A 56,515-nucleotide genomic window follows, 5' to 3' on the forward strand; every position below is an offset into this window, starting at 1 on the left:
CGTTCCGCCTACCGGATCACTCCGTGATCCGGGGATCCGGCGCCGCTGGATCCGTCCCGTACAGGCCTGCTCCGCAGTCCAGTACGGGACCTGACGCACCCTCCGGGAGCATCAGGAAAGCGGCAGCAAGGTGGGGAGTGGCCTAACTTGGTGACGCTGTGTCAGGACTGGCGTAGCGTCCCGCTCCGATCGCTTCATGCAAAGCTGTGCGTCACTTCTAGATTCAGCTTGGTTCTGGGATAATGGCATGGTTGCTATACCGCGACTGACGTAATTCAGGAAAAGTACTGGAATCCGGGAAACAGTGTCGTGAGATTGGCTACCTTCTATTTCATCAGCCTACCGGCAGCGGCGCTCATCTAATTCTGTCAGTTTTTCTTCAGCCTTGACGTCGACGGCCTTGACATTTTGTGTAATGTTCAAGACTTCACCGTCATTATAAGGGCCAGAGAAGATTTGATACGGATATTGCGCTTCCCAATATTTTCCGTCGATGTCGCGGAAAATGACGGACGCCGTAACATCTTTCGAGCTTGGCTTGCGTTTCACGCCTTTCGACCGTGCAAATATCGCAAGGTAGTCTATTGATATTTGACTGCAGTCCTTCACCACGTCCAAATCTATTCGAGCATCTTCATCTTTCAAAAGACCTAGTAATGGCTCTCCGCCTGCATTTCCCCTTCCATCTTTAACGTCTATCCAGACGTCGCTCAATCTCTCTTTGTTTCGGTTTACCAGAGTGATTTCTGTGCCGTCTGCGCCTGTATCCCGGAAGAGAGTTACTCCGCGAGCAAATTGTTCACTTTCCTCTACTTTTTGAGCGGCTTTTTCATCCTGCTCATTTTGGAACGTGGCCACGCCGACGTAGATAGAGGCGGCTGCTGAAATCAGCGCCGTAAAGGCGGCGGCGAATTTTCCTATACTCGTCAACCCTTGTTTCCAACGAGACCTGGGATCCGATCGTGGATCTCCCTCCTGGTCATCTCCTGAGTCGGATTGTTGATCTTGAATTGGAGTACGTGACATCCATCCCCCCAACTGCAGATAACTCATCCTGTCCTACCCGAAGTTGGGCATCATCATCCAACTGGACCGCCGTAGCGAGCTCGCTGTCGCTCGCCGACGGCGCAGCGGCCCTCCTCAGAGCGCTGAACGCCCATCCCACAGCCCGGCTGCCGGTTGCGCCGCGGCCGCAGGCTCCCTTTGATGCGCCGGCTCCTGTCCGGCGCATCGAGCGCGGAGGCCTCGCCGACGCGCAATCGGCAGCCGGTGCGATCCTCCGAGGCGCGCCTGAGTAGCGAGGGCGCTACCCCCGCTCTTCCCGGGGCTGTTCGTCCTCGACGGCACCGGCCCCGTCGGCATCGAGACACGGATACGCGATTGTCGGCCTCCGATTGAACAACACCTAACATCACGGAGCGGTGGCGCAGTGCGCAGGTATGCGGGGAGGTTGACAGGCGAGCGCAGAGGCGGATTTCGCAGAACGACGGCCGCTGCGCAGTGCAGCTTTTAAGAGCCCCCTATGTTGGATGTGGTGGGACATCCTATTCAGTTTTCTCCCACACTGTGATGTCCATGGCCACCCTGCCATCTTTCCTGTCGACCGCTACAGCTGTGGCACTGACTGGACGACCCTCGTCGGTGACAAAGCAAATTGTGCGGCCCATGGGCAAGTCGACGTCCTGGTCAGGCTGTGTCTTCACGAGCAGTACGCATTCGTCGGGGGTCGGGTGGCTGCCTGGCGGCATCAGCACCTTGTCGTACGCGCCAAATTCTGCGGCTCCGCTATCGGTGATCCCGTCCATCTTTAGGTCGCCGTTCCCAGCGCTCGACGGCGGGATTTCATCGAAGTTGAAGTAGCCACTGAACTTCACCCGCCCTGACCAGTGTTCCGAGTAGGTGCCAGCCGAACTTCCGGAAGATGGTGTTCCCCCGACTGATCCAGTAGGGGAAGCCGGTGCTGAAGCCGTGACTGTTGTCCTAACTGTAGTCGTGGCGGTCACGGTGGCTGAGGTCCAGGTGGGCGATCGGACGCCGGCTGCTGGCAGGCCGATGAATCCGACCAGGAAGGTCAAAGCACCGGTGCCCGCCGTGATGAGTGCAGCGATTGCGGTCCAGTGCTCCGGCGTCTTCTTGGAGCTAGACGCACTCGGCGGCGCGGACGGGGGCGAGGAGGGAGGCGGGGACGGGGGCGGAGGCGGGAAGGACATGACAACCCCGATTCGACATACTTGACCACATGAAGTCCGATCGCTCCTAGAGTTACTCCTCACCGAGTAACTCTGTGGCGTGATTCCGCAATTACTGACCGCGAACATGCTGGACCTGCAGGGCCTCGACGACACCGAGGCTGGTGCACGGCGGACATCGCTGCCCTGGTGTTCTCCAGTTGCTTGGCGGCCGCGTCGGATAACGCGATGCTGGCGCGTCACGAAGGCCAGGTCGACTTGGGCTTCGTCGAGCTCCTGGTTGTCGTCGACCGGCCATGCGGCGGAATCGGCGCACTAATGAGTAGGCAGTGCGTAGGACGTGCGGCATCCTCGCTCCCCGTCCGTTGCTCTGGACTCGGGCAGCTTGCCCTGCCCGCCTCGCGCGCGGCCCCGCCGTCGCGCGTGAGCCCCACCAGCGGCGCCCGATCCCCTCGCCCGCCTCCCGGTCCTGTCCCACCCACCTGCTTTTCTTCTTGCTTGGACGTGGACTTGGGGGCGTAGAGGGGATGTCGGCCTGCCGACCACGCTGGAAGGGCGTGGTGACCAGCGGATATGCCGTCAGCCGCCAGAAGGGCGCGGACAGTTGTGGGTGGGGATGTGGGAGGGGTGGTCGCAGGGGATGCGGGCGTGGTCGGGGGTGGGGTTATCGCATCGTGACGCTGGTCGGGTCCTGGTGGTCGGGATCTCGGTCGGGGCGGGCCGCTGGCCTGGGGTGTACGCGCGGCCCCGGATGGAGGGTGCCGCACCGTACGGGAGGCACCCTGATGTTGGACGTGGATACGGGCGGAGCAGACCGGTTGGCGTTGGCGGTGGTGGCGCAGTACCGGATGGCCACGACGGAGCAGGTGCATCTGCTGGTTGCGCCGGGGGTGCGGATCGAGCAGACGCGGCGGCGGCTGGCGAAGCTGCGCGATGAGGGCCTGGTCGACCGCATCACACTGCCGCGGGCCGGGCGCATGAGGGTGTGGTTCGCAACCCAGTTCGGGGTGGAGGTCGCATCCGAGTGGCCGGAGCTGCGGGAGTGGCGACCGCCGCGGCTGATCTCCGATCGGACCGCGGCGCGGCTGCGGGTGGGACACACGCTGACGGTGACGGAGACCGGTCTGGCGTTCGTGCAGGACGCCCGTCGGCGGGACGAGGTGTGCCAGCCTTTGGACTGGATCCCCGAGGTCTACCACCCGCTGGGCAACGGTGACGCCGTCATCCCCGACGCCCTGCTCTACTACCGGCGTTCTCAGGGGGGCGGTGGACGTCTGCTGCGGGCCTTCGTGGAGGTCGACCGGGCCACCATGGGCCCCGAACGCCTCGCGGCGAAACTGACCGCCTACGCCCGCCTGGACCGCTACGCCCCCGCCCCGGTCGCCCGCCCCCGCACGCAGCAGACGGTGGTGGAGGAGAGCTGGAGGCGGCGCTACAGGCGTTTCCCGCGGTTGCTGTTCGTCCTCGACGGCACCGGCCCGGCCGGCATCAGCACACGCATGCACGCCCTGCACGCCTCCAGCGAGTTCTCCGACGTGCGCGGCCTGCTGCGCAGCACCCCGGTCCTGGTGGCCGCCTTGACCGACATCCTGCGTGACGGGCCCTCAGCACCCGTCTGGCGGCCCGTACAAGACCTCAATCAGAGGCTCAGCTGGATGGACACCTACCGCCCGACAGCACCCCCGCCTCAGCCCACTACCCCGGAACCGGCCCCGTCCTCGCCGACACCGTGGGGAACCCCCCGAAGCTGAGTCACGTGGTTTGCGCCCACCGCCCCTACCGCGCAACCGCACCCCGACCACGGCCCAGACCATGCAGGTCAGGGGCAGAGACCCAGACCGCTCTCCGAAACCGCCTACAAACGCTCTCCTGACTCACCTACGCAGCCAGGCTCACCGCCCTGCACGCGGCCACCCGAGAGCTGGCCCTGTACGACTTCCTACGCGAGGTACCCGTCCTGGCGGCCGCGTTGACCGATCTACTGCAGGGCGGCCCCTCTGCACCCGTGTGGCGGCCCGTACAGACCCCTGACAGCAGAGTCAGATGGAATCAGCCCTGGCGCAGCTAACGCTACGGCGTGCGGCGAACGAGACCGGCGGCAAACCACTGCACAAGAGCAGCAGCCACGTGAACCGCCATCTCTGCCTGCTGTTGTGTCTCCATCTGCGTGGGCGTCTGCGAGCCATGCCGAGACGTTTGGCCTTGCCACAGGCGCCGCATCATGTCCACCACGAGATCGATGTCCGTCTTCCCGCTGCTCGCCGCTGCCGGGATCGCCGTGGTGAACCGTTGCGGTGAGTTACCGATGACCTTGAGCATCGTCCCGAGCGTTGCTCTTGAGTTGTTCGGCTCAATCAAGGCCTGGGAGGCAGACTCCACGGCCTTGATCGCTTCGCTGTAGGCCTTAGAGGGGTCGGGGTTGCGCCCGTAGACACACTGCCATGCGGTTTCCAGGTGTTGGGATGCGGATCCGGATTGCTGGGACCGAGCTGTGGCGAGGGCTTGGGCGGCAGCTTGCTGAACGGTCGATTCAACACGCCGTTCCAGGCCGGTGTGGTCGCCGTTGACACGGTATGCCGAGCCCGCGAGGGTCAGCATGTCTTGCAGGGCCGCGATCTCCATCTCTCGCCTGCCGCTGCCAGCCGTCATCAAATAGGAACGCATGCCAAGGCCAGAACCAGGGTTGAAGCGCTGCTCTGCGGACGGCGCGGCGCTCAGCCGGAGCATCGAGTTGACGACGTCGATCAACCGGTCCCGGGATATGCCGAGTGCCAGGTACCTCGCGGGTGAATACACGTTGCCGGTCTTCACCGTCACCCGCAGGTCCAGCGCGATCCTTTCCGCGTTGTCCTCGTCATCATGGAGAATGTTGAAGATCCAACGCCGCATAGGCGCCTCCAGGTGGCTGGGGACGCCCTCATCGAGAGACTCGTCAATCAACGGTCGAGGATCCGCCTGGGGATCACTCCGTCTACGGCCGCGCAGGAACATGTACAAAACCCTAGGGCCACGCACTGACACCCGCCTCGGAATTACTCCCGGCCCGCACGTGTAGCTCCGCCTCGCCGGTGATGTTCTCCAGCTGCTTGGCCGCGGAGTCGGAGAACGCGATGCGGGCGCGCAGGGGCCGTAGTGTGCAGGCATCAAGCGGACGGCCGCTGGTCGGTGAGGCGAGCGAGGTGGGCATCGCCCAGTTCTGCAGTCGCCCACGGCCAGCAGCCCGTTCTCGGCGAGGTCTTCGAGCACGGCCGCGAACTGGTCGGCTGACTCGCGCGTCTTCGTCGCGTACGCGCGGACCGCGTCGGCGGCCGCGGGCTCCAACGGCTGCCGACCAGTGTCAGCGGGGCGAGCTGGCCGGTCGCTCATCGAGGACCTCCCACTGCAAGTTGCTTTCACAGTAGAGCCGTCGGCGCTGGCCAGGGAACGTGTTGTCTGATCGACGCAGACCGGGTGGGGGTTGGCGGGCATGCTTCAAGCCCTCTACCGATCCACTCGCTGGCCAACGTCTGTCCAGAGAGCTTGGCTTCGATGCTGGTTAAGTCGGTGCAGGGGCGCCCTGTTCCGACTTGCACCGCCAGGCAGAAGCGAACCGATGTGGTGATTTCGCCGCGTGGTGGATCCTGAGCTGCGAGAGAATGATCAGCCGGGTGCCGGGACGTGCTCGCGGAGGAACGAGGGGCTTTGATGGACAGATTCGACGAGGGGCTGCGCTGCCAGGATGTGCACGCCGGGTTGCGGAATGTGGATCCAAATTCCGGAACCTTGGAACCGCTGATGGACACTCAGATGATCGGGATGGCCGCAAGCGTGGCAGCGCTCATCCGGGGCCAGGAGGTCATCGATGATGCTCACGCCCTCCGGGCGGTGGCAGCTGAGCAGCTGGACGTGAATCAGTTCGCATTCGACCCGGTGATCCTGGCTCTGGAAGAGCTGGGGTTTGTGGAGGGAGTGCAGCGCGCCGGTGGCAAGATCACCCGCTTCACCGAGAACGTGCCGTACTACGACGACCTGTACACCAGGCTCGGTGAGGCTTGGCAGGAGCGGCGGCCCTCGGAGACCGAGGAGCAGATGGTGCGCCTGGTGGACTACCTGGCCGACGGACCGGTGCCGCAGGAGGAAGTGACCAGCAAGGTCGGTTTGGACTCTGCCGCACTGCCTCGGTTGCTGGAGGTCGGTGAGCGTGCCGAGCTTGTTAAGCGCATCCAGGTGCCCGACGGCGACGTGTTGTATTCACCCTTCTTCGGATTCGAAAATCCGCAAGTGATCGCCGAGTTGATCCGCGATCACGGAACCGATCAGCTGGCTGAGGCGTTTGCGCTGGTTCGGGGTGAGCAGGGACTGCCCGTCGGAGATGCCCAGCCGCTGCTCCAGGACGCGATCGCCCGCGGTCTGCTCCTCGCGCCCGCCGTGGAACGCCCGGACGGTACCGTGCAGCCGTTCGCCGCGCTGCCCTACACCCTCGACCGCGACCTGCTGCGTGGCCGCAAGCCGGTGTTGGAGAAGGCGATGGCGGTGTTGGCCTGTCTGCGCTGCGGACAGCACTTCGGCGGAACCACCGACCTGCCGGCGCACGCTCTGGTGGACATCATCGATAAGCTACTCGACCCCAATCGGGGGTTCCTGCGCCCCCACTCCTCGCATGAACGGCAGTACCGGCTGATTCATGCAGCAGGCCTCGTGGCGTTCGATCCTGACCCGATGCCCGGGGGAAGTTGGGTTCAGCCTCGCTTCATCAACACGCCGGACAACCGTGAGGCGCTGCAGATCGCCCGAGATCTGATCACGTTCGGAGAGCAGCTCGCAGGACGCGTGGGCGACGAGCAGGCGCGGCAGGCGCTGGCACTGGGCCAGCTGTTCACGGCGCCGATGCAGACCATGCACCGCACTCGGGCCAAAGCACCCGTCAGCCCGAAGCAGTGGCAGAGCGTAGTGGATGCCGCGCTGGGAAGGGGACGTGCGCGATGAGCGAGCTCGACCTGGGCCTCAAGGTCGCTTCGCGGCGGCTGCTGTGGAGGATGGGCTACACCACCCGCCTGGACGTGCCTCTGCGCAGCGTCGCCATGGCGGATGCCCCCTCCGGGCAGCGCGGCCGGCGTTCGAGCGAACCCGAGGCATACACCGATCTGGATGTGCTCGGGTACACCATCGCGGGAGGCTTCCACGTCCAGAGCGCGATCGTGGACTGCAAGACCTCCAGCAAGGGCTCGACGAACCGCATGTTCTGGGTGCGGGGTGTGGCCGACTTCTTCAGCGCGGACACCGCCTACATGGTGCGCGAGAAGGACCTGACCAATGCCGCACGGCAGCTGACGTCGCGTCTGAAGATCTCGGCACTCACCAGCAGCGAGGTCACGCGCCTTGAGGAGCTGCATCCCTGCGACCTCGCGTTGGATGCCGAACCGTTGTCTTGGCTGTTCCAGCCGGACAAGGCGACCACCGTGCTCCGCGCCTTCAGCGGCCTCGACAAACGCCTCAAACCACTCGCGGACTACCGGGAATTCACCTACTGGGTCACCGAGCCCTACCGTAATCCAATGCAGCTGGTCGAGGAGCTCACTGCAGTTGCAGAACTCCTGGACCCACGCATCCCGCAGCACCTTGCCCTCGTCTTGGACTGCTCCTGGCTGTACCTGCTCTCCCTCAGCCACACGGTGGAGAGTATGCGCGCTACCCACATCGCAGACCCTGATCGAGGGCTCCAGGAACACCTCTTCGGCGGGCCCGCAGGTTTGCGCGAGAAGCAGGGCCTGGCCCAGCTCCTGGAGACCATCAAGGCTAATGGCGCTCTGCCCGACCAAGTCCATGTCAGCTTGCTGCCGGACTACTTCCCCCGCCTGCGTGAACTGGCCGTAAGGATCCTCTCCCGCCCCGACACCGTGCTGCCAGCCTTGCGCATGCTAGAGCTCACCACCTCAGTGACCGCCCTTGGCAAGCGCATCGAAAAGCCAGAGGACATGGGCGGGCTGTACGAGGAAGTCGCCGCCAAACGTGCCGCGGATGTCGTGGGATTCCTCGTGGGCACCGCTGGCCTCGACAACGGATTCCGGGCCCGCGCCCGCTCCCTACTTCTCGGAGAACCACTGTCCTGACGGAACGCGCCGCCGGGGCCACCCCGCGGGGACGGGGAGCAGGACATGCGCCGGCTAGTCGCCTACCTGCCGGTGAGACCATCCCTGCAGGCGCGGGGAGCAGGAGGGTTTGTGGTGGGCCCTCTGCGCAGCTCTGGGATCATCCCCGCGGGCGCGGGGAGCATTGGTCCTTGTAGATCGTACCGACGATGGTTGCGGGACCATGCCCGCGGGTGCGGGAAGCAGCGCGGCACGTTCTCCGCCCCGGCGAACGCCGCGGGACCATCCCCGCGGGCGCGGGGAACAGCCGGACAGGGCGTCTTCTGGCTCCTCGATGATGGGACCATCCCCACGGACGCGGGGAGCAGGGCCGATGTCCTCCCCCGTCGGTCTCAGGTCCCGGGACCATCCCCACGGTAGCGTGGAGCAGTTGGCCTTAGCCGCCTCGATCTGAGACTGCCAGGTACCATCCCCGCGGGTGCGAGGAGCAGCCGCTGCCCAGCAGCCGCCTCTCCCGTGACGTGGGACCATCCCCGCGGGCGCGGGGAGTAGACCCTCATCGGCGAGACGAACTTCATAACCTCGGGACCAGCCCCACGGGGTGTGGGGAGCAGCTGAGGAGCCATCACGTGCCGGCCGGCCGCTGACGGTAAGGCCGGCAAAGTGCGCCTCGCGCAAGTCCTCCCAACTCCGGCAAGGTGGTCGGCGCTCTCACAGGTGCGGGCCCGGTACGCGCGCACGGCATCGGCGACAGCGGGCTCCAACAGCTGCTGGGAGCTGGCGACTTCGGGAGCCAGCCGTTCGCTTATCGAGGCCTCCATGGGTCAGGCGGGTGAGTGCTTCAACGGTAGCGCTGGCGGCACCTGGAGAGGAGCGGGTCGGCTGGCAGGCCAACCTTGGGACCATCCCGGGCGCGGGGAGCAGAGGCCCTTGACTGCGCCGGACCATCTGGGCTGCGGGCCATCCCCGCGGGTGCGGGAAGCATCTGATCTCCAAGACCCAGGACATGACGAAGAAGGGACCATCCCCGCAGGCGCGGGGAGCAGGCGTCCGCGGCCGTGCCGTTGAGCCCGTCGTGGGGACCATCCCCGCGGGCGCAGGGAGTAGAGCGGCCCACTGCTGCGGGGGACCATCCCCCGCGGGCGCGGGGAGCAGGCAGCCCATTCGGCAGGCGGCCGGTTGTGAACGGGATCATCCCCGCAGGCGCGGGGAGCAGCCCATATACGGGCCGACGGCGGAGAGCCTGGAGGGGCCATCCCTGCTGACGGGGGGAGCAGTCTTCGCCGAGCGTCTGGGCGTTGACGACGCCGGGGCCATCCCCTCGGGCGCGGGGAGCAGTACGTCTTGCGCCGGTCGTACGGGACGTCGTTGGGACCATCCCCGCAGACGCGGGGAGCAATCAGCCGCCCACTTCTTGAGGTCCCGGTAGGTGGGACCATCCCCACAGGTGCGGGCAGCAGGCCGCAGCCAACGCGACCGTCATGTACTCCGCGGGACCATCCCCGCGGGCGCGGTGAGCAGCACCTGGTGGAGTCCGTCGCGGATGCCGCCCCGGGGCCCTCCCGGTAGGTGCAGGGAGCAGAGCTGGAATCTGTTTTCCGTCGTCGGCGGCTCGGGACCATCCCCGCGGGCGCGGGGAGCAGGTGTGGATGCCCTGGGCGAGGAGCTGCTGCTGGGGACCATCCCCGCCAGCGCCGGAGTGTTGGGAGATTGCGGTCATGGTGTCTGCCGGGCGGTGGGCGTGAGGGGTGCGAGGGTGATGAGGCCGCAGCCGTAAGCCTTGGCCCGGCCGATGCCCTGGGCGAGGGTGCGGCGCAGGGCTTGTGGGTCGGTGACTTCGAGTCGGCCGTCGAAGGTGACGGTGACGAGGTTGACTGGCTTGCCTTTCTTGGCCCCGTTGGGGTTTCGCGTTTTGTCGAAGGAGAGGGCTTTGTGGTCGTGGACGGCCAGTTCGTAGCGGTCGCCGTGGTGCTCGTGTTTGCCGTGGTAGGTGGTGCCCCCTGGTAGCAGCCGCTGGTTGTCGGCCTTCTCGAGGATGCGGAATCCGCAGCGCTCCTGGCGCTCGAGGAGCCACCTCATTTGATGGATGGGGGTGAGATGGGCGGTGATTTTGCGTGCCTCGTGGTCGTGGCGACGGATGGTGTGGACCGGATTTGCCGTCAGCCGGAAGGCCCATTGACCGCCCGCGCTCAGGCGGTCGAGAAAGGGCGCGTACGCCTTGGTCAGCCAACCGGGTTCCGGGGGGTCGGCTGTGGCCGCCGCGGGCCAGCCGGCCTGTTCCACGAGGTGGGTCAGGTCTGGGCGGTGGGGGCTGACGATGTAGAGGAGGACTTCGGCGCGGGCCTGGTGATCCAGGCGCCACAGGACCCGGGGCCCCTCTGGTGGTGGTGTGTCGCTGGGCAGCAGTGCGGGGAATGAGGACATGACCGCGGCGTGCATGCTCTGCGGCGAGGACAGCAGGCGCCTGGCGCCGGGCCGGGCGGTGTTCAGGCGGAAGCGGGTGAGGAACATCAGCTGTTCTCGTCCTCCAGTGCATCGAACGGGTCATGCGGCAGTGGAGCTGGCGCGGCTCCGGGCAGCGGCACGGTGGTGGTAACGACAGTGCGCAGGGTGTGGCGTCGGTGTGCGGCGGCGAAGCTGAGGGGCTGGTCGGGCAGGGTATTGGCGGCGCCGTGTTCGTGGGCGGCTGCTTCCCGCAGGACGGTCAGTGTCTGGGGCGGGCGGGAGCGTTGCTGTCTGCGGTACCAGGCGGAGGCCTGCCAGGGCACGTGCTCAAGGACATCCTCCAGGGTGCCCTCGTGAAGGCCGAGTTCGAGGGGTTGGGCGGGTGGGCAGGAACGGCGGCCGAGGAAGGGCGGATAGACCGGGGCACGGAGCGCGGCGTCGAGTGCGGTGAGCAGGGTGTGGTCGCCTTCCAGTGCGGCGACGAAGGCGGCGTCGGCGAGGTAGAAGCGTTCCGACAGCGGCATGGATTTTCCGGTGGCGCCGTGGTGTGCGGTGTGGAAGTCGCGGATGCGGGTGCCGGGCTGGTCGATGCGCACGCCGAAGCGCAGGGCGGCCAGCGGGGCCAGCCTCGCCTGGTCGTCGCGGTCGATTCCCTGCGCGGCGGCGAGCAGCCCGATGACGGCGCTTTTGGTGGGTGCGGACTCGGTGGTGCGGCGGGTGAAGCGGGAGGAGGCCCCCCAGGATTGCAGGGGGCCGGCCAGCCGCAGGGCGAGCACGCTCATGCGGGCTGCTCCAGCCGTTCGACAACGGCCTGGCCGACGGCGGTGATCAGTTCGGTGAGGGTATCGGACTCGGTGCCGAGGTCGGCGAGTTTGAGGGTGTTGGGTCCGACGCGCAGGATCCAGGTGAGGGTCGTGTCCTGTTGGCCGTAGGCGCGTTCGATGTCGGGGATGTAGGCGGCGAGCCGGTCGGCGGCTTCCCGTACGTGGCCGCCTTGGTCGCCGCGGATTGGGTCCTCGAAGGCGGCGACGAAGCTGATGGGGCGGGTGGTGCGGAGCTTGACGATGACGGCGTCGGGCAGGGTGTGATGCCCGAATGTGTTGATCTTCCCGGTGGGCAGGGAGGCGATGAAGCCGTGGATGAACGCCTCCAGCGCGCGCCGTACCGGCTCGGTGCGGGGTTCGTCTTCGCGCAGGCCGTGGCCGAGGTTGGCGGCGAGCTGATGCACGCCCAGGGCCGCATACCGGTAGAGGGTGGCGGAGTTGAAGTCGATGGTGCCGATCATCCCGGCTCCGGTCTCTTCCTCGGTGTTCTCGTCGTCGACGGCGGTGTAGTAGTCGGACTCGGTCTCCACCCGGTGGACGCTGATGGCGTGGGCGACCTGGACGGCGGCGTCGACGTTGAAGTCGGCGGCGTCGGCGACCATCCGGCCGAACAGGGCGATGTCGACGGAGTGGCGGCTGTCGGCGAGGTCCTTGGCCCGGTCCTTGTTCTTCTTGTCCTTGAAGAAGGCCGTGATGTCGCCGGCTCCCTCGAGGGCGAGGCGGGCCAGACCGTCGACCTGCCGGGCACTCAGGAAGACCAGGTACTTCGCCTCCGGCGCCGGAGCAGCCCCGGATTCCTTGGCCGCATCGGCCTTGCGCTTGGGCACTTCGGTCTTCAGGCCGGCCGCCTTCACCGTCTCGTCCGCGATCGTGAGCGCCTGCTCATCGTCGAGGGCGGCATCGAGTGCGGTGATCCGCCGGGCAATGACCTCCACGATCTTCTTGGTTCGCACGCCGAGCTCCTCGGGCTGCAGCAGCTGCTCGCCGGAGAAATGGGTGCGGGTGGCCCGCTTCCAGGCCTGGCTGGACACGCGGGCGCGCGGCACGCCGCCGTAGATGGCTGTTTTCGGGGCGCCGGTGTCGTCGCGGTTGAGGTTGCTGGGCGGGACGGTCTGCAGGGCGTGTACGTCCAGGAAGATGCGGGTCACGAGGCGTCCTTGTCACGGTCCGGGCTGCTGACGGTGTCGTTGGCGGTGGTGGCGTTGTTGCCGGGGGCGGGGTGTTCGTGTTCCTGGCGGGCATGGAAGGAGCGGCCCCACTCACGGCGGACCCGGTCGGCGCCCGCGGGCCACTGCCACGCGTACAGCTGCCCGGCGAGCAGGCCGTAGTCGAGGGGGATGTCCGCGCGGCGCAGCAGCACAACCAGGTCCCGCAGCCGCTGGGACAGCGAGGTGAGATCGGCTGCCAGCCCGGCGCGCACCAGGCGCTTACGGATGGGCTCATCGATACCGTCCGGCGGCATCAGACGCCGCACGGCCGCACCCAGGCCGGCTGGCCGCCGGGCGGTGTGGGGGCGGTGCATGCGGGTGGGACGGGATTGCTGGTGCAGGGCCCACAGGGTGAGGGCTACGTGCAGGGCGTCTTCGGCGCGGACCAGTTCCTCCTCGCGCAGCGGCCGGACGCCGTCCAGGCGTGCGTGCAGCGCGGTGGTGTCGACCAGCGTCCACAAATCGGGGAGCTGGCCGGCGTCCCGGCCCGCGCCGCGCCGCAGACGTGCCAGTGCGGCCACGTCCTTGGGACGGTCGCGCAGGTAGCCCTCCTGCCAGGTGGTGATGCGGGCAGCGGCCAGTTCGGCTACCCGCGCGCGGACGGTGGGTGGGTCGGTGGCGGTCATCATGCGGGCACCTTCGGGTCGGTCATGGCCGGGTCGGATGGTGGCGGCGAGCCGTCGGCAGGGGACTGCTCCGAGCCGTTCGACCGGCCCAGCGCCTTAGCCAGGCGGCCGCGGAACCACCGGTCGGCCAGACCGGCGTTCAGCCACAGCGCGCCGCTCTTGGCGGGGATGGTCCTGCCCTGCCAGGCGGCCTGCCCGGCCTGGGCGATAAGGCGGTCCCCGAGCCGGCCGACCAGTTCGTGAACGCTCTGCTGCCAGACAGTGCGCTGCTCGAACGGGTCACCGGCGTCCGCAAGACCGGCAAGCCAGGCACGGTAGGGATTCTCCAGAGCGGCGAAGCCCAGGTCCCGGGCCGCCGCCCGGGCCCCCTCTCCCTCGGAGCCGGCCGCGCGGGACAGATCGGTGGCCAGATCCCCCAGGACGCGCACCGCCTGGTCGGCGTCCTCGGCGGCGCCGATCGCCTGGCGGGCATACGTGCGCTCCTGGCGGTGCAGCAGCAGCACCGGCATCGCCAGATGGTCATCCACCAGGTCGTCGATCACGGACTGCTGGGTCCCGTACGAAGCGCCGATCACGCGGGCCCTGATGAGGAAGCCGCGCGGCAACTCCCCCTCAGTGACCAGCCGGGCGATCCACTCCAGCACCCCGGGCCGCAGATACGCAGCCGCCTCTGCGCCCTGTCCCGCCTCCGCGCGGTCGGCGACCAGCGAGGCAACCCCCCGCCAGGCCGAGCGGACCGGATCATGCTCGCGGGGCAGATAGATGGGCGACTGGCGCAGCTTCTTCTCCTGCGCCTGGCTGCGCCGCCAGGCTGTCATCGGCTCCCGCCGGTGCATATTGCGCGAGGCGAGCGGATCCCCGTAGCCCAGCACCACCCCAGTGACGCCGTCCTGGTCGTAGTGCAGGCGCAGCCGGCGCGACTGCCACGTGTACACGTCGCGCACCCCGATGGGCGTGCGCTCGCCGCCTGACGGCCCGCACGGCTCACGCCGCCAGGCCGGCCGGTCACCTGCCGTGAACTCCAGGGTGTCGGTGTCGGCCGCGATCAGATTCAGCAGCAGCGTCTCGCGCAGGCTGTCGCCCTCCGCGAAGACACCGCCAAGACCGCCCGCCCACCCAGTGCCCAGCGGATACACCTTGCCGCCCTTGACCCGGTCGTCCCCGACCGCACCGGACTTGATGCCCGAGGTGTCGTAGGCGTGAGCGTGTACGACCCAGCGGGCCGCCTCGGCAAAGGTCAGACGCTCCACCGTCGGCATCCGCGCGGTGAAGAACGGCTCCCCGTTGGGCACATCGGCCACGATCCGGTTGAGGGAGAACACCTCGTCCTTCGCCGTCCGCAGCCCGGCCGTCTGCAAGAACGGGGCGACCGGGTCCAGGAGGTTGAAACTCTCACGGTGCGCATCCAAGTACGCGCCCACCGCGATGAAACACTGCGGGTCGGCCCACAAGTCGGCCCAGCCCTCCAGATCGTCCGGGCCGTCGAGGGCGTCATGGGTGATGGCCAGCAGCAGGCGTATCAGCGCGAATTCCTGCGTCGGTAGATCCCCGACGATGCGGCGCACCGTGCCGGCCTGCGCGAACACCTGACGCAGCGACAACTGCACCTGCCGGCCATCATCGGTGAGGACGTCGATCCACGGCTGGCTGGTCAGATCAAATAACGGAACACCGGCCGTGCCCTCCCCCGGCGGTTCAGTCACGGGTCACCTCCAAGCCATCAGTGCGGCTGTAACGGAGGTGGAAGCCTGCCAGAGAGGTCTGACATCCCGGCCGGGCAGACGAACCGCAATATCAGCCGAGTCATCAGATGCCCTCGATGAGCTCTGACTGCCCCTCACGCACAGGTCCATGACCAGGCATGTTGTTCCAACGCGGGCTTTGGAGTACCGCATGGAGTCTCCGATCCTCTAGAGTGCGCTCACTCATTCAGCAACAGTCTGAAGGAAGTAAGGAGTTGGAGAGGGTTGAATGGTTGGATTCGGTGGATCCTGGTGACAACCGCTGTTGTCGTGATCTTCTGGTTAGGCCTCATGCTGGGCCGCTGCCTCCCGTTGGGAGGTGCTGAAGACGAAACCGCCAGATGGAGCGTGGCCACAGCTCTAGCGGGTTCGATCTCGGCTGTAGCGGGTCTGCCTCTGGCCCGGTGGGCTGAGGGAAGCCGTTGGCCGTCGAAAGACGCCTGAACCAGTCTGTGCACCGTGCATGCGTACGCCAAGGCCGAGCCGAAACGCTCAGATGCGCTTCACGTACCATGCGATCGCTGCTCCCCGAATGCGGGGATGGTCCCAGTCTGAAGGACGTGCTGGGCGAGACGTTCCACTGCTCCCCGCGCCAGCGGGGATACCCACATCACCAGGGGCCCGCGTTGTCACTTCCGCTGCTCTGCACGGGTCACCTCCAAGCCATCAGCAGGGCTGTATCGGAGGTGGAAGCCTGCCAGAGAGGTCTGACAATCCTCATCGAGCGCAAGAATCAGCTGGCCGGCAAGCCACGTGCTGTCCTTGCTCTGCCAGGCAGACACATGCAGCTGCTTCAGCTCCGCGATCGCGGCATCCAGGGTCTGGGCGTAGGAGAACTGCAGCGGCAGCCTCAGCCCGCAACTGGCGGCCGCGCGGCCCGCGAACGAGGCGGGCACCTGATCCTGTGGCAGCTCAAGTCCCCCGCGCTGCCGCCCCTTCGCATCCGCGCCCAGCCATGGCAGGGTCACCAGAGCGCCGTCCTTACGCCGCTGTACGACCACCACCTCCAGGGTTTCCCGGCTGTCACGGACCTGGGCGCGGCCGGCTCGGGTGTCGTCGGCGTCGCCCACTCCAGCCGCCACCCAGCCGAACAACGGCCGCCCGGGTCGGCCCACTTCCCCGAGACGGAACACGGCCGCCCGCTCCGCCTGGTCGGCCCGGTGCCGCTCGAATCGTCCTCTCGCCTCCTCCAGCGCCGGCTCCCACTCCTCAGGCACGTCCGGTGTCTGGCTGTAGGCGCCCTGTACAAGTGGGCTGATGTCCGTCGGCAGCCGCACCGGGCGACGCGGTTCGTCAAGGTGGGGCAGCAGCACCGCGGCTGACCGCAGCAGTGCATACGCCCCGTACACCGCGACGGATCCCCGCACCGGGACCGGAACCTGCGCCTGCCAGTCCATGCCGGTCAGCAGACACCGAGCCGTACGCAGCCGTTCGGGCCGCTGCTGCTGTTGCTTGCCGCGCTGGTGCCGGTGCAGCCGACCCATGCGCTGCAGCAGCAGGTCGACCGGGCACACATCGCTGACCAGCAGGTCGAAGTCCACGTCCAGGGACTGCTCGGCGACCTGGCTGGCCACCACGATGTGCCGGCCTGTGGGCCGGCCCGTCGCCTTGTCTGAGGGGCCGAACCGTTGCAGCAGATCACGGTCCTTGGCCGCCCGGTCCAGGTCGACGAAGCACGAGTGGGCCACCGTGACCTCGTCGTCACCGAACCTGCTGCGCAGCACCCGAGCGGTCTCCAGCACCCGCTTGACTGTATTGCGCACCACGAGGACACAGCCCCCGTCCACCAGTTCCCGCTCAAGCCGCTCCGCCAGCACCTCCACATCATCGGCCAGCCGCTCGACCTGCACGTCCGTGCTGCGGGCCGAGGCCTGCGGACACCGCACCACCGGCACGCCGCCCGGCGCCACCGAGGTCAGCAGCGGATAGGCGCCCTCCGGCGCACCACCGTCCATCCCCGTACCGGACGTGCCTGCATATGCGTTCACGAGTTCGCGGCGCCGCCCGGCGGGCAGCGTCGCGGACAGCACGATCACCGGCACCCCATAAGCGCCCAGCCAGGCCAGGACCCGGTCCAGGTAGACACTCATGTACGTGTCGTAGGCGTGGGCCTCGTCGATCACCACGACCTTGCCCGCCACGGCCAGGTGACGCAGAGCCAGGTGACGGCTCTTCAGCCCCGCAAACAGCAGCTGGTCGACTGTGCCGGCCACGAACGACGCCAGCATCGCCCGCTTGCGGCCCCGCAGCCAGGCGTGAGCCACCAGCTCGGCCCCCGCGCGCTGCGAGTCCTGCTCCCCGTGCCGAGCTGCCGGGATGTCGGCGTCCATCTCGACTGCCCTGACGTGGCCGCCGCGGGCCAGCAGGGGGGCGAAATCCTCGTTGAGAGCCGCCTTGGAATGGGCGAGATGCACGGAGTGACGACGACCGCCGTCGGCGGGCAATCTCTTCAGCCACTCCAGTAGCCGCGGGAACATCGCATTGCCCGTCGCCATCGTCGGCAACGCAAAGAACACACCGCCCGCGCCCGACCGCGCCGCGAACACCTCAGCCACCGCGAGCGCGGCCTCGGTCTTCCCCTCCCCCATCGGGGCCTCGATGACCATCAACCCCGGTACGTCCATCTCCCGGGCCAGCTCCACCGCGGCTTCCTGCACCGGACGCACCGTCGCCCCGGCCGGCAGGCCGAACCGCGAGGCGAACAACTCCTGCGCCGTGCCGACGGGCTCCTCCGCCTGCCACGGCGCGGGAAGGTCCAGCCCACGCCACGCCGCCGCCAGACGCTCTTCACCGCCGGCAGACCCCGCATCCGGGACGTACGGGAAAAGATCCGGGTTGCTGGCAATCCAGTCGGCCACAATCACCACCGCCGTCAGCAACACCTGCGCCGGCTGCGGCAGCTTCACCGCCCGCCACGCCTCCAGCCGCTCCCACACGCCAAAGCGCTTGGCGCAGCCGTCGAGGAACTCCGTCTGCACCCGCCGCCACACCCCGCTGCTGCGGCCAGGAGTACGCAGCAACTCCTCACGCTCGTACAAGGCCTTGATCTGCCCACTGTCCGGCGGCACCCCATGATGCCCACCGACCACCACCACGAACTGGCCCGCCTGCCTGGCCGGCCAACTATGCCGTTCCTGCAGCCACTCCCCCAACAACACCTGACCAGCCAGCCCATGAGGCGCCAGCCGCCGATCCAGCCCCATCGCCTGCAGAGAACGCATCTCCAGGCCCTGCTCACGCATCCCATCGGCAAGCTGCTCCACCTGACAGGCAAAAGCAGGAGTGGCCTTGCCGACGTCGTGCACCCCCGCAAGCCACACTGCAAGCCTGCGCCCATCCGCCTCACCACCGGGCAACACCCCGGCAATCAGCCTCCGCACACCAGCGGGCAGCCACTCATCCCACAGGAAACCGGCAACAGCCGCACTGTCCTCCATATGCCGCCACAACGGCATCCACCCATCACCATCACGATCATGCTTCGCCCACACCGACCGCGCCGGCACCCCCAGCAACGACAACAGACCGCAACCAGCAACGTCCCCACTCGTCATGCACAATGCCTACCGGGAAACGAGCACCCCAACAGGCCAAACAAACGAACACGTCTCACACAGGCCGATCCAGACACAACACCTATCCCCGCACCCCGCACGCGCGGGGATGGTCCCCGCACGTCATGAAGGCCATGCACGACTGGAGGCTGCTCCCCGCACGCGCGGGGATGGTCCCCAGTCGTAAGCGAGGGCACCCCGGACGGCTGGCTGCTCCCCGCACGCGCAGGGATGACACCGCGTAGGCGTAGGCGTTGTACTTGTTGAAGCCCTGGTCCCCGCACGGCCGGGGATGATCCCGGGGTGGACGGTCCGCCCATGTGGATCCTGGGCTGCTCCCCGCACACGCGGGGATGGTCCCCACAACCGGTGGGTGGCCGACTGCCCGTGCGACTGCTCCCCGCACGCGCGGGGATGGCCCCTTGCCGCGCCGATGTAGATCCCGACGTGGTCCTGCTCCCTGCACGCGCGGGGATGATCCCGGCACGAACAACCTGCTCACCGGTGACGCCCGTTGCTCCCCGCACCCGCGGGGATAATCCCCCGTTCGTCATGCAGTGGTGGGCCGAGGAATCCTGCTCCCCGCACCCGCGGGAATGATCCCTGCGCGTGGATTCCGAGCGACTCCATCAACGCCTGCTCCCCGCGCTCGCGGGGATGATCCGGGGTAGTACTCAGGAAACGTCGTAATCCGCTCCTGCTCCCCGCACACACAGGGATGGCCCCGGCGAGGGCTATGAGGCCATGTTGGGACTCGGCTGCTCCCCTGATTCGCGGGGATGGTCCCGACTACACGGCGCTGTTCGCGGAAGAATGCGTCTGCTCCCCGCACGCGCGGGGATGGTCCCATCCTCGCAGCGCTGCGAGGCGCGATGCCGTGCTGCTCCCCGCACGCGCAGGGTAGTCCCACCCCGCAGCCCCGGTTCCGGAACTTGCGGCACCTGATCCCCGCACCCGCGGGGATGGTCCCGGCACCGCGCCGGCGTCCGCATCCTGGGTGGGCTGCTCCCCGCCGCGCGGGGATGGTCCCTACTCGAGGCCAGGATCCTCGCCATCGAGAAACTGCTCCCCGCACGTAAGAGGATGATCCTTCGTTCGGGCCAGTTTGGTCCTGGACGAGGATCTGCTCCCCGCGCGGGAATGGTCCGGCAGGGTGGCGTGGCGAACAACTCGTCATCGCCTGCTCCCCGCACGCGCGGGGATGGCCCCATGCTAGCCACCACGGCGAACGCGTACGCGGCCTGCTCCCTGCACGCGCGGGGATGGTCCCTGCACGAGCATCGCGGCGAGTGCGCCGGTCTTCTGCTCACCGCACGCGCGGGAATGGTCCCCAGCCGAACTTGTTGTAGGCGTAGATGACCGCTTCCTCCCGCACGCGCAGGGATGGTCCCGACGGCACGAGCTGGAATCTCTTCTCGGTCGTCTGCTCCCCGCATGCGCGGGGATGGTCGCGCGCACAAGGTCGCGATCCTGGAACACGGCAACGGTCCCCGCCACGGGGATGACCCCCAGGTAGTCTTCGTCGCGATCAGCTCGATGACCTGCTCCCCGCACGCGCAGGGATGGTCCCGGCGTCGGGTCCGCGCCCCTGCCGATCGGCATCTGCTCCCCGTACACGCGGGAATGACCCCGGCACGAACAACCTGCTCACCGGTGACGCCCGCTGCTCCCTGCACGTACGGGGATGATCCCCGCGGCACCATCACGCGCCTCGATCTCCTGCCCTGCTCCCCGCACATGCGGGGATGATCCCGACTTCGTTAATCACGTGGGCATCGTGATGTCCTGCTCCCCGCACGCGCGGGGAAAGTCCCGGGGACAAAGGGCCGTGGCCGTACGGGTGTGCCTGCTCCCCGCACGCGCAGGGATGGCCCCTCTATGAACTTCGTCGGCGCTAGGAAGGTGCCCTGCTCCCCGCACACGCGGGGATGGTCCCAGCTCGTTCTCGTTCTCGGAAGGGTGTGCGGCCTGCTCCCCGCACACGCGGGGATGGTCCCAGCTCGTTCTCGTTCTCGGAAGGGTGTGCGGCCTGCTCCCCGCACACGCGGGGATGGTCCCAGCTCGTTCTCGTTCTCGGAAGGGTGTGCGGCCTGCTTCCCGCACGCGCGGGGATGGTCCCAGGTACCAAGGGACCCGGTACGTCGAGTCGGTCTGCTCCCCGCACGCGCGGGGCTGGTCCCGTCACCTCCGTCGGGTGTTGGCTGGTTCCTCACTGCTCCCTGTACGGGCGGGGATGGTCCCTGGTTGGAGATGATCGACCAGTCTCCGGACACCTGTTCCCCGCACGCGCGGGGATGGTCCCCAGACCATGTTCTTGGCCAGGGTCTCGACGTTCTGCTCCCCGCACACGCGGGGATGGTCCCGGCGGCCAGCGTTCGCAGCACCGGAGGCCGTACTGCTCCCCGCACACGCGGGGATGGTCCCGGCGGCCAGCGTTCGCAGCACCGGAGGCCGTACTGCTCCCCGCACCCGCGGGGATGATCCCGTTCTGGTGAGTTCGTACCGGGTGGACTGCGCCTGCTCCCCGCACGCTCGGACCGCGACAACAACTGCGTCGCTACTCCCCGCACGCGCGGGCATGGTCCCACGTATCCGGTGCCGACGTAGGACAGGGCCGTCTGCTCCCCGCACGCGCGGGGATGGTCCCTCGGCACGCGTCCGGAACTACTGGATGGGCGGCTGCTCCGCACGCGTGGGGATGATCCCGGGTAAGGCCGACCGAAGAATGACGACTGGCTGTTGCTAGACCTCGATGTAGGCGACGACGACCACGGTACGCAGGGCGGTGACGAAGTAGAGGATGCGGACGTGCTCGATGTCGTCGGTGTACTGCCGTAGTTGGGGGCCGGTGCTGGTTCCAGGGATGGGGGTGCCGACGTCGGGGTCGACGGAGAGGACGACCAGGGCGCGGTCCAGAGCATGAAGCTCTACCTCGCTGGTGATGTTCTCAAGCTGCTTTGCAGCGGCGTCGGAAAAGGCAATGCGGGCGCGGCGTGGGCCGTGCTGGGCTGGCATCAGGCGACGGCCGGCCGCTGCGAGGTGAGGCGGGCGAGGTGGGTCTCGCGCAGGTCCTCCCACGGGGTGCACTGCTCGGGGTCGGGCAGGCCGTTGGTGGCGATGTCCTCCAGGACCGCGGCGAGCTGGTCGGCGTTCGCGCGGGTGCGGGCCGCGTAGTCGCGGATGGCGTCGGCGGCCGCGGGCTCCAACGGCTGCCGGGAGCTGGCGGCTTCGGGTGCTGGCCGTTCGCTCATCGAGGCCTCCATGACGGGCGGGTGTGTAATTCCACGGTATCGCCAGGGCAGCCTGCCGGGGAGCGGGTCGGCCGCGTCAGCCTAAGGCACCGTTACCTGACCGGGCAGGCGATGCCCGCCTGCCCGCTCCACTCAAAATTTAGGTGCTGCGCCGCACAACCCGTCGCAGTTCCTGCTCCACCTCGTGGCGGTTGAGGCGCTTCGTGCGCGCGAAATCAGTGACCGCGGTTTGAGCGGCGGCGGCTGCCTCGAACCACCTCAGCCGTTGCTGGCGGCGCTCGTCGTTGTCGGTCAGGTCCCGCAGCCGAGCGTGTTCGGCGTCGGCGGCTTGCTGCAAACTGATCAGCCTGGCCGGCAGCCCCGAGGCTCGTTTCGCCACGGTGATGTCCGGGCGGCCGGCCGGCTCGGAGGTGTCGCTCTCGAGGCTGGGCGCTGCTGACTGGGTCGGGATGAAGGTGAGCGGATTCGGTGTCGAGGTGGCGGGTGCAGTCGCGGTGAGGCCGGGCCGACAGGTAGGCCGGTTGCGGCTGGCGCTGGAGGCCGACGGGGCGTCTTCGTCCTGGAGTGGTGGCAGACGCGTGTCATCGCTGAGCAGGTCGGTGTAGCGCTCGCGGTCGGTGTGGGCGACCCAGAATCGGTGGGTCTTGGTGGCGGTGCGGAATTCGATCGGCACGATGGTGCCGGCGGCGGTCTGGCGCACCAAGTCGTCGAAGAGGACGTCTTTCGGGGTCGGGGTGGCGTGGGCTTTGCCGCAGCGCCGCACCCCGTTGGGGCAGGGGTGGACGGCGCTGAGGTCGCAGTGCCAGAAGTCGAGTCGGCGGAAGCCGGAGATGACGCGCAGGTCGCCGGTCTTGGCGATGACATAGGCGGGAAGGTTGTCGCTGCGAGTCCAGTGGGTGTCGTGGCGGTGGGCGTAGTCGCTGCGATCGGTGTGCCAAGCAGGCGTGATGCCATTCTTCTGCGCCTTGGTCGCGCGCGAGCGCACGCTACGCGGCCCGTTGACGCTGGCTGAGGACAACTGGACTTCCCAGCCGATGCGCCGCCCCTCGGCGCCTTCGATCAGGGTGTCGGTCTGGATCCAACTGCGTCCGACCCGGGTGCGGACTTCGCTGTCGCCGCCGAAGCCGCCTTCCTGCGCGGCCCGCAGGATGCGCTCCTGGTAGGCCTTGTGCTCGTCACTGACCGGGACGATGTGGCGATCTTCGTCCTCGCGCCGCTCATGGACGGCTTCGCGGCGGCCGTTGGCTCGCAACCGCAGGTACATCGGGGCTTCCACACCGGCGTCCTGGCACACCCCACCGCACAGCAGATCCCGCTCTCCGACTGGCACATTGCGGTCGGCGTACATCTTGTCCATGCGGTAGACCATGTCCCACAGATCCGGATGCTCCTCATGGCCGAGGTCATCGAGATTCAGATCAAGATGCATACGCAGTTTCTTGTGCCAGACGATGTTGGCCACCCACTACCTGCCCTTCAGCCTGAAATACCGTCAAACCACCGTAGGACACGGCACTGACAGTCGGGAGGGGCACCGAAACAAGGCAGGCAGGAACCAGCCGCTGCGGATCGGCGTAAGGAACCGTCTTTGAGCCTGGCAGAGCGCCCGGGCCACCAGCGACCAAATGGCTGCGTACTGACCCTTTTGCTGCCACACTCGATACATGCTTGGACAAGATTGGTCCTCGCAGTGGCAGCGAGTAGGCCGCCGACTCGAGGATGTACGGGCTGTCTACACAGGCGCACCGGGCGGCACTGATGCTGCAATCGACGTGGTTCTGTCGTTCTTCGAGACCGTGCACCACCTCAAGGACTGGCTCACGAACGACCCGACGAGCGGGGTGACGTCGAGTCAGGTGCATTCGCTGATCGACGGCAGTCCGGTTCTCAAGCTCTGTGCAGACCTGGCCAACGGCTCGAAGCATTTCAAGCTTGATCCACAGCGTCGTACGCAGACAGGCGACCACTCCACGGAGATCGCGCGGAACGACGTCGTGGTGTACGTCGGCACCGGCACCTCAGCACACCGCTTCTACACTGCGTCCGGCGGCAAGGAGGATGACGTCTTGCAGATCGCCGAGCAAGCTGTGAATCAGTGGCGTGTTTTCCTCTCTGGTCGCGGTCTCATCTAAAACAGCAACTTCAGCCAGCCCGCCGAGCTGAGATATACGACTCAGCCACGGCTGGAGATCTGAGGCTCAAGACCGCGTCCCAGCGGGACTCGTCTCACGCAGCAAATCCAACGTTGGTGACGTACTCGTACTGGCCCCACTGGGAGCCGAGGTCGACGACCAGGTCGACCCAGGCAGCATCAAGCTCCTGGTCGTCGCCAGCCGCCCAGGCGGCGACGATGCGGTCCCAGCGGCGCACGTTCAGCGCGCGGAACTCCACCGGGCGCTGGCGCGGCCGGGAGACCTGGGACTGGTTGAGGGGATGGATCTCCACGCGGGTGCCGCGGCCGTCGCGGTTGAGGCGGGCGGCCAGGTAGCGGGCGACGTTCTCCCGCCGCACGGTGCGGTACGCGCGCTCGATCGCGGCCAGGTTCTTCCTCGACGGGGTGCGGGTGCCAGCCGCCCAGGCACGCAGGGTGCGGTCGGTGACGGTCAGCCCGGCGGCCCGGGCAGCGGCTCGGGCGTGGGGGGTGCGGGTGAGGTAGTGCAGGCGGGCCTGGAGGCCTCGCCGGGCGGTGATGGGCGTGGCGATGTAGCCGGCCAGCGCGTCCAGCTGGCGGGCGACGGCCTCATAGCCTTTGATGCCACGGGCGCCGTACTTGCCGAACTCGATGTTCCGTTCAGGCATCGTCTCTTCCGCATTTCTCGGTCGGTGGATCACTGTACGGGCTGGTGGGAGCCGCTCACCCCGCCCGGCCGGATAGTTGACGCCGGGCGGGGTGGCAGGCGTCAGGAGGGGCTGTCAGGGGGTTCGGGGGCCGGGTGCTGGTTGGTGCCGACGGTGTAGACGTCTTTGACCTTCACTTCGGTGACGCCGCGGCCTTCGGGGAAGACGGCCCGCCAGTCGCCGGTGACGTGGAGTTCGTCGGTGCCCATGGCGCGTACGACCATCAGGCCCTCGTCGTAGGCGCGGTGGGCTTTCCACCACAGGTTCGCGAAGGCCTGAGAGCGGATGAGGTGCATCCAGTCGGTGCGGTAGAGCTCGCGGTTGTAGTTCGACTCCCCCAGCGTCGAGACGAACTTGGAATACATCGCCTTGACGTACTCCAGCGTCACCTCGTCGTTGTCGGTGATCGCCCGGTCGCGGGCGTCTTTGAGGGCGGTGCGGAACTTCTCCAGGAGGCTCTCCGTGGCCCCGGACGTCCACGACTCGTGGATCTCCGGCGGATCGCACAGGGCGTACTTGGGGCCTGACAGGCGCAGCATCAGGCGCAGGGTCGGTTCGGTGACCCACAGCGGGCCGGGTTCGTCGCGGTTGCCGACCGGGTTGGGCAGGACCGCGTCGTGATCCCAGGCGGGCGGGGTGATCAGGTGGACGCCGGCGCGGCGGCGGTCGTGCTGGTTGCCGGTGGAGTGTTCCAGCTGCCCGATCGGCAGATGCGTCTTGAGGGCACTCAAGTAAGCGCCGTTGATGTCGAGCGCGGTGACCTCGTGGCGGCCGGCGGGCAGCTGGGGGCGGGTCCACTTGGGGCGTGCCTCCCAGATCTGGTCGGCGCCGCGGGCGGTCTGCTTGCGCAGGATGTCGGGCAGCCACGGGTGCGCGATCACGTCGTAGCGGCCGCCCTTGCGGGTGTGGTCCAGCAGCGCCATCGCGTCCGGGATCGCCCGCTTCACCAACGCCGCGGTCGCCGCCTCCACGTCGCCGGCGTGCTCGGCGAGCACGGCCGCGACCGCGGCGCCAATCAGGTCTGGGGTGTCGGAGGCAGCCTGCACCCGGCGGCCGACCGGCACCACCTTGACGCCCCGTCCGGCCCGCCTCTGCTGTCCGGCGGGCGCCGGCCGCCGCAACTCCTCGCGGAGCGCGGACTTCTGCGGCCGCACGGGCTTGGGCACGGCCGCGGTGGTGCCGCACTCGGCAGGGTCCAAGTGCTGCGGGTAGCCAGCCACCTGATGCCCGGCCGGCTGCCCGCACAGCACGCATGGCTGCGCCTCCGGGAGCTCCGTCTGGTCGTCGACGGCGGCCGCCGCAGGCACCGGGGAACTGAGCAAGGGGTCCCCGGTGTTCGCGGCGGGGGTGGTGCGGCTGCGGAGCTTCTCCTGCGCCTGGCGCAGGAAGTAGGCGTACTTCTCCCGTATCTCGCCGCCCGGGTCCCGGCCGGCTTCCCAACCTGCGAGCGTCGACGGGCTCACCCCCAGGGCGCGCGCCACCTGCGCCCGTGAGAGCCCGAGTTCGTCGCGCAACTGCCGTCGCTCTGCGGCGGTCGGCAGAGGGGTCCGGTCGGCCGAGGTCGACGCGAGCAGCGCATCGATGTCCTGGAACTCGTTCACCGTCGTCCCTTCCGGCCGGCCAGGCCTGCGTCGTGCCAACGAAGCGGAGAGGCTGTGTGGATCGCTGAACTGCGATCTTCGGCCGAAAGGACATCTTCCCCAGCGGACATGGCTTCGGAGCTGTACGGGGCGTTCAGCATGTCTCACGCCCCTGCCAGAGCTACGCGGTCCGGGTGGCAGCTGGGGCACTTCTCACCCGAGCCCAGCTCTCCCAGAGTCCGAAACCGTGGATTAAGGCGTGCAGCCGGCGTGCCCTGACCGCATTCGCCACACCAGTCAGGCAGGCCGGGTCGCCTCGAGACCGAGACTTCAGACGGCAGCGGCGCAGTGGATCGCTCCACATGCTGAACAAGGTTGGACCAGCCGCGCGGTGCCATCTCCCGCACCCGGTCGCACAGCCACGCCTCAGGCAGACCCTGGGCCAGCAGCTCTACCGCCTGGCGCTCCAGCCTGGCCCGGGTTCCATTCATCACCGGTCGGCCGAGCGCCTCCGCGTACGCGGCGACAACGCGCTCTCCCGCGCTCTGCCCGACCTGCTCCCGCTGCTGAGGCAGTTCAGCCCTGCAAGGGCTGTGTTCGTCGAGCAGAGCCTCATCCTCTCTCTCTCCGTCCGGCGAGGTGTCCATCGGACCGTCAGCGTGCTCTGCGACAAGAGAGAGAGAAGAGGGAGAAATAGAAGGAAGGAGAAGGGGGTCGGAATCCGACCCTGCATCCCCGTCGGAACCCGACCGGGGGGGGGTCGGAATCCGACGGGGGGGGGTCGGAATCCGACGGGGGGAGGTCGGAATCCGACGGGGGGAGGGGTCGGAATCCGACGGGGGGTCTGACCTGCGATTTTCCTGTGGCACGTTGAAGGTCAGTTCCTCGACGAGCGTCGGCCCGTAGTCGGTGCGCGCACGCTTCATGCTCGCGAGCAAATCGAGGTTCACCCGGTACAGGTCCGCGATCCGGGCGCCGTTCTTCGGGCTGTACCGCTCGCTCGATGCCAGCAGGCCGCGCTGGATCAGCCGCTGCTTGTTCGACTTCGCGGCCGTCATCTTCATGTGGGACTCGTCCGCCAGCTGCTGCATCGAGGCGATCACGTAGCCCTTGGCGTCGGTGTGGTTGCAGCACGCCAGCAGAAACGCGCCCTCGCCCACGCTGAGCCCCTCGGCCTGGAAGACGAGGTTCATGTGCTGAATCACCGCCCCACCTCCGACACGGGGAGGCTGGCGACCAGAGCAGAGGGGTAGGCAGGCGACGCCAGATCGGGTTGGCCTACGCCAGTCCGCGCGGTGGGCGGACGGTAGAACAGGCGGTGCAACTGGGTCATCTCCCCAGGTAGGGGAGCCGCGACCAGTGGATGTGACCTATCAGGTTCCCGGAGTAGTGGCGTTGCGCAATCTGTAGCGCATACTCTGGGTATAGGTGACCACGCGGGCTTTCGGGCCCACGGGCATCACCCCCGGCGAGGTCACCTCACCGGATCACGACTCAGAGTTGGTAGCTCGGATGAGTCGGACTTGGAAGAGGCTCCTGTTGTGGCGACAGGGGCCTCTTCGCATTTACGGGGGTCTGGCGTGCATCTGTCTCCTCAGCCTGCCTCTTGCACCGGAGGCGCTGATGCTGCCTCCGGGTGCTTCTCAGCCCATCCTTTGAGCAGGCGCAAGTAGGCATCCCTATGCTTCCGGCGGGGCATGGAGTGGCCGTTCTCCCAGCGCAGGAAGGCCATCCGGTGCACGCCGAAGGCCTCGGCGACCTCTTCCTGCGTCAGACCAGACGCCTTACGGAGCCGGGCCCGAATCTCAGGCGGAGGAAGAACATCAGCAGGGCGGTTGAGTAGCGCGTCCACTGCCTCGATCAGGTCAGTCATCACTCCCCCTTCCACGTGTGATCCGAAACTGTACATGGACTGCTGCGTTCTGTGGTGCATTTGAGGCTCCGTCAGCGTTTCTCGCTGAGTCCGGCCACTGGGTCTCCAAGACGCTTCCAGCGACCACGCGACGGAAAAGCCACTGGCTACCCCGCTGCTCGCGAAGATGGGTCAGCTGTCGCACAGACATTTCCCAGCTTCCTTCCAGGTGGGGCACTCCCGCTCCACCCGCTCGTACACACTCGGAGGGTCGTCCGGCATCCACTGCGACATCTCCTCAACGGAGACGTGGTCGTAGCGCAACTCGTGCACAGGCCGTCGGTGCCCAGTGCGCTCGTCTTCCTCTACCTGCGCGACCTTCACGAACGGGCTCACGGCGGTCACCGGGTCCGGGCCGAGGTCGAACCACTCGCCGTGACGGCGCTTGTCGGCGAACCGGCGGTGAAGGTCGGCCTCAACGATGGGGCCACCCTCGAAGAATGCGAGCACCTGGAGGCGCACAGGCGATCCCGTCTGCAAGTGGCGGAGACGCCGCTCCGGGTTGTCGGTCCAACCGATCTTCACGAGTGAAGAGTCGGGCGAGCCGATCAGATAGACCCGGTCCTTGCTAGTCACGGGTCACCTCGCAATTCGCGAAGGTGAGTCACGAAAGCGATTCTTACCGAGCTCGACCATTGGGTCACACCAAGATCCTCCGCGTTAGGGTCAACGGCATGCGTCTCGCTCTGTTCGACTTGGACGGCACCCTGGTTGATCGGCGCGCTGCTTTCGAAGACGCGGTAGGCAGCCTCGTGAACGACCACGCCTACGGCCCCGAGATCGAAAACTGGCTGCTCACCGAGTTGGCCGATCGCGCAGACCGCAGCGATTTCGATCGCCTGCGTACCGTCTTCTCCCTCAACGAGCCGGCCAACCATCTGTGGCGCGCCTACGTCGACCGGATGGCCGCCTCCGTCTCGTGCCATCCCGGTGTCCTCGCAGCCCTTGGCGAACTTCGGGCTGCGGGCTGGACGATCGGCATCGTCACCAACGGGGCCTCCGACATCCAGCGTGCCAAAATCGCCGCAACCGGCATCAGCGACCTGGTCGACGGCGTCGCTGTCTCCGGCGACCTCGAAATCCGTAAGCCTGATCGCCGACTCTTCGAACTCGCGGCCGCACGCTGCGGCCTGACCCTCGCCACGGGCGGCTGGATGATCGGCGATAACCCGGTCGCGGACATCGGCGGCGGCCAACAGGCAGGCCTGCACACCCTCTGGCTGCGCGGCCGTCCGTGGCCCAACGGACTTGCCGCCGCTGACCACGCCGTCGACGACGCAGTCGGTGCGATCACCATCTTGCTCAACACGACCTTGGAGTAGAACCGTGGACCAGCCCACCGTCGGCATCCTCCACCCCGGCAGCATGGGCGCCGCCGTCGCCGCGTGCGCCGCGGCCAACTCCACCGCAGTCCTGTGGAGTACGGCCGGGCGCAGCCCGGCCAGCAGGGCCCGGGCCGAACGGTTCGGCTTGGAGCCGGTGCCCACGCTGCACGAGCTGCTGGAACGCTGCGACGTGGTGCTCAGCCTGTGCCCGCCGGCCGCAGCCGAGGACCTGGCCCGCGAAGTGGCCGGGCACCAGTACGCAGGCTTGTACGTTGAGGCCAACGCGATCAACGCGGAACGTGCCATACGCATCGCCGGCCTGCTCGGACCGGAGGCGACCGTCGTCGACGGAGGCGTCGTCGGCTCCCCGCCGGTGAAGGGCAAGACGCCGACGCTGTACCTGTCCGGGCCGGCCGCCGCGACCGCGCGCATCGAGGCGCTCTTCGCGGGCACCGCGGTCCGCACGAAGGTGCTGGGAACGGACCTCGGGCAGGCGTCCGCGCTGAAGCTCTCGTACGGCGCCTTCCAGAAGACCAGCCGCGTCCTCGTGGCCTTATCGGTCGCGTTGGCGCGTGAGCACGGCGTGGACCAGGAGCTCGCCGACATCGCCTCCCTGCGCACCGACTCGTACCTCTCCGAGACCGAGTACATCGCCAAGACCGCGGCGCGCGCCTGGCGGTGGGGCCCGGAACTGGAAGAGGCCGCCGACATGCTCGCGGCCGCCAGCTTTCCCCCGGAGCTGCTGCGGGCGGCCGCGTCGACGCTGGCGCGGTGGCACGACGCCAAGGACGACAGCGAGCTCACGCTCACCGACGCCCTCGACCGGCTCGCCCATCCATAGCCCGCGGTCATGCTCGCGCCGTTCCCGCCCGCTGCACCAGCAGCTGGTCGATGAGCCGCGCCGCCTCCTGCGGCGACGTTGCCGCGGTGTCCACCTTGAGGTCCCAGACCATTTCCGGATGCGTGTCCAGGTCCTCGCGGGTGGCGGCCCACGCTGCCAGACGCGCCGCGATGTCGCTGTCGCCCCGGCTCTCGGACCGCAGCGCGGTTACGTTCTGGGGGCACCACAGCAGCACCACCGTCCAGTCGGCCGTGTAGCCGTCGACCAGGGCGCGGACGCCGTCGACCTGCCCGAGGTGCACGACCGGCACCCCGGCCTCGAAAGCCGCATCCAGACCGGGGCGGTCGATGACGTAGGTGTTCCCGTACCGGGAGTTCGCGTAGACGATGTCGCCGGCGGCCTCCAGCGCGAGCAACTGCTCGGCCGTGCCCATGCGGTAGCCAGCCGACTTGCCGGAACCGACCTTGAGCCGGGCGAACTGCCCGAAGCGCGCGTCGAGATCGGCCAGCGCCCGGGTGACCGTGTCCTTGCCTGCGGCTGGCGGGCCGTACAGGATCACGCCCTGCCCCTGCTTCACCCGGCCACCGCCCCGATGGCCTGACGGGCCTGGTCCGCCAGCGAGATCGCGGCGCCCATCCTGTTGTCCACCACCAGATGGGGCACCACCGGACGCAGATTCACGTCGACGGTGGCCACGTACTCCTCCCACCGCTCCAGCTTCCACGCGTCCCGGGCCGCGCCGCGATGGCTGATGTACTCGTGCATCGACTCCACGTCGCACCGCACCCAGATCGGCGCCACCTCGACACCGTGCGACGCGCACTTGTTGATCAGTCGCTCCATCCACTGCTTGTCCGTGAGCTCCGCGATGAAAGGGGCGGTCACCACGGCAGAGATGCCGCACGCCACATGGGAGTAGACAGCCTGCATCAGGGCGGCGTACTCAGCCGGCCTGACCTTCGTGCGGTACAGGTCCGTGTGCCGGTCGTGGGCCTGCGATCCCAGCGCGGTCAGCAGCGGCTCCACCAGCGGCCGGGTCAACGGGTCCTTATCCACCAGCGGCCAGCCCGTCAGCTGCGTCAGGAACCGGGCGAACTCCGTTTTCCCCGATCCCGCGTACCCGCCCACCAGCACCACGCACGGCCGGTGCGGGTCCCCGCCGGTACGGCGCCGCTTCCACGCCTCCATCACCCGCTGCTGCCAGCTGTAGCTGTCGAACCCGTCACCGTCCGCGATCCGGGTCAACGCGCGCTCGACGGCGATGACATGAAGGCCATTGCGCTGCTCTGGCAGCGGGCTGACCTCGAACTTCGTCTCTTCTCCCGGCAGGGCCGGGCGGAAGCCCAGTGAGGGCTCCGTAGCCCGGTACAGCAAGCAGTACGCCCGCCGGTACGGCGGACCGGGATAGCTCTCACCGGTCTCGTGCTGGCTCAACGTCTGCGGATTCGCGGCCGGCACATCCTTCAGGCCAGCCTGCTCGGCAACCAAACGGAGCTGCTCACCGGCTTCCTCCAGTGTCAGCCCGTGAGCCTCACGGTGCTCCCGCAGCTTGTCCGGGCGCCACCCAGCGCGCTTGCCCACCCCGTGGTCCTCCGTCTTCACCATGATCCGGAGCCTAGGCGCGGGCCCCGAAAACCCGTGTGTACCTACTCGTTGAAAACGCGTTGAGGAACTCGTTCACCGAAGTGACGAGCTCATCGTGATGTTCCTCAGCGCCCCCGCCAGGTGTGATGGCCACCACACAACGCGGATCGCTCGGAGGGCAGCGCAGTGGCGGTTAGAACCTGGCCAGACGCATCGGTGTCAGGCATCGAATTCGTAGTCCAGCACGTACGCCGCCGTGTCCAGGGTCATCTCGTTGACCTCCACTGCTCTCCCCGCGGCATCAAAGGCTGTCCGGGCCAGCTTGATCACAGCCCTGTCGGTCGGGATGGACAGTCGAGCGGCCTCTTCGGAAGTGGGCAGTCGCACCCGGATCTCCTCGCGGAAGCGCGTGGGAGCGTGCCCGAGGTCGGACAGCCGAGCGTAGATCCCGCCGGGGCCAGTATCGGCTTGAACGATGGGAGACCCTGCGACCAGTTCCTGGGGAAGGTAGGACGCGGCGAGCATGACCGGCCGTCCCTCCATCACGTACCGCCGACTGCGTACACAGGCCTGTTCGCCCGACGCCAAGGCGAGCACGTTTCTGATGTGCTCAGGAGGAGTCGTGTTCTCCTGCACGCTGATCTGATCGACGTCTGGCGCACGGTGATCGTCCGCAGCCCAGATCGATTTTCCGCTCCCCCACTGCTCACTAGCCAGTCGGGGGATTCCACGACGCCTGATGGGCTGGACCGAAAGGACACGGGCGCCCGCACCCTTCTTGCTCTCGACGAGCCCCTCGGTACTCAGAAGCTTGAGGGCCCTTCGCGCAGTGAGACTGGCAACGCCATATTGCGAGGCCAGCGCGTTTTCGCCCGGCAACCGTTCACCAGGCCTGAAGCCGTCCTCTCCGCGCTCGATCGCTGCCTTCAGGTCGTCAGCAATCTGCTGGACCTTCGTGCGCTGCTGGCGTGCCTCATCCGTCATTTGTCTCCCTACCTCGGTAGCGATCCTAGGACTGCTTGCTACCGAGGGACCGTGAGGGGCGCATTGATCGCGTCGGGAACGCCCCCATGGTACATCGTTAACGTACTCCTTGACATCGGTACCGAGGAAAGCTCTACTAGACCTCGGTAACGAGGTTCGTTGCTGCCGGGTCCTTACGGATCCGGCTCCCCCACTCGGAACCGCCCCGCGGCGACGGATGAGGGAGCCGGAACGTCGGCCCTCTACCAGCAAAACAGCAGGAGTCACCGCCTCTTCGGAAGCGGCGGCAGTGGGGTTGAGCCCGCGCTCCCCCGGCCGTGGCACCTGTACCGCATATCGAGCACTGCAGAACGACCTTGAACAGCGCGTTTGCTGCGTTGTCTGTCCGCCAGGACAACCCGGTCGAAAGGCCGGCCTGGCGTGGCAGAGAGAGCAGCGCCCGCCTCCACTGTCAGAAGGAGATATCGAGATGGCGAACCGGAAGCGTCCCGGTCGGATCCGTACGAAGCGCAACAACCGGCGCGAGCCGCTTCTGCTGAGCACACTGGCACCGGAGGACTTCAATGTCCGTCCCGGCGAGGCGAAGTCGATCGCTTGCCCGGACTGCAGGACCTGGCGCCGGATCATGGGGAACACCGACCTCAAAATCCGCGAACACGGCGTCCCCAGTCACGTGCCCGGAGACGTAGAGCGCGCTACTTGCCCCGGCAGTAACCAGATCGTGGTCATCGACATCGACGTCCGACGCTGGCAGGCCCGGCAGGATCGCCTGCTGAGGGACGCGATGCCACAGGAAATCCGCCGCTCGGCTCGGCAGCACTACAAGCCGATCCCCGCGCCGGCTCCTGCCCTGGTGCAGATCGCTGCGAAGTCCTCCACGGCGGAGCCGGCCGACAGTCGGCCGCTGTGGCTGCTGCGGGAGATGAAGTGGGCCTCGACGGCGTCCGCGGTGAGCGAGACCGACACCCGGCGCGCGCAGCTGCCTTCCGGTGATGCCCCGCTGGGCAGCCCCGCAGTGCCGCTGACGACGCTGCACCCTCGGCTCCGCGAGCGCTGAGCGACCCGACGAACGACCACGGCCCTGGCCGACCCGACGTCATTGGGTCGGCCAGGGCCGTGGCTGCTCGTACGAACAGCCACGGCCAAGCACCAGGAGAACCGACATGACGAACACCCTGGTCAACGTCCACGACATCGACTGGGACCTGAACTGGACCCCCAACGGCGAGCCCCGCACGCCCTGGGACCAGATCACGACCGAGGACGCCGACGACCACCTCGTCTCCTCCCGCGAGATGGGCGAGACGGTCTGTGAGCAGGAGTACCTCACCGCCGACCGCGACGGCCAGCCGCTGCGGATCGTCCTGCTGAAGGTAGCCCCTGAGGCCCACGCGTCCGAGGACTTGGGCGTGGTCTACGAGTACACGCTCTGACCTCCTCTTCCAACAGCCGCATCCTGCACTGCCCGTCGGCGACCGGCCGCGCTTCACCGCGGTCTGGTCGGCGGCGGAGTGCGCAGGACGCACGCCCCGATCGATCCACGAGCAGGAGGACTTGATGGACAAGGTCGACGAGATGCTCGCCCGGGCCGCGCAGGAGAGGCAGGAGCTGGAGGAGATGAACGCGCGGTACGAGGCCATGGACCACGAGGAATACGTGGAGTTCATGACCGAGATGGACGCCCGCGACGCCGCACGCGGCGACCAGGCCTGACCCCGCAGCCTGCGCTGCCCGCCGCCGACCGGCCTCGCTTCACCGCGGGGCTGGCCGGCGGCGGAGTGCGCAGGACGCACTCCCCGCCGATCCCGGCGGGGCCATGCACGCGACGAACCCCCAGGGATTGCGCCCCTGGGGGTTCTTGTCGCAGGTCACCCGGTGAAAGGAACGACCTGCATGACCATCATGACTGATGCCCCGGTGGCGGACTCCCGCCCGCCCCTGCCGAAGCGGCCCATTCCGCACGAGCGGGTCCCGGACAGGCCCACACCGTCCAACCCCCGGCCCCACTCCGAGCACCTCGTGGCCGACCCGCTGATGACGGAGGCCCTGCGCCGGGTCGTTGAGCTGGAGATCGGCCCCCGCAGGGTGGGGGCGCTCTACCGCAACGTCGACGGCGTCTTCGAGGTGTTGGCCGTCATCCGCGACCCGGAACGGGCTCGCTCTCTGCTCAATCGCCGCAGCGCGCGGTGGGCGCTGATCGTCAAGGACGTCACCCGCGCCGGCGGCGAGCCGTTCGCGATCGGCTCCGTGTGGACGACCTCGGACTACCTGGTACGTGAGGCCGGGGCCCGCCTGAGCGAGGCCTTCGCATGAGGCGCCGCCTGGCACGGTTACGCCACCACCTGTGTCGCAACAGCGGCCAATGCAGCGTCTGTTCGGGCTGGTTCGACAACTGGCCCGGCGGCGTCTGCGGGGCCTGCCAGGCCAACGGCAACTGAAGGCCATCCCCCCAGCCCGACACCGCCACCTCTGTCGGCTGCCTGACCCGCCCGGGTCGGCCCCGCCCCCGTCGGCGGCCGGTCCGGGCGGCGTCCAGGGGAGCCGCGCAGCCGCGCACCCTTCGCTCTCACCCGCTTGGAGGTTCCTGATGCGCATCCCGACCCGCCGCCAGCCGCGCTCGCTGTGCCTGCACACCCCGGCGTGCCCGACCGCCGACAGTCCCGACCGTGAGGCCGCCCGCGTGGTGGCCGCCCACCCGGAGCAGGGCTGGTCGCTGCTGTGCAACGGCGTCCTGCTCTTCGACGACACCGGCGAACTGCTCCCGGATGGCCGCACTGTGGCCCCGCACCGCGGCGCCTCCGTCCTCGCCCCGAGCAGGTAGAGCCGGTGCCGGGTTCGTGAGCATCCGACCGCGCCGACTGCCGTTTCGGGAGCGCGCCGCCGCGTTTCGGGAGCGGCCCCCCGCCGTTTCGCGCCCGCCCTGAACGACCCCTTCCGGAGGCCCCTCATGAGCATCACCGACTGGCCGCGCACCGCGGCCGAACCCGACCCCGAGATGGCTTCACCGGCCGCCGTTTCGGGAACACCTCAGCCGGTTTCGCGGACATCCGGCACCGTTTCGGACGCGCCGGAGTTCGTTTCGGAGCTGGAAAGCGGAACCGGAACGGACACCTCCCCGGCGAAGCTCACCGGCACCCAGAAGTGGACGGCTGGAGCGATCGTCGTCGCCGCGCTCGCCCTCGCGGGCATCGGCCTGTACCTGTCCTTCGAGCACGTCGCGGACTTCGCCTTCAAGGAGCTGCGCTTCGGCTCGCTGGGCAAGGGCCAGCTGTTCGCGGTCGGCGTCGACGTCGGCATCATGGTGATGATCGCCGTCGACCTGCTGATGGCCTGGCTCAAGCGCCCCATCAGCTGGATTCGCTACCCGGTGTGGCTGCTGACGGCCGCGACGGTCGTCCTCAACGCCGCGTCCGGCGCCCCGGAAGGGGCCTGGAAGCTGCTCGACTACGTTGCCGCCGGCGCCCATGGCGTCGTGCCGGTCCTCTTCATCATGGTGGTGGAGCTGGGCCGCACCTCGATCGACCGCGTTGTCCGGCCTGAACAGGACGAACGCGACTCGATCCCGTTGCTGCGGTGGATCCTCGCCCCGGTCGCGACCGCCCGGATCTTCCGCCGGATGCGGCTGTGGGGCGTCACCTCCTACCCGGAGATGATCCGCCGCGACCAGCAGCTCATCGCCTACGAGCAGTGGCTCAAGCGCAAGTACGAGGGCGACATCTCTAAGGCGTCCGAGGATGAGCTGCTGCCGATGAAGATGGCCCCCTACGGCTACACCGTCGACCAGGCCCTGGCCATGCCCGATGAGCAGGAACAGGCAGCTCAGGAGCGTGAGGAGGAAGCCGAGCGCCGCCGCCTGGACGCGGAGACGCGCAGCGAGGTCGCCAAGGCGGCCTCCGAAGCCGAGCGGCTGCGCGCCAAGGGCAAGGTGGAGGCGGTCCGTGCGGAGGTCGACGGCCAGACCGGCCAGGCCCGCGCCCACGCCCGAGCCCAGGTCAGCGCCGCAGAGCGGGCCGCTGAGCTGGAGGAAGCGGCACTGGAGACGGCAGTCATCGCCGAAGCCCGCGCCCGTGAGGCGGAGGCGGAGCGCAAGGAGGCCCAGGAGCGCGAGGCGAAGGCCGAAGCGGACCTTCGTACGGCGGAACTGGAGCGCCAGGCAGCCGAGAAGCGGAAGGAGGCGGCGGAGGCCGACCGGGTCGCCGCGGCGGAGGCACAGGCGATCGAGACCCAGGCCATCGCCGAAGCCCGTAAGGCTGCTGCCGAAGCGAACCGGCGTGCTGCCGAAACGGAGAGGGACGCTGCCGAAACGCGGCGGGCCGCTGCCGAAGCCGACCGCAAGACGGCTGAGGCGGTGCGCCTTCAGGAGGTCGCTCTGGCCGATGCCGCGCGCGTCATGAAGGAGGCTGCCGAAGCTGAGCGGGCTGCTGCCGAAACGCGGCGGGCCGCTGCTGAAATCGAGCGGCGTGCCGTCGAAGCCGAGGACGCCGCGAAGCTCAAGCCGCGTGAGCGGGCGGTCCGCAAGGTCGCCCGGATGATCCTCGCGGCCGCCGGCGGCAACGCCAACATGCTGCCGCTCGCCGACATCCAGCACGAGCTGGCGGTCACCTCCCCCGGCACTGCCTCCGAGTACCGCCAGGAGGCAGCCGAGCTGCTCGCCGGCGGCTACCGCCCCTGATTCACCGTCCGGCACACATCGGTGAGGGCCAGCCCGCGGGATTCGGGCTGGCCCTCGCTGCGACTGCCGGAAGCAGTCGACAGCCCCATCAGTACACCAGGAGGGAATTCCCGCCGTGAACAGCAACAACGACCCGAATTACGCACCTCTGCGCGACGTCGCGCAGAGCCCGGAGGCAACTGCCCGGTACCTGGCCGACGTTCAGCGGGTCCTGCTGGACATCGGCAAGAACCTGGAGACCCTCGCGATCGAGACCCGCGTGCACCTGCGCGGCACGAACGTGGAGGGCGACCGCTGGTACCACGCCAGGCTGCGCGCGATGCCCGTAGAAAAGGCCCTCGGGAACGTGCTCAAGAACCTGGACAACCTCACCGAGGGCCTGGAAAAGAGCGCCTATAAGCGCCGCGCCCACGACGAGACCGTGGTGAATACGGCCAAGGAAAGGAAGGAAAAAGAGCTGGAAAGGCAGCGGAAGAAGAACCCGCAAATGCTCCAGGCCGCACCCAGCCAGGCACAGCACGGTGCGCAGAGCCTGAGTTCCGGCTATAGTGTTCCCGCGTCGATTTACGACCTGGGTAACAGGGAGTCGGCGTGACGCGCCCCCTCAGCAGCATCGAACGCTCCATTCAAGGGCGGAACAGCTGGCTGCAGGACGAAGAGCGCAAGGCGATCGAAAGTCGCGGAGAAATCGGCCGGATGGAATTCTGGCTCCGCGTTACTCGGTCCGAAATCACAAGGGAAGTCAAAGCCGGTCGCGGTGATGTCCTCACCGCATTCACGCTGGTCTGTCGCCTCTTCAAGCTGGTGCTGGAGAAGCGGCAGGCAGGCGATCCGCGGTTGTTCGACCACCTCATGCAGTACGCGGACACCGTCCTGACACAGCACGGCCCGCGTAACTGAGCGTCACCCACGAAGGCCCCGCCGGGCTCCGGCGGGGCCTCGCGCGCGTAAAGCGTGCACACGTGCACGTGCACACGCGTGCACACGAGACCCCACTGTCTGTCAAGTCCCCCTGGAGGGAGGTCCACCGTGTCCGACGAGTCCGACGACGCGGGCGGTGGAACCCTGGTCCACGGCCCGTGGAGCGGTGATTCCACCTACACGCTGCCGCCGATCCCGGATTTCATCGACACCATTCCGCCGCCGGAAGAAATTCCGGAGGCTCCCCCGGAGAGGCCGGAGGAGACCACGATGGAACTGCCGCCGATTCCGGCTGTTCCGGACCCGGCGGCAGCGCTGCGCTCCGACGGGATTACGGCGCCCGAAACCGGAGAAGATGACGGCGAATACGAGGAAGGCGAATACGTCCAGCCTCGTTCCCTCGCTGACCGTCTCGGTGACTGGCTCGAATTCCGGCTGGAAAGGGCGCGGGCCAATCACGAAAGCGAAGCGCCTTTCCGTGAGGCTGAAATAGCTCGGAAGGCCGCGCTGCTGGAGGGCCGTACCGCGCAGGAAGTCGCGATGATGGAGCAGAACGGAAAGCTCCACACCGCGATGATGAAAGCCAAGGGCGACAAAGCGGCGGCGCGGTCAAAAGCTGACGCCGACCGCATGAAGTCGCCCAGCTCCGGCCTGGGGACGGACAAGGGCCGTTCGAAGGCCGGCGGTGGCGGCGGGTCCTCGCGCGGCGGGGGCGGCAGCAGTGGCGGCGGTGGATCCCGCACCAACTCGGGTCCCGGCTCCAAGGGGACCGGGTCGCGCGGCACCAACTCCGGTGCCAGCGCCGGGCGTTCGGGCTCCGGATCAGCCGGGGCCAGCACAGGCGCCAAGGGCGGCACGAAGGGCTCCCCAGCGGGCTCTGGCGGCCGTACCGGCGGTTCCGGGCGGAACGGGGCCTCCGTGGGCTCGAAAGGCTCCCAGACGGGCTCTGGCGGCTTTGGCCGTGGCGGCTCGAAGGGCGATGGCAGCGGCCAAGGCCCGGCCTCCAACGCTCGCGCGGAGCGGGCCCGCGGACGCCAGGAGCGCGCCGGGGCCCGGCAGACAGCGCGGCAGGAGCGGCGCAGCGCCGGGCACACCGCCGGCATCGCCGACCGGTCCAAGGACCGTGAACAGGCCCGCGCCAACCGGCAGCAGAACTGGGAGGACCGCCGCGCGAAGCGGCAGGAGCGGGGCGAGGCGCGGAAGGCGAAGCGGGAAGCCGCGGCGTCGGCCGACTCGGGCCGCACCACGTTGGGCCAGGCCGTCGCGGAGGAAGCCCAGCGCCGCTTTGACAAACGCCGCACCGACGCGAAGGCCGCTGCGGACACGAAGGACGCCAAGGAGGGCGCGGCCACCAAGGCCGGCGCGGAGAAGGTGAGCCTGACCAAGGACAAGGACTCCCAGGCCAAGGGCACCGACGGTAAGGGCAAGGAGGACGCCAAGAAGGGCCCGGACGGGGCCTCCAGCGACACAAAGGACGCCCCGACAGATGAGTCGCGCAGGGACTCCAAGGCTGGTGACGGGCCGTCTGATGGCTCGAAGAAGCGGCGCCGGTTCCGGCGTCGGCGCACCGGCAGCGGAACCGGAAAGGCCGGTCGGTGGGGCCGCACGGGTCGTGCGGGTCGTGCAGGGCGGCGGCGCGGCTGGGCGTGGGATGGGGTCAAGGACCCCGACCCGACGGTGGAGTGGGCCGACGGCCGTCCGAACCAACCCAAGCCGAAGCCGGAGAACAGCGAAGACATCCCGGACGCGGTGATCGTCGACGACGAAGCCGACCCGTTCGGCTGGTACGCCGCCCGCCGTCCCGGCCTGCCCCGCGCGCCCAGGCAACCACGCGTCAGGCGGGGGGTCATCAAGCGCCCCGGCACCAGTCGGCCGGACCCGGCTGACGCATCCGACCAGAGCGATCAGCCCGTGGCCGGTCGAACGGCAACCAGCACCGAAGGGAGCAGCGTGAGCAGCGCGGAGGTCAGCAGGCCGTCCGGGCAGGGTGGTCTGGCCACCCAGCACCGGACAGACATCACGTTCGACGAGTACCTGATGGAGATGGCGAAGATCGCCGTCACGGCAGCCTCTCACCAGGAGCGCGCGGAAGCGCTCGAGGAAGCTCTCGGCAAAGTCGCCGATGCCCTGCGGGACATGGCCACCGACCTGGCCGACGACCACAACATCGACAGCCGTGTTACCGACCAGATCCTCGATCTGTCCGAGGCCGCGGGGCGCATGAAGATCCAGGCTCAGCGCTGCGCTCAGGAGTGCAGCTTTGCCAAGGAGGCCGCCCGGCTCGCGGCCACGATGGTCGCGCGCATCTACGGCCGGGACATGGACGCCAAGGAAGACGCGGGGCTGAAGCACACGTCGGCCGCCGCCCACCACGATTAGCCCTGGGAGAAGCCGATCATGAGCGATCTCGTACCGCACACCGGCGGCGTGGCCTCCGTGCCGGCCGACGACGACAACCGCTACAAGGCCGTCCAGGCCAAGCTCAGCAAACTCGGGGCGGCGATGGACGACGCGGTCCTCGAACTGGAGGCACTGCGCCGTGACATGAAGGCCAACGCCGCCCGCACGCTGACCGTGGCCGGCGACATCGAACACGCCGACCTCGACCCCCTGTTCGTCGTGGCCACCAACGAGGTATCCGTCGCCTTGGGCGGCGCCGCCATCGAGGTGAAGAACCTCAACGACACCGCAGAAGAGGTCGTCGGCCTCACCCACCAGGCCAAGCGCACCCACTCCAAGCTCTACGGCGCGCTGGACGACATCCGCTCGAACCGGCGCGCGAAGACTCCCAGGCCAGGCTTCTTCAACCGCTGACCCCACTCCCCCACCCCACCCCACCCCACCCCGCCACGGGCGGCCCCGCGATACACCGCGGGGCCGCCCGTCCCGTTTGCCGAAGGAGTAGCTGGTGACCACGCCGCGCAGTGTCGCGCTCGAGCGCCTCGCCTACACCCTCGCCGCGCCTGTGCTGGCCGTGGCCCCGAACGTCTACCCCGACAGCCCCGTCAACCAGGTCGTGCAGCTGGCCGGCGCGGCCGGGATCGGTGGCATCTTCCTGGCTGCCAGGAGCGATGAGCCCGGCGCCGGACGCAAGATCCTGCGCTGGTCCCCGCTGGTCCTGGCCGCCGCCGTCGACGTCGCCGCCGGACACACTCCCGGCTGGGGCCCGTGGTGGCTGGACGGGCTGCTCGCCGCCGGATGGGCGGCGGCTGGATCCTTCGTGCTGCCGTTCTCCCGGCACACCCGCCGCCGTCACCGCCCCGCCGCCGTGGCCCCGGCCCGGCAGCCGCAGGTTGCCGAAGCTGCGGAGCCGTCCCCGGCCGTGCCGGACGATGGCGCGGACCTGCTCACCCGCGAGGTGCGGCTGATGTGGGAGAACGCCGGGATGCCCGGCCGCACGCACGTCGTCAAGGCCACACGGCACCCCGGCATGCGGCACGACATGACGATCCTGCTGCGCGCCTCGGAGCCCGGACGGCCGATCACCGGCCTGTCGGAGGCCGCGGTCGCCGCCCCGTTCGCTGTGCCTTCCAGTGACGTCGTCCTGGCGGAGGTCGCCATCCAGCCCGGCCGCCAGGGCGGTCCCGGCTGGATGGAGGCCCACATCACCCCCGACGCCAACCAGCGCCGCCGCCAGGCCCCCACCGACCAGGAGCGCTGGACGGACAAGGTCGGCTCGCCCAAGGGCGGTGCCCCCGGCTCGGTGCTGGTGCACAAGACCCGCGACGACGAACGCGGGGTGACCTTCTACCGGGCGAAGATGGCGGACTCCACCGAGACCCCGCGCATCGACCTGGCCAAGGTCTGCCGCGCACTGAAGCTCCCCGAGGACGACTCCTGCGTGTTCGTCCTCATCGACGGAGCCGAGTTCCTGATCAGCGCGTTCGATGAGCCGCCGCTGTCGCAGATCTTCTCCGCGACCCGTGAGCTGCTCACCCCGGACGCCAAGGGCATGTATGTGTGCGGGTTCACCATCACCGGCCAGCCGGTGAAGACGATGGTGTACCAGCACGACAAGAACGCCCCGGCCCACGGCCTCACGCTCGGGGTGTCCCGGTCGGGCAAGACGCAGTTCTTCGCGATCCACATGGCCGCCCAGTCCCTGGACGGACAGGTGGTGTGGCTGGGCACCGTCCGCAAGGACGAGAAGACCACCGTGCTCGGTCGGTACATCGACCGGCAGGGCTCGAACGCGCTGTGGATGGCCCGTTCGCTGCGGGCGGCGAAGGCGCTGTGCGAGATCCGCGCCGATATGCCGTGGCCGCACGACGGCCAGCCGCACGACTACAAGCCGGGCGACCCGCGCTGCCCGTACCGGCAGCTCAACGTCTACGGCGATGAGTTCATGACCGCGGCGCAGGACGCGGACTTCGGCGAGTTCATCCAGAAGGACGGTGAGGACCTCACGGTCACCGGCCTGAAGTACGGCATCGGCTTCAACCCGGCCGGCCAGTCGCCGTTCGCGCACAACGGATTCTCCACCGAGATGAAGGACAACCTGCGGCAGAACTCGAGGCCGGTCATCTTCAACATGGGCTCGCCCGGCGCCACCCGCAAGGCGGCGGAGGGCACCATGGAGAACGCCTACGACGTGCCGACCATCCCGGCCCGCTACTCCCGCAGCGAGGGTTCCGCGATCGAGCGGGCCATGCGCGGCGAGGCCGACCCGGAGAACGGCGTCTCCACGGGCGGTGTCGCGGTCATCGTCCTCGACAACGGCCGCGCCGTGCTCATGCGGTCGCTGTACGCGGACTTCGACACCGACCTGTCCGAGCTGTTCCCCGACGAGGTCAACCGGCTCACCGACCACGAGATCGCGGAGCTGGAGAAGCGCGGCCTGTGGTTCGACTGGAACGAGCCCGTGCGGCCCGGCGAGTTCTGGCCCGAGCCAGACGAGGACGACGACGGCGACAGCCGGTCCCGCCGCCGCGGCGGCGGAGGCGGCAAGGGCGGCGGCAAACGCAGTTCCACCAGCCGCTCCGAGCAGGTCACCTCACCCCGCCAGGCGCTGGAGGCCATCAAGAGCCTCAACAACGCCTGACCGATCCTCTACGCCACATCCATCCCGGGGCCGGTTTGCCCGAGCGCGGCCGGCCCCACCTCGTCTCTCACGAAGGAGGACCACCCGCCGTGGCCCTTTCCGTCTCCGCCGCCGTACTGCTGGGCATCATCGTGTTCGTCCTGCTCAAGGGCGGCTACGTCCGCGTCGGCTCCGCGCTGGCCTGCACGCTGTTCGGCTTCACCCTCGCCGCCACCGGCCTGGCCCCGGTCATCACCAGCGGCCTGGCCTCGTTCGCCGGCCTGATCTCCAGCCTCTGACTACGCCTCGGTCCACGGCGGGTCGGGCGTGTAGTTGAGCCCCTCGCAGAAGCGGCAGTCCCACTCCGAGGGGATCTCCCACTTGTCGACCCAGAAGCCGACCTGCTTGCCCACGAAGTAGTTGTCGCCCCCGCACCATCCGCAATCGAAGACGAACTCCACCAGATCCCCTTCCCCGCGCCTGATGGTTCGAGGATGCCCGGGGCGCAGGTGCGGTGACTACCCACCCGCCAGCCTCAACTCACCTGCTGCACAACGCCGAAGGGCGCCGCCGGACACGACTCCGGCGACGCCCTTCGCCGTTGCGCGCGGCCACTTCCCCACACGCCCTCCCGGCCATCACGGCCAGGAGGGCGCGCCCCTTCCCGCGTGATCGGAGAACCCCCATGGACCCCCTGAACACCACCCAACCCGGCATGCCCGAGTCCGAGGCCGCGGCCGAAGCCCGCCGCCTGATCGACGAATGGGCGAGCAAGCCCGTACGCCACCACCCCACCTCGTTCCGCGACGACACCGAGCCCCCGGCCTTCGGCACCACCCCGCCCGTGCGGCAGGAGGACCACCGGATCGTCCCGGCCTGGGCGGCCGGGATCGCCGTCGCGAGCATCGGCGTCGGCGCCGGCGTCACCGGCATCGGCTGCGGCGCCTGGCTCGTGCTCCAGGGCCTGGCCTCCGTCACGTTGAACAGCGTCCTCATGGTCACCCTGCCGTTCGCGGGCCTGGCCATGGCCGCCACCGCCATCGGCGGCGCGATCAGCAAGGCCCGAGCGGCCGTCACCAAGAACGTCTACGAGGGTCCGGTCACCCACCACACCGAGATCCACAACAACAGCACCACGCGCGGGGCGTTCTTCGCCCGCACCCGCAACGAGATCTACTGACCGGCCCCGGCCAGCCCCGCACCGCCCACCCTCCCCCTCACCGAAGGAGCAGCTACGCCATGCCCAGCAACGACAAGCCGGTCAACGGCCAGGACAACCCGTCCTTCCTCGACGTGCTCAACCAGATGCCGCCCGCACCGCCGGTCCCCGAGCTGGACGGCAAGCACGGCAGCGGACGGTTCGCGCGGGTGCGCGCCGCGTGGAAGACGTCCTGGGAGGAAGGCGGCTTCTTCTACCAGCGGTGGGAGGAGGTCTTCCAGGCCCGGCACGCCAGCCGACACGAGATCGCCAACTGGATCAAGGCGATCGCACTGTTCGGCGCTCTCAGCCTCATCGTGATGATGATGAACGCCGCCCGCGACATCGCCTCCGCCACGCTCAAGGGCCTGTCCGACATCCCGGCCACCAGCGCCAGCGACGGCAGCGGCCTCTGGGGCACCGTCGACCACCCCATCCGGGTCTTCCTCGCCGACCAGGCCGCGCACCTGTCCGTCGCCCCGGCCGCCCTGTACGCGTTCTGGCAGCTCACCGGCCTGCTCGGTCTGGTCGGCGGGTTCTTCGGCAACGCCGGCGCCCGCATTGCTTGGCTGCTGTTCGGGATCGGCAGCCTCGCGATGATCTGGTCCGCCGCCCCGGCCGGAGGCCGCGCAGCTGCTACCGGGCTCGCCGCCCTCATGTGGGCGCTGGCCAGCATGCTCGCCCTGCGCGGCCTGACCCTGCGGCCCATCGTCCACAACCACCCGCCGCAGTACCAGTTCAACCCCGCGCTCCACCTACACGCCACCATCCCCGCCCCCAGCCCGGCGGGCGATGACCTCGGTCCCGACAACATCCACCAGCTCCAGCGCTGACCTGACGCTCTGCCTGGCCCTCGCTCACCCCGCCCCGGGGTCGGCGAGGACCGGACAGGCCGCCCGGCCGCACGCACCACCGTCCCTGTCCCCACCGCACACAAGGAGATCCGCCATGCCGAACAAGACCCCAACGTCGGTGCAGGGCTGGTTCATCCCCGCGCAGGTCGCCGCCGCGGCCAAGAAGAAGCTGTCGTTACCGGCGCGCATCGCGCTGGGGGCCGTGGCGCTTCTCGCGATCGTGCTCGGCTCCCACACGAGCGCGGACGGTCAGCCCGCCACCCCCTCCCCGAGCCCGTCGGCCACGACGGCCGGGCGGTGACCTCCGTGGACCTCACACTCCCGTGGATGAGCCGCGCCGACCGGCGCCGCTGGCGGTCCGCCCGGACCATCAGCGACCTCGGTGAGCTGATGGCCCTCTGGCTGGAGGGAAAGATCGCGTCCCGCCTCGGCTACCAGCCGCGCTACGGGCCCGACGATGAGACCGCGCACCTGGTGCCCACCCTCGCCGCCCTGTGCCGGGCCGGATACGTCACCACTCAGTCGCAGCCCGGACTCGTCGGCACCAGCATGGACGGCCTGTGGTGGGAACAGCGCGCCGCCCTCGAGCTGGTGGTCACAGACCCGACCCTGTTCCACCGCCTGGTCGACGCCGCGTACGCGGCCGATCTGATCGTCCGGATCAACGACTACCGCCCCGACGGCGGCGTCCAGGAGCAGCCCGTCGTCGTCACCACCTGCGACGGCGAGGCCATGACCGCGTTCGGCGGCCGCATCTCCCGCGCGGACATGGCCATTCAGTGGCCCGGCCTGGACCGCGACCTCTACCGCGCGGTCAGCACCGGCACGTACGTCTCGATCATCGCCCCCGAGTACGGGGGCGCCGGCGAATGGATGTGGGTTGTCCTCGACTTCCTCACCGGCCAGCGCCGCCACGACCCGGCCGACCCGTGGGCGAGCAGCACCCCGCCCACCCGCCCCGCCCGCGGCTGACGTTCATCCAGCTCCGGTCGCTCCGCCTGGTCCTCGCCCACCCGCTCCGGCGCGGTGAGCGAGCACCGGACAGGCCAACCGGCCGCCAGCACCATCCCGCGCCTTGCCGACGCACCTCGCGCCGGCGGGGCGCGCTGCTTGCCGCCCACCGACGTCTGGAGGAACAGCCCGTGCTCATCCCCCGACCGCGCCGCCGGATCGGCAGGCCCCGCCCGCAGCGGCCCGGCCCCCGCTACCCGCGCCCCGCACCCCTGCCTGGCGCCTGGAGGCAGTGATGGGCGCCCCGCAGCACGAGGACATCGACCTGGTCGACGTCGACCCCTACGACCCCGGTGACGGCTCGATACCGGTCCTCCGGTGGAAGCAGGCCGGATACGAAAACCTGGCCACCCGCCGGCAGTTACGGGAGATGGGGCTGCGGCCCGGCGGCCAGCAGCCCGTTGCCCGCATCGAGTGCCGTCGCGGCCGGCGCATCGCCTACCTGTACCGGATCGACCTGGCGAAGCCAAAGCGGCCGATGACGCTCGCCAAGGAGCTCGCGCTCGACAAGGCGATGGCCGCACGGCAAACCTGCCCCCTCTGCGGCCGCCGCTACCACCACTGCCTTCCGCTCAAAACCCTTGGCAGCTGCCTGGAGTGCCATGACGGCACCCCCGCTGATCCCTCCAGCTACGTCATCGCCGCGGCCGCGCACCGGCTGGCTGCCTGAACTCAAAGAGTCCTAGCTGTGATCGCGCCAGTGGGCAAGGTTGTGTCGAAGGACCCAGAGGTGCGGATGATCCTCTCCCAGAGCCTGTGTCATCCGATCCAGCAGTTGCGTGGTTGCGGTAATGGCTCCTGCCGCATCCCCTGCACGACCTTGCCAGTAGGCGAAGCTGCCCCAGGCAGCGAAAGTGTGAGGATGACTCTCCCCGATGGTTCGTCGGCGAGCAGCAAGAAGTTGCGCATACGCGTCGGCAGCTCCGGCCGCGTCGCCCGCCTTCCCCTTCCATCCGGCGAGGTTGTGGCGGGTGGCGAGGGTGTCGGGGTGGTCGGGACCTAGTACGCGGAGGCGGTCGTCCAGGAGGTCGGCGAAGGCTTCGGCAGCTCCGGCCGCGTCGCCCGCCTCTCCCTTCCATCCGGCGAGGTTGTGGCGGGTGGCGAGGGTGTCGGGGTGGTCGGGACCTAGTACGCGGAGGCGGTCGTCCAGGAGGTCGGCGAAGGCTTCGGCAGCTCCGGCCGCGTCGCCCGCCTTTCCGTTCCAAAACGCGAGGTTGTGGCGAGTTTTGAGGGTTTCGGGATGGTCAGGGCCCAGTACACCGCTGCGGTCGCTCAGGAGGTTGGCGAGGGTTTGGGCGGCTCCGGCCGCGTCGCCGGCTTCTCCCCTCTGGATGGCGAGGTTGTTCCAAGCTTTGAGGGTGTCAGGATGGGCAGGGCCCAGCACACGGAGGCAGTCCTCCAGCAGGTCGGCGAAGGTTTGGGTGGCACCGGCCGTATCTCCCGTCGTGCTCTTCCAGGTGGCGAGGTTGTTGCGGGTGGCGAGGGTGTCGGGATGGTTAGGGCCCAATACCCGCAGGCAGTCCTCCAGGAGGTCGGCGTATGCTTCGGCGGCTCCGGCCGGATCGCCCATCTTCCCCTTCCATCCGGCGAGGTTGTTGCGGGTTCTGAGGGTGTCGGGATGGTCGGGTCCAAATACCCGGACCATGTGATCCAGAAGGCCGGCGAGGGCTTGGGCGGCTCCGGCGGCATCGCCCGCCTCCCCTTTTGAATGCGCGAGGTTGTTCCAGGTTGTGAGGGTGTCGGGGTGGTCTGGGCCAAGGACCCGGACCATGTCCTCTAGGAGGTCGGCGAGGGCTTGGGCGGCTCCGGCGGCATCGCCCGCCTCTCCCCTCCAAACGGCGAGGCTACCTCGGGTCCTGAGGATGTCGCGATGGTCAGGGTCTAGTACCCGGAGGCGGTTGGTGAGGAGGTCGGCGTACGCTTGGGCGGCTCCGGCTGCGTCGCCCGCCTCTCCCCTCCAACTGGCTAGGTTGTGGCGGACTTTGAGGGTTTCGCCATGGTCGGGGCCAAGTACTCGGACCGCGTCGTCCAAGAGGTCGGCGTACGCTTGGGCGGCTCCGGCTGCGTCGCCCGCTTCTCCCTTCCATCTGGCGAGGTTGTTACGGGTGGCGAGAGTGCCGGGATGATCGGAGCCCAGGTGACAACGGGCCGTTTCAAAAAAGTGCTGGTAGTAGTCGTGAGCAGCGGTGACCTGGCCTGCGGCTCCGAGGCTGGTACCGGTGCGGTACAGCACAGGGTGCGCGAACGGCCGATACAGATCGGTTTCTGAGTGTGCTGCGAGAGCGGTGGTGTTGGCGCGCAGGGCTTGGGCGAGTCGGGTGTCGCGTTCGATGTCGGGCCAGGCGAAGATCAGTGAGTCGGCTGCAGCGTGGGCGGTCTCGTGGCGTTGCGCGGGGTTGAGGGCGTCGCGGACGGCGTGTTGGAGAAGCTGGTGGACACGTACGGCGGTTACGGGTGTGTCGGGCGTGTAGGTGAGGAGGCTGAGTCGGCGCAGGGCGCTGATCGCCCGTTCCACCTCCGCTGCCAAAACCGGTTCTGCCTCGCCTGAGTCGGCCCCGTTCTTAGCTCGTAGCTGGTTGTCGGACTGGCATGTGCGGTTGTAGGCGAGGTAGGTGCGGGCGGGCTCGCTGGTCAGGACGGTGGCGGGAATTCCGTACGGATCGAGGTAGGCGGCGAGTTGGAGGAGGGGGCGTGCGAGCCCTTCGGGTCTGAGCGTGTCGGCGTGGTCGATGGACAGTTCCCACGCGGCGGCGACGGTATGGGGTTGCTGGTCGGGCAGCAGGTCGGGGGCAAGGTCGCGCAGCTCAGTCGCCCGGTCGGCGAGGGCCTGCCGGTAAGCATCGACGGTGCTGCTGGTATCGGCTAGGTAGGCGGCCGCCTGCGACAGAGCGAGTGGCAGGTGCCCGAGGTCCGCGGCCAGCGCTGCAAGGACCTCATCTCGTTCAGTTCGTTCGTACGCGGCGAGCGCTTCGGATAGGTAGGCGATGGCCTGCTCGGGGGTGAACAGGCCGACCTGCAGGCGGTTTCGGCCGGGCCCGGCGAGGGCTGCATCCTGGCGGCGAGTGGTGATCAGGGTGCGCCCATGGGGGCTCGCCGGCGGCCACAGGCCGTCCATGTCCTTGGGGAGGGTGAGGTCGTCCAAAACCACCAGCCATCGCAGTGGTGCAGCCGACCGTTTCGGGGCGAGCCACGCCAGGAAAGCGTTGGCGGCCTGGTCCGGATCCTCCAAACTGCTCGCGCAGAGTTCACGGCCAGCCTGTGCGAGGCGGTCGATGATCGCGGACCGTTCGGTGGCGGTTACCCACACCACCACGTCCACCGTCCCGGCAGCGAGCACCGTGCGGGCGTAGTCGGCGGCTATCTGGGACTTGCCAACGCCCCCCAAACCAACGAGCGCGCCCCCTGCGGGGATCCCCCCCGCTGACCGGCCCTCGAGGATGGCAGTACCGCCGCCCTCCAACATGGCCTGCAACTGATCGGCCTCCGCACGGTGTTGGAAAGCCAGGGCGGCCGGAGGGATCGGCCCGACCAGCCGTGGCTCAGGCCTTGGGCCGCTCTCGAACACGTCGCTCGGTCCGCTGCCGGTTTCATCCGCGTGGTCCAGAGGCCCGAGCGGCAGTGCTTCATCGGTCGCGTCTGCACTGCCCGCAGCCACATCACGGAGATCGAGCAGATTTTGGACGTCGAGTCTCAGCACGGTGGCAAGCGCGGTGACCGTGTCCATGCTCGGGATCGGCCCGTCAGCACGAAAGAACTGCTGCACCGTCGTCCGGGAAACCTTCACCCGCCCCTGAGCCGTGCGCTCAGCCAACGCCGTCTTGCTCAGACCGACCGTGACCCTGGCTCGGTCGACCGTCTTACGCAACTCTGCCAAAGCCTCTTCACGCGTCATACCCGTGTCCCCCGCGTCGTGCTACCGCCGTCCCAGCGCCGTGGTGTGTTCAGCACTGCACCACATTGTTCAACACCGTCCACAGCGAACACCGTTGAACACCAGAACCGCGACGTTTGTGTGCGCCGGCACCTCGGCCGGGCCACACCGCGGAGGAACCCGTGCTCGCCACCATCCTGCTCACCATCGCCCTCATCTTCGTCATCGCACTCCTGGCCGCCGCCGGAGCAGCCAAGCTGGCCCGCCTGGACGGTGCCAGCTACCCCACCGCCCTGACCCGTGCCGCGATTGCTTTCACCGCCACGCTCACGCTCGCTGCCGCCATCGCCGCCGCCCTCGCGGCCCTCCGATGATTGACGACAGCCCTCACGCCCCGCGTACTGCCCAGACTCAGCGACCCCCACCTACTGTTCATCCAAACCGCGCCCCGCCGACCTTGCTGGTCGGCGGGGCGCGGTGCGTCCACGATCTGCTGGAGGAGATCACTCGTGCTCATCCCCTGACCGCGCCGCCGGATCGGCCAGCCTCGCCCGCTACGGCCCGGCACCCACTACCCAATCCAGCCTTGGCGGCTGCCCAGCGCCTGGAGGCAGTGATGGACACCTCGCAGCACCAGGACGTCGACCTGTTCGACGTTGCTTTCTCGAGCCACGATGGCGCCCCCGGCTGATCCCTCCAGTTACGTCAACGCCGCGGCCGCGCACCGGCTGGCCGCATGACCTTGCAATCGCGGATCGCCTCTGGCGGCTGCCTGACCCGCCCGAACTAGCCCCGCTTGTCGGCGGCTGGTCCGGGCGGCGTCCAGGGGAGCCGGACAGCCCGGCCCGTCACCCGGAGGACCTCATGCACCTGAACGACATGCACGACAGGGCGGCTTCGCTTCTGCTCGCCGCCCGAACCGAACGAGGCGAGCGGCGCCAGCACATGATCGAAGAAGCCCGCCTGTGGATCGACCTCGCCACCACCATGCCGGCCGCCCCGCCCGCGCAGGCCGTCCCGGACGGCACCGTGGTGCAGATCCGCACCCGCAGCGGCGCCCTCACCGTCGTCCAGGAACACACGGCCTGGGGCGACACCACCCTGTACCCGTGGCAGTGCCTGGGCTGCGGCCACGGCCGCGATCCCCACTACGGCGACGGCGAACCGCGCCGCGACGTGGCCGTCGAACAGGCCACCCGGCACGCCCGCCGCTGCTGGGCACACCCCGCCCCCGCAACCGAGCCCCTGACCACAGGAGCCGGTCCCGTTGATCTGCAAGGAGAATCCGCATGAAGGCCTTCCGTCTGGACAACGCGCTGCCCCTCGACACGACGATCCCTGACAACGCGCTGGTCTGCCTGATCGGTGCGGCCGGGGCGGGCAAGTCGACGTGGGCCAGCACCTGGCCCGGCACGCAGGTCCTCGAACTCGACCGGTTCCGGGCCCTGGTCAGCGACGATGCGGGCAAGCAGGAAGCCACCGACGACGCCGTGTTCGCACTGCAGGCCGTCCTGGAGGCCCGCCTCGCCCGCGGCCTGATGACGGTCGTCGACGCGACCAACAGCGAGACCGCGGTGAGGGCCGGCCTCATCGCCACCGCGCGCCGTCACGGTGTGCCCACCGTGGCACTGGTCGTCCCCACCCCGGCGTCCGTGTGCGTCGAACGGCAGGACGGCCGCCCCGACAACCGCAGCGTGCCCGCGCCGATCGTCCGTGCCCAGCATGCCGCTGTTGTCGACGCTTGGCCCGGCCTGCCCGGCGAGGGCTTCGACCACGTCGTCGTCGCGGAGAACATCCACCGCCTGGAGCCGCTGCTTCAGCGGCTCAGCGACGCCCGCCGCGCTGACCTCGGCTGGGACGGCTGCCCGGGCCTGGGAGACCTGCTGCTCGTACGCCGGGTGTTCGGCCCCGAGATCCTGCCGATGTGGTGCTGGCGCGACGGCTCGCAGCTCGCCGACGGCGACCGCGTCGCGGAGATCAGGCTCGGAGCAGACCGCATCCTCCTCGTCCTGCGCACCGACGTCGACGGGGCGGGCGACGTCGGCTTCGAGGTCCTGGTGGGCTGCCCGGTCGACGACGAATGCGACGGGCAGGCGTGGGCGCCGGCCTACAACGTGACCGATCTCCTGCGTGCCCTGACCGGCGCGCTCATGACCGACCCGGACGTGCACTGCACAGTCCACGGCGGCACCGGCGACGTTGACCAGGAGGCCGACGACCACGACCTCCAGAGCGACGACCCCGAGGGCCGCGCCGACCTGGAGGAGCAGTACGCGGACGCGATCCTCGAGTGAACCAGCCCCCCCCGCCCCGCGCCCCCTCAAGGAGGAGCGTCGTCATGACCACCACAGTCCCGGGCGTCAGCGAGGACACCAACCTGGACGCCGCCTGCACCACCGTCGCGGCGGAGGTCCCCCGCACCGACGGCAAAGCGTCGCTGCTGCTGGCGTTCAACGGCGTCGTTCTCGCCGGACTCACCGGGGCCGCTAACACGGGCCTGCCGGCCGTCACCACGGTGGTGGGCGCGGCCACCGTGCTCACCCTGGGGGCGGCGGCCGTCCTGCTGCTGTTAGTGGTCCGCCCCCGCCTGCAAGGCACCGACCGCGCCAGCTTCCCGTACTGGGCAAGCCTGGACGACGACACCATCCGCACGAGCATGCGCGCCGATGCCCGCCCCGCCCGCATCCGCGGCCTGTCCGGCATCGCCCTGCGCAAGCACCGGCAGTTGAAGCGCGCGGTCGACCTCAGCCTGGCCGCGCTCGCCCTCCTGCTCATCGCCGCCGCCAGCGCCCTGATCTGACGGTCCCGCGTCCCCTCCCGCCCCGGCTGCTCGCCGACCCGGGGCGGGAGCGGGCGCGGGACCGGACAGCCCGGCCCGGCACCCCCGGAGAAAGAGAGGTTCGACATGCACGACACCCTCACCGCGGCGCCCCGCCCCTACGACGCGGACTCGCCGCTGGCCCACCTGCTCGACATGGTGCAGGCCGTCGGCCAGCCGACCGAGGACGAACAGCGCGACGACGCTGTCACGGCCGCCGCCCACCACGTCTACAACGCCTACCCGGACACCCTCGCCAAGGTCCTGTACGCCATGGACTGGATCGGTCACCCGGCCCTGCACTCCCCCGGCTTCGCCTTCGAGCCGGCCGCGACCGCGTGGCTGGACGGCGGGCTGTGGCTGCACCACACCCTGCGCCTGAGCGAGGCCGACGGCGCCGTTGACGTCCTCACGCTGATCGTGCCGTGCACCTGCGGCCGCGGCTACACCGACATCGTCCTGGACTGCGAGGACATGCTGATCGAGATCCTCGCCGTACTCCGGCCCACCCACGGCAAGTCCGTGCACGACGACCGCCATGGTGACTGCCGCACTGTGCGGCCGGTCGCCCCGCTGGGCAGGCCGCTCGCGGTCGTCTGAGCCTGGAGGCGCCCGCAGCATCGGCAAGATTTGGGCGCACGGCCGCCCCCAGGCCGCCGACACCACGCGGACGCCGGCGGCCTTCAGCATGCCGCACCGGCCCCCGCCGACCGGCACCACACCCACTCGAACAGCAAAGAGGCGCACCCCCTACGCCTGGACAGCCCGGGGTGCGCCTCTTTCCTTTGTCCGCCCGCACGGGCGGGAGGAGGCCTTCATCATGCCCAAAATCGGCGCCTTAGGTCAGCCGACCCGCGCACTTCTCGTCACCGCGGCCGCCGTGCCGCTGACCGGCTGGACGGTGCACGCCCTTGCGCTGCACCGCCAGCTCGCCGCCGCCCGCCGCGACCCGCTCACCGGCCTGTGGGGCCGTGACGGCTACACCACCCGGGCCACCACACTGACCGCCCGTCACACGACGGCCGCGATGGTGCTCTTGGTCGACGTCGACCACTTCAAGCAGATCAACGACCGCTTCGGACACCCGGCCGGCGACCGAGTCCTGGTCGCGACCGCGGCCCGGCTGACCGCGTGGGCGGGCAGCCACGGCGTGGTCGGCCGGCTCGGAGGAGACGAATTCGCGCTCGCGGTACGGATCGGTGCCGCGCACCGACGGCTGCGCCTGGACCAGCTCGCCGCCGCACTCGCCGAACCCGTCGACACCGGCGACGGCCGCCTGGTCGACGTCACCGTCTCGATCGGCGCCGCCACCCCCGACGCCATCGGCACCACCGACCTGCCGACGCTGCTGCGGGCCGCCGATGCCGCCATGTACGCGGGTAAGCACACCGGCACCGCCGTCCTCGCCGACCGCTCCCACGCCGCCGCGGACTCCATCAACGGGCGCCGCGCCGGCCGCCCCGGCACCACGCCCCTCGGAGCGACCGCATGACCGCCACCCTGTACGCCCCGGACTGGATCCGCGGCATCACCATCAAGCAGCCGTGGACCGCGTGCATCGTCCACGGCGACAAGCGCATCGAGAACCGGCCCAAGGCGTGGGCGCCGGGCTGGCGCCTGCTGCACGCCGGCGCCAAATCCGGCCTGGACCGGCACGCGCTGCGCGACCCGCTCGTGGCCCGCACGATCCGCGGCCACCAGCTGCACTTCAGCGCCGTCCTCGCCGTCGCCCGCATCACCGGCTCCCACCACAGCACCACCGACACCGACGGCCCGTGCTCCCCGTGGGCGCAGCCCGGCGCCTTTCACGTGCAGCTCGACGACGTCCACGAACTGCCACTGCCCGTGCCCTGCCGCGGCGCCCTCGGACCGTGGCGCGTCCCGCTCGACGTGTTCGAGCAGGTCCTGACCCAACTCCCCCACCTCAGCGAGCTGTTCCCGGAGGCCACCTCATGACCCGCTCTCGCATGGGCGTCGCCCACTCCACCGATCACGGCACACCGGACCCGCGGTTCCCCCAGCCGCAGAGCCCCACCCCCACCCGCTGCCAGAGGGAGCCGCAGCTGTTCGACCGTGACTACGGGGACTGCCGCAAGGAGGAAGAACTGGCCAAGGCCCGGCGCGCCTGCTCCGGCTGCCCCCTCGTCACCGACTGCCTGAAGTGGGCCCTCGTCAACGAGGACCTCACCCGGGTGGGGATTTTCGCGGGCACCACACCCCACCAGCGCAAGCAACTGCGCAAGCGGCTGATCGACCGCCTCGGACCGGACTGGATCGACGTCCTCGCCGACCAGGACCAGGCCCGCCGCGAGCGGGCCGCCGCCGCCCGCCACACCCCGCTGACCGTGAACCAGGCCCGCATCATTCGGATGGACCGCGAGGTCAACGGGCCGATGCCGACCGGCCGACTGCTCACCCCCGCGGCACAGCAGCGCAACCGCGACCGGCTCGTGCACGCCCTGTCGGCATAGCACGGTGCCCATCCGACCCGAGAACGTCCACCGCTACCCGCCCGACTGGCCGCAGATCTCCCTGGCCATCAAGAAGCGGGCCGGGTGGCGGTGCGAGTGCGAGGGCGAATGCGGCCGCGGCACCCACCCCGGCCGCTGCCCCAACCATCACGGCGCTCCGGCGTACGGCACCGGCAGCACCGTCTGCCTCACCACCGCCCACCTCGATCACACCCCCGAAAACTGCCACCCCGAGAATCTGCGCGCCATGTGCCAGGGCTGCCACCTGCACTACGACGCCGGACACCACGCCGTCACCCGCGCCACGACCCGCGCCCGGGCCCTCACCGAGGCCGGGCAGCTCACCGTCGACGTCGGCGCGGCCGCCACCCCGGTCATGCCGCCCACCCGCCGGCAGACCCCGCCCACCGACCCGACCCCCGCGGCCCCGGGCACCGAACAGCTCCTCCTGAACCTGCCCGCGCCCTGTGAAGGGATCCACCCATGAAGCTCACCATCGACCAGAGCCACCTCGCGGCCGCCATCGGCTACGCCGCCCGCAGCCTCCCCGCCCGGCCACCCGCCCCCGTCCTGGCCGGCGTCCTCCTGGACGCACTGGACGACCGGCTGCGCGTCAGCGCCTTCGACTACGAGGTATCCGCCGACACCAACTGCCCCGCCACCGTCACCGAGAACGGCCGCGCCCTGATCTCCGGCCGGCTGCTGTCC

General features: G+C 68.9%; 56 protein-coding genes (1 of these 56 cut by a window edge). 33 read left to right on the top strand and 23 right to left on the bottom strand.

All coding sequences use genetic code 11. The annotated features are described in order from the left end of the window. Positions 1 to 339: 339 nt before the first annotated feature. Together AQJ54_RS45955 and AQJ54_RS41745 are read right to left on the bottom strand one after the other, a co-directional pair. Positions 340 to 1,053: an SRPBCC family protein gene (locus tag AQJ54_RS45955; protein WP_159055662.1), complete on the bottom strand. Its 714-nt coding sequence runs from the start codon at positions 1,051 to 1,053 to the stop codon at positions 340 to 342. Positions 1,054 to 1,544: 491 nt separating this feature from the next. Then, the gene (locus AQJ54_RS41745) at positions 1,545 to 1,874 is read right to left on the bottom strand and encodes a hypothetical protein (protein ID WP_062246734.1); all 330 of its coding nucleotides are present in this window, start codon (positions 1,872 to 1,874) and stop codon (positions 1,545 to 1,547) included. A 1,100-nt stretch (positions 1,875 to 2,974) separates the two neighbouring features. Here AQJ54_RS41745 and AQJ54_RS41750 point away from each other — a divergent pair. Continuing rightward, positions 2,975 to 3,940, top strand: a complete 966-nt coding sequence (locus AQJ54_RS41750) for a replication-relaxation family protein (protein ID WP_079070310.1) — start codon at positions 2,975 to 2,977, stop codon at positions 3,938 to 3,940. 319 nt (positions 3,941 to 4,259) lie between these two features. On the opposite strand, the gene AQJ54_RS47300 is transcribed toward AQJ54_RS41750, so the two are convergent. Both AQJ54_RS47300 and AQJ54_RS46315 read right to left on the bottom strand, forming a co-directional pair. Further along, positions 4,260 to 5,078 carry a hypothetical protein gene (locus AQJ54_RS47300; protein WP_248845590.1) on the bottom strand — a complete coding sequence of 273 codons (819 nt, stop codon included), beginning with the start codon at positions 5,076 to 5,078 and terminating at the stop codon, positions 4,260 to 4,262. A gap of 112 nt (positions 5,079 to 5,190) precedes the next feature. Next, positions 5,191 to 5,376, bottom strand: a complete 186-nt coding sequence (locus AQJ54_RS46315; protein ID WP_169808275.1) for a hypothetical protein — start codon at positions 5,374 to 5,376, stop codon at positions 5,191 to 5,193. A gap of 497 nt (positions 5,377 to 5,873) precedes the next feature. Here AQJ54_RS46315 and AQJ54_RS41760 point away from each other — a divergent pair, with 497 nt between their 5' ends. After that, entirely contained in the window at positions 5,874 to 7,154 is a 1,281-nt protein-coding gene (locus AQJ54_RS41760) for a hypothetical protein (protein WP_062246736.1), read from the top strand. Then, positions 7,151 to 8,278, top strand: a complete 1,128-nt coding sequence (locus AQJ54_RS41765) for a hypothetical protein (protein ID WP_062246738.1) — start codon at positions 7,151 to 7,153, stop codon at positions 8,276 to 8,278. The genes AQJ54_RS41760 and AQJ54_RS41765 overlap by 4 nt, the downstream gene beginning before the upstream one ends. Before the next feature lie 1,695 nt (positions 8,279 to 9,973). Here the strand turns inward: AQJ54_RS41765 and cas6e are convergent. The 9 genes from cas6e to AQJ54_RS47310 all read right to left on the bottom strand — a co-directional run bounded on the left by cas6e (position 9,974) and on the right by AQJ54_RS47310 (position 23,369). Continuing rightward, positions 9,974 to 10,768 (bottom strand): type I-E CRISPR-associated protein Cas6/Cse3/CasE, encoded by a 795-nt coding sequence (gene cas6e, locus AQJ54_RS41770; RefSeq protein ID WP_062246739.1) that lies wholly within the window; start codon positions 10,766 to 10,768, stop codon positions 9,974 to 9,976. Continuing rightward, entirely contained in the window at positions 10,768 to 11,484 is a 717-nt protein-coding gene (gene cas5e / locus AQJ54_RS41775; RefSeq protein WP_062246741.1) for a type I-E CRISPR-associated protein Cas5/CasD, read from the bottom strand. Before cas5e ends, cas6e begins: the two co-directional genes overlap by 1 nt. Next, positions 11,481 to 12,674: a type I-E CRISPR-associated protein Cas7/Cse4/CasC gene (gene cas7e / locus AQJ54_RS41780; protein WP_062246742.1), complete on the bottom strand. Its 1,194-nt coding sequence runs from the start codon at positions 12,672 to 12,674 to the stop codon at positions 11,481 to 11,483. Before cas7e ends, cas5e begins: the two co-directional genes overlap by 4 nt. Beyond that, complete coding sequence (gene casB / locus AQJ54_RS41785; protein ID WP_062246744.1) at positions 12,671 to 13,363, bottom strand: type I-E CRISPR-associated protein Cse2/CasB; 693 nt, start codon at positions 13,361 to 13,363, stop codon at positions 12,671 to 12,673. The genes cas7e and casB overlap by 4 nt, the downstream gene beginning before the upstream one ends. Beyond that, the gene (casA, locus tag AQJ54_RS41790) at positions 13,360 to 15,063 is read right to left on the bottom strand and encodes a type I-E CRISPR-associated protein Cse1/CasA (RefSeq protein WP_062246747.1); all 1,704 of its coding nucleotides are present in this window, start codon (positions 15,061 to 15,063) and stop codon (positions 13,360 to 13,362) included. The genes casB and casA overlap by 4 nt, the downstream gene beginning before the upstream one ends. A gap of 668 nt (positions 15,064 to 15,731) precedes the next feature. Further along, positions 15,732 to 18,656 (bottom strand): CRISPR-associated helicase/endonuclease Cas3, encoded by a 2,925-nt coding sequence (locus tag AQJ54_RS41795; protein ID WP_062246749.1) that lies wholly within the window; start codon positions 18,654 to 18,656, stop codon positions 15,732 to 15,734. 2,742 nt (positions 18,657 to 21,398) lie between these two features. After that, entirely contained in the window at positions 21,399 to 21,671 is a 273-nt protein-coding gene (locus AQJ54_RS41800; RefSeq protein WP_062246750.1) for a hypothetical protein, read from the bottom strand. Continuing rightward, entirely contained in the window at positions 21,671 to 21,907 is a 237-nt protein-coding gene (locus AQJ54_RS41805) for a hypothetical protein (protein WP_062246837.1), read from the bottom strand. The genes AQJ54_RS41800 and AQJ54_RS41805 overlap by 1 nt, the downstream gene beginning before the upstream one ends. Positions 21,908 to 22,046: 139 nt before the next feature. Continuing rightward, positions 22,047 to 23,369: a hypothetical protein gene (locus tag AQJ54_RS47310; RefSeq protein ID WP_248845591.1), complete on the bottom strand. Its 1,323-nt coding sequence runs from the start codon at positions 23,367 to 23,369 to the stop codon at positions 22,047 to 22,049. Positions 23,370 to 23,571: 202 nt separating this feature from the next. Between AQJ54_RS47310 and AQJ54_RS41815 the strand changes: the two genes are divergently transcribed. After that, positions 23,572 to 24,039, top strand: a complete 468-nt coding sequence (locus tag AQJ54_RS41815) for a hypothetical protein (protein WP_159055663.1) — start codon at positions 23,572 to 23,574, stop codon at positions 24,037 to 24,039. A gap of 94 nt (positions 24,040 to 24,133) precedes the next feature. On the opposite strand, the gene AQJ54_RS41820 is transcribed toward AQJ54_RS41815, so the two are convergent. The 5 genes from AQJ54_RS41820 to AQJ54_RS41840 form a co-directional block, all read right to left on the bottom strand. After that, positions 24,134 to 24,706, bottom strand: a complete 573-nt coding sequence (locus AQJ54_RS41820) for a hypothetical protein (RefSeq protein WP_062246754.1) — start codon at positions 24,704 to 24,706, stop codon at positions 24,134 to 24,136. Between the two features lie 101 nt (positions 24,707 to 24,807). After that, positions 24,808 to 26,346, bottom strand: coding sequence for a helix-turn-helix domain-containing protein (locus tag AQJ54_RS41825; protein WP_062246756.1), 1,539 nt, complete (start codon positions 26,344 to 26,346; stop codon positions 24,808 to 24,810). Positions 26,347 to 26,489: 143 nt separating this feature from the next. Further along, positions 26,490 to 27,530, bottom strand: coding sequence for a hypothetical protein (locus AQJ54_RS41830; RefSeq protein ID WP_062246758.1), 1,041 nt, complete (start codon positions 27,528 to 27,530; stop codon positions 26,490 to 26,492). Positions 27,531 to 27,919: 389 nt separating this feature from the next. Then, complete coding sequence (locus tag AQJ54_RS41835; RefSeq protein WP_062246840.1) at positions 27,920 to 28,198, bottom strand: helix-turn-helix domain-containing protein; 279 nt, start codon at positions 28,196 to 28,198, stop codon at positions 27,920 to 27,922. A 171-nt stretch (positions 28,199 to 28,369) separates the two neighbouring features. Continuing rightward, positions 28,370 to 28,813 carry a GIY-YIG nuclease family protein gene (locus tag AQJ54_RS41840; RefSeq protein WP_062246760.1) on the bottom strand — a complete coding sequence of 148 codons (444 nt, stop codon included), beginning with the start codon at positions 28,811 to 28,813 and terminating at the stop codon, positions 28,370 to 28,372. 98 nt (positions 28,814 to 28,911) lie between these two features. On the opposite strand from AQJ54_RS41840, the gene AQJ54_RS41845 reads away from it, so the two are divergent. Then, positions 28,912 to 29,559, top strand: a complete 648-nt coding sequence (locus AQJ54_RS41845; protein ID WP_062246761.1) for an HAD family hydrolase — start codon at positions 28,912 to 28,914, stop codon at positions 29,557 to 29,559. 4 nt (positions 29,560 to 29,563) lie between these two features. After that, positions 29,564 to 30,403 (top strand): NAD(P)-dependent oxidoreductase, encoded by an 840-nt coding sequence (locus tag AQJ54_RS41850; protein ID WP_062246763.1) that lies wholly within the window; start codon positions 29,564 to 29,566, stop codon positions 30,401 to 30,403. Positions 30,404 to 30,410: 7 nt separating this feature from the next. Here AQJ54_RS41850 and AQJ54_RS41855 read toward each other — a convergent pair whose 3' ends face one another. The 3 genes from AQJ54_RS41855 to AQJ54_RS41865 form a co-directional block, all read right to left on the bottom strand. Further along, positions 30,411 to 30,980, bottom strand: a complete 570-nt coding sequence (locus AQJ54_RS41855; protein ID WP_062246765.1) for a phosphotransferase-like protein — start codon at positions 30,978 to 30,980, stop codon at positions 30,411 to 30,413. Further along, positions 30,977 to 32,008, bottom strand: a complete 1,032-nt coding sequence (locus tag AQJ54_RS41860) for an AAA family ATPase (RefSeq protein WP_062246767.1) — start codon at positions 32,006 to 32,008, stop codon at positions 30,977 to 30,979. The genes AQJ54_RS41855 and AQJ54_RS41860 overlap by 4 nt, the downstream gene beginning before the upstream one ends. A 198-nt stretch (positions 32,009 to 32,206) precedes the next feature. Beyond that, positions 32,207 to 32,971 carry a GntR family transcriptional regulator gene (locus tag AQJ54_RS41865; protein ID WP_062246769.1) on the bottom strand — a complete coding sequence of 255 codons (765 nt, stop codon included), beginning with the start codon at positions 32,969 to 32,971 and terminating at the stop codon, positions 32,207 to 32,209. A gap of 469 nt (positions 32,972 to 33,440) precedes the next feature. On the opposite strand from AQJ54_RS41865, the gene AQJ54_RS43085 reads away from it, so the two are divergent. From AQJ54_RS43085 to AQJ54_RS41920, 12 genes are all read left to right on the top strand, one after another. Then, positions 33,441 to 34,028, top strand: coding sequence for a hypothetical protein (locus AQJ54_RS43085; RefSeq protein ID WP_063806526.1), 588 nt, complete (start codon positions 33,441 to 33,443; stop codon positions 34,026 to 34,028). A 106-nt stretch (positions 34,029 to 34,134) separates the two neighbouring features. Beyond that, entirely contained in the window at positions 34,135 to 34,404 is a 270-nt protein-coding gene (locus AQJ54_RS41875) for a hypothetical protein (RefSeq protein ID WP_062246772.1), read from the top strand. Between the two features lie 124 nt (positions 34,405 to 34,528). Then, a complete protein-coding gene (locus AQJ54_RS45960; protein ID WP_159055664.1) occupies positions 34,529 to 34,684 on the top strand; it encodes a hypothetical protein in 156 nt (51 codons plus the stop codon). A gap of 180 nt (positions 34,685 to 34,864) precedes the next feature. Beyond that, positions 34,865 to 35,284 carry a hypothetical protein gene (locus AQJ54_RS41880; protein WP_248845592.1) on the top strand — a complete coding sequence of 140 codons (420 nt, stop codon included), beginning with the start codon at positions 34,865 to 34,867 and terminating at the stop codon, positions 35,282 to 35,284. A 307-nt stretch (positions 35,285 to 35,591) separates the two neighbouring features. After that, on the top strand, positions 35,592 to 35,792 hold the full coding sequence (locus AQJ54_RS41885) for a DUF5999 family protein (RefSeq protein WP_062246843.1): 201 nt from the start codon (positions 35,592 to 35,594) through the stop codon (positions 35,790 to 35,792). A gap of 126 nt (positions 35,793 to 35,918) precedes the next feature. After that, positions 35,919 to 37,643: a DUF2637 domain-containing protein gene (locus AQJ54_RS41890; protein ID WP_062246774.1), complete on the top strand. Its 1,725-nt coding sequence runs from the start codon at positions 35,919 to 35,921 to the stop codon at positions 37,641 to 37,643. Positions 37,644 to 37,758: 115 nt separating this feature from the next. Beyond that, entirely contained in the window at positions 37,759 to 38,238 is a 480-nt protein-coding gene (locus AQJ54_RS41895; protein ID WP_062246776.1) for a hypothetical protein, read from the top strand. Then, positions 38,235 to 38,543, top strand: coding sequence for a hypothetical protein (locus tag AQJ54_RS41900; protein WP_062246778.1), 309 nt, complete (start codon positions 38,235 to 38,237; stop codon positions 38,541 to 38,543). Before AQJ54_RS41895 ends, AQJ54_RS41900 begins: the two co-directional genes overlap by 4 nt. A 129-nt stretch (positions 38,544 to 38,672) precedes the next feature. Beyond that, positions 38,673 to 40,943 (top strand): ATP/GTP-binding protein, encoded by a 2,271-nt coding sequence (locus AQJ54_RS41905; RefSeq protein WP_248845593.1) that lies wholly within the window; start codon positions 38,673 to 38,675, stop codon positions 40,941 to 40,943. An 18-nt stretch (positions 40,944 to 40,961) separates the two neighbouring features. Beyond that, complete coding sequence (locus AQJ54_RS41910; RefSeq protein WP_062246782.1) at positions 40,962 to 41,378, top strand: hypothetical protein; 417 nt, start codon at positions 40,962 to 40,964, stop codon at positions 41,376 to 41,378. Positions 41,379 to 41,472: 94 nt separating this feature from the next. Continuing rightward, a complete protein-coding gene (locus AQJ54_RS41915; RefSeq protein ID WP_062246784.1) occupies positions 41,473 to 43,605 on the top strand; it encodes a hypothetical protein in 2,133 nt (710 codons plus the stop codon). Positions 43,606 to 43,694: 89 nt separating this feature from the next. After that, entirely contained in the window at positions 43,695 to 43,883 is a 189-nt protein-coding gene (locus AQJ54_RS41920) for a hypothetical protein (RefSeq protein ID WP_062246787.1), read from the top strand. Here AQJ54_RS41920 and AQJ54_RS46320 read toward each other — a convergent pair whose 3' ends face one another. After that, positions 43,884 to 44,045 (bottom strand): hypothetical protein, encoded by a 162-nt coding sequence (locus AQJ54_RS46320; protein ID WP_169808276.1) that lies wholly within the window; start codon positions 44,043 to 44,045, stop codon positions 43,884 to 43,886. Positions 44,046 to 44,269: 224 nt separating this feature from the next. Between AQJ54_RS46320 and AQJ54_RS41925 the strand changes: the two genes are divergently transcribed. From AQJ54_RS41925 to AQJ54_RS41945, 5 genes are all read left to right on the top strand, one after another. After that, positions 44,270 to 44,764, top strand: coding sequence for a hypothetical protein (locus tag AQJ54_RS41925; protein ID WP_062246789.1), 495 nt, complete (start codon positions 44,270 to 44,272; stop codon positions 44,762 to 44,764). A gap of 59 nt (positions 44,765 to 44,823) precedes the next feature. Beyond that, a complete protein-coding gene (locus tag AQJ54_RS41930) occupies positions 44,824 to 45,615 on the top strand; it encodes a hypothetical protein (protein ID WP_062246791.1) in 792 nt (263 codons plus the stop codon). Between the two features lie 115 nt (positions 45,616 to 45,730). Next, complete coding sequence (locus AQJ54_RS41935; RefSeq protein WP_062246793.1) at positions 45,731 to 45,937, top strand: hypothetical protein; 207 nt, start codon at positions 45,731 to 45,733, stop codon at positions 45,935 to 45,937. Positions 45,938 to 45,963: 26 nt separating this feature from the next. Continuing rightward, on the top strand, positions 45,964 to 46,608 hold the full coding sequence (locus AQJ54_RS41940) for a DUF6919 domain-containing protein (protein ID WP_159055665.1): 645 nt from the start codon (positions 45,964 to 45,966) through the stop codon (positions 46,606 to 46,608). A gap of 274 nt (positions 46,609 to 46,882) precedes the next feature. Then, complete coding sequence (locus AQJ54_RS41945) at positions 46,883 to 47,317, top strand: RRQRL motif-containing zinc-binding protein (protein ID WP_062246798.1); 435 nt, start codon at positions 46,883 to 46,885, stop codon at positions 47,315 to 47,317. Between the two features lie 12 nt (positions 47,318 to 47,329). Here AQJ54_RS41945 and AQJ54_RS41950 read toward each other — a convergent pair whose 3' ends face one another. Then, entirely contained in the window at positions 47,330 to 50,539 is a 3,210-nt protein-coding gene (locus AQJ54_RS41950) for a helix-turn-helix transcriptional regulator (RefSeq protein ID WP_063806527.1), read from the bottom strand. A 161-nt stretch (positions 50,540 to 50,700) separates the two neighbouring features. On the opposite strand from AQJ54_RS41950, the gene AQJ54_RS41955 reads away from it, so the two are divergent. The 10 genes from AQJ54_RS41955 to dnaN form a co-directional block, all read left to right on the top strand. Next, positions 50,701 to 50,892, top strand: coding sequence for a hypothetical protein (locus AQJ54_RS41955; protein ID WP_062246800.1), 192 nt, complete (start codon positions 50,701 to 50,703; stop codon positions 50,890 to 50,892). A 490-nt stretch (positions 50,893 to 51,382) separates the two neighbouring features. Beyond that, positions 51,383 to 51,811 (top strand): hypothetical protein, encoded by a 429-nt coding sequence (locus AQJ54_RS41960; protein ID WP_062246802.1) that lies wholly within the window; start codon positions 51,383 to 51,385, stop codon positions 51,809 to 51,811. Further along, a complete protein-coding gene (locus AQJ54_RS41965) occupies positions 51,808 to 52,812 on the top strand; it encodes an ATP-binding protein (protein ID WP_062246804.1) in 1,005 nt (334 codons plus the stop codon). Before AQJ54_RS41960 ends, AQJ54_RS41965 begins: the two co-directional genes overlap by 4 nt. A gap of 44 nt (positions 52,813 to 52,856) precedes the next feature. Then, on the top strand, positions 52,857 to 53,318 hold the full coding sequence (locus AQJ54_RS41970; protein ID WP_062246806.1) for a Pycsar system effector family protein: 462 nt from the start codon (positions 52,857 to 52,859) through the stop codon (positions 53,316 to 53,318). 105 nt (positions 53,319 to 53,423) lie between these two features. After that, on the top strand, positions 53,424 to 53,936 hold the full coding sequence (locus tag AQJ54_RS41975; RefSeq protein ID WP_062246808.1) for a hypothetical protein: 513 nt from the start codon (positions 53,424 to 53,426) through the stop codon (positions 53,934 to 53,936). A gap of 220 nt (positions 53,937 to 54,156) precedes the next feature. Next, complete coding sequence (locus AQJ54_RS41980) at positions 54,157 to 54,828, top strand: GGDEF domain-containing protein (protein WP_062246810.1); 672 nt, start codon at positions 54,157 to 54,159, stop codon at positions 54,826 to 54,828. Then, the gene (locus AQJ54_RS41985; protein ID WP_062246811.1) at positions 54,825 to 55,292 is read left to right on the top strand and encodes an ASCH domain-containing protein; all 468 of its coding nucleotides are present in this window, start codon (positions 54,825 to 54,827) and stop codon (positions 55,290 to 55,292) included. Before AQJ54_RS41980 ends, AQJ54_RS41985 begins: the two co-directional genes overlap by 4 nt. Then, entirely contained in the window at positions 55,289 to 55,807 is a 519-nt protein-coding gene (locus AQJ54_RS41990) for a WhiB family transcriptional regulator (protein WP_062246814.1), read from the top strand. Before AQJ54_RS41985 ends, AQJ54_RS41990 begins: the two co-directional genes overlap by 4 nt. A 4-nt stretch (positions 55,808 to 55,811) precedes the next feature. Next, a complete protein-coding gene (locus AQJ54_RS46530) occupies positions 55,812 to 56,294 on the top strand; it encodes a hypothetical protein (RefSeq protein WP_079070312.1) in 483 nt (160 codons plus the stop codon). After that, a protein-coding gene (gene dnaN / locus AQJ54_RS42000) for a DNA polymerase III subunit beta (RefSeq protein ID WP_062246815.1) crosses the window boundary here: on the top strand, positions 56,291 to 56,515 show its 5' portion. Its footprint extends 894 nt past the window's final position; only the first 225 of its 1,119 coding nucleotides appear in the window; its start codon is at positions 56,291 to 56,293; the stop codon falls past the right edge of the window. The genes AQJ54_RS46530 and dnaN overlap by 4 nt, the downstream gene beginning before the upstream one ends.

Source organism: Streptomyces griseorubiginosus (assembly GCF_001514195.1).
GTDB classification, from domain to species: Bacteria; Actinomycetota; Actinomycetes; order Streptomycetales; family Streptomycetaceae; genus Streptomyces; species Streptomyces griseorubiginosus.

Coding starts and splice junctions, on each gene's coding strand:
- cas6e (WP_062246739.1), bottom strand. CDS start 10,768: ATGTTCCTCACCCGCTTCCGCCTGAACACCGCCCGGCCCGGCGCCAGG.
- AQJ54_RS41860 (WP_062246767.1), bottom strand. CDS start 32,008: ATGGTGAAGACGGAGGACCACGGGGTGGGCAAGCGCGCTGGGTGGCGC.
- AQJ54_RS45960 (WP_159055664.1), top strand. CDS start 34,529: ATGGACAAGGTCGACGAGATGCTCGCCCGGGCCGCGCAGGAGAGGCAG.
- AQJ54_RS41800 (WP_062246750.1), bottom strand. CDS start 21,671: ATGCCAGCCCAGCACGGCCCACGCCGCGCCCGCATTGCCTTTTCCGAC.
- AQJ54_RS47300 (WP_248845590.1), bottom strand. CDS start 5,078: ATGCGGCGTTGGATCTTCAACATTCTCCATGATGACGAGGACAACGCG.
- AQJ54_RS41935 (WP_062246793.1), top strand. CDS start 45,731: ATGCCGAACAAGACCCCAACGTCGGTGCAGGGCTGGTTCATCCCCGCG.
- AQJ54_RS43085 (WP_063806526.1), top strand. CDS start 33,441: ATGGCGAACCGGAAGCGTCCCGGTCGGATCCGTACGAAGCGCAACAAC.
- AQJ54_RS41750 (WP_079070310.1), top strand. CDS start 2,975: ATGTTGGACGTGGATACGGGCGGAGCAGACCGGTTGGCGTTGGCGGTG.
- AQJ54_RS41970 (WP_062246806.1), top strand. CDS start 52,857: ATGACCACCACAGTCCCGGGCGTCAGCGAGGACACCAACCTGGACGCC.
- AQJ54_RS41865 (WP_062246769.1), bottom strand. CDS start 32,971: ATGACGGATGAGGCACGCCAGCAGCGCACGAAGGTCCAGCAGATTGCT.
- AQJ54_RS41890 (WP_062246774.1), top strand. CDS start 35,919: ATGAGCATCACCGACTGGCCGCGCACCGCGGCCGAACCCGACCCCGAG.
- AQJ54_RS41845 (WP_062246761.1), top strand. CDS start 28,912: ATGCGTCTCGCTCTGTTCGACTTGGACGGCACCCTGGTTGATCGGCGC.
- AQJ54_RS41760 (WP_062246736.1), top strand. CDS start 5,874: ATGGACAGATTCGACGAGGGGCTGCGCTGCCAGGATGTGCACGCCGGG.
- AQJ54_RS41960 (WP_062246802.1), top strand. CDS start 51,383: ATGCACCTGAACGACATGCACGACAGGGCGGCTTCGCTTCTGCTCGCC.
- AQJ54_RS45955 (WP_159055662.1), bottom strand. CDS start 1,053: ATGAGTTATCTGCAGTTGGGGGGATGGATGTCACGTACTCCAATTCAA.
- cas5e (WP_062246741.1), bottom strand. CDS start 11,484: ATGAGCGTGCTCGCCCTGCGGCTGGCCGGCCCCCTGCAATCCTGGGGG.
- AQJ54_RS41950 (WP_063806527.1), bottom strand. CDS start 50,539: ATGACGCGTGAAGAGGCTTTGGCAGAGTTGCGTAAGACGGTCGACCGA.
- AQJ54_RS41945 (WP_062246798.1), top strand. CDS start 46,883: ATGGGCGCCCCGCAGCACGAGGACATCGACCTGGTCGACGTCGACCCC.
- AQJ54_RS46315 (WP_169808275.1), bottom strand. CDS start 5,376: ATGCCCACCTCGCTCGCCTCACCGACCAGCGGCCGTCCGCTTGATGCC.
- AQJ54_RS41975 (WP_062246808.1), top strand. CDS start 53,424: ATGCACGACACCCTCACCGCGGCGCCCCGCCCCTACGACGCGGACTCG.
- AQJ54_RS41910 (WP_062246782.1), top strand. CDS start 40,962: ATGAGCGATCTCGTACCGCACACCGGCGGCGTGGCCTCCGTGCCGGCC.
- AQJ54_RS41925 (WP_062246789.1), top strand. CDS start 44,270: ATGGACCCCCTGAACACCACCCAACCCGGCATGCCCGAGTCCGAGGCC.
- AQJ54_RS41880 (WP_248845592.1), top strand. CDS start 34,865: ATGACCATCATGACTGATGCCCCGGTGGCGGACTCCCGCCCGCCCCTG.
- AQJ54_RS41940 (WP_159055665.1), top strand. CDS start 45,964: ATGAGCCGCGCCGACCGGCGCCGCTGGCGGTCCGCCCGGACCATCAGC.
- AQJ54_RS41990 (WP_062246814.1), top strand. CDS start 55,289: ATGACCCGCTCTCGCATGGGCGTCGCCCACTCCACCGATCACGGCACA.
- AQJ54_RS41985 (WP_062246811.1), top strand. CDS start 54,825: ATGACCGCCACCCTGTACGCCCCGGACTGGATCCGCGGCATCACCATC.
- AQJ54_RS41875 (WP_062246772.1), top strand. CDS start 34,135: ATGACGAACACCCTGGTCAACGTCCACGACATCGACTGGGACCTGAAC.
- AQJ54_RS41980 (WP_062246810.1), top strand. CDS start 54,157: ATGCCCAAAATCGGCGCCTTAGGTCAGCCGACCCGCGCACTTCTCGTC.
- casB (WP_062246744.1), bottom strand. CDS start 13,363: ATGATGACCGCCACCGACCCACCCACCGTCCGCGCGCGGGTAGCCGAA.
- AQJ54_RS41930 (WP_062246791.1), top strand. CDS start 44,824: ATGCCCAGCAACGACAAGCCGGTCAACGGCCAGGACAACCCGTCCTTC.
- AQJ54_RS41765 (WP_062246738.1), top strand. CDS start 7,151: ATGAGCGAGCTCGACCTGGGCCTCAAGGTCGCTTCGCGGCGGCTGCTG.
- AQJ54_RS41820 (WP_062246754.1), bottom strand. CDS start 24,706: ATGCCTGAACGGAACATCGAGTTCGGCAAGTACGGCGCCCGTGGCATC.
- AQJ54_RS41815 (WP_159055663.1), top strand. CDS start 23,572: ATGCTTGGACAAGATTGGTCCTCGCAGTGGCAGCGAGTAGGCCGCCGA.
- AQJ54_RS41965 (WP_062246804.1), top strand. CDS start 51,808: ATGAAGGCCTTCCGTCTGGACAACGCGCTGCCCCTCGACACGACGATC.
- AQJ54_RS41835 (WP_062246840.1), bottom strand. CDS start 28,198: ATGACTGACCTGATCGAGGCAGTGGACGCGCTACTCAACCGCCCTGCT.
- AQJ54_RS41805 (WP_062246837.1), bottom strand. CDS start 21,907: ATGAGCGAACGGCCAGCACCCGAAGCCGCCAGCTCCCGGCAGCCGTTG.
- AQJ54_RS41795 (WP_062246749.1), bottom strand. CDS start 18,656: ATGACGAGTGGGGACGTTGCTGGTTGCGGTCTGTTGTCGTTGCTGGGG.